General features: G+C 68.2%; 56 protein-coding genes and 3 pseudogenes (2 of these 59 only partly in view). 37 read left to right on the top strand and 22 right to left on the bottom strand.

Going from position 1 to position 56293, the window contains the following annotated elements; genetic code table 11:
- Window positions 1-520, top strand: partial view of a quinone oxidoreductase family protein gene (locus LBW94_RS30550; RefSeq protein ID WP_225058962.1) — the 3' portion only. It extends 458 nt beyond the left edge of the window; 520 of the gene's 978 nt are visible here — the last part of the coding sequence; its start codon lies off the left edge, out of view; it ends in the stop codon at window positions 518-520.
- 76 nt (window positions 521-596) lie between these two features.
- Here the strand turns inward: LBW94_RS30550 and LBW94_RS30555 are convergent, their stop codons facing one another.
- Window positions 597-1013, bottom strand: a complete 417-nt coding sequence (locus LBW94_RS30555; RefSeq protein ID WP_225058961.1) for a MaoC/PaaZ C-terminal domain-containing protein — start codon at window positions 1011-1013, stop codon at window positions 597-599.
- The gene (locus LBW94_RS30560; RefSeq protein ID WP_225058960.1) at window positions 1013-1474 is read right to left on the bottom strand and encodes an FAS1-like dehydratase domain-containing protein; all 462 of its coding nucleotides are present in this window, start codon (window positions 1472-1474) and stop codon (window positions 1013-1015) included. The genes LBW94_RS30555 and LBW94_RS30560 overlap by 1 nt, the downstream gene beginning before the upstream one ends.
- Window positions 1475-1540: 66 nt before the next feature.
- Here LBW94_RS30560 and LBW94_RS30565 point away from each other — a divergent pair, with 66 nt between their 5' ends.
- The 10 genes from LBW94_RS30565 (at window position 1541) to LBW94_RS30610 (ending at window position 12940) form a co-directional block, all read left to right on the top strand.
- Entirely contained in the window at window positions 1541-2728 is a 1188-nt protein-coding gene (locus LBW94_RS30565) for an acyl-CoA dehydrogenase family protein (RefSeq protein ID WP_225058959.1), read from the top strand.
- A 13-nt stretch (window positions 2729-2741) separates the two neighbouring features.
- The gene (locus tag LBW94_RS30570; RefSeq protein WP_225058958.1) at window positions 2742-4688 is read left to right on the top strand and encodes an AMP-binding protein; all 1947 of its coding nucleotides are present in this window, start codon (window positions 2742-2744) and stop codon (window positions 4686-4688) included.
- 9 nt (window positions 4689-4697) lie between these two features.
- On the top strand, window positions 4698-5765 hold the full coding sequence (locus LBW94_RS30575; protein ID WP_225058957.1) for an acyl-CoA dehydrogenase family protein: 1068 nt from the start codon (window positions 4698-4700) through the stop codon (window positions 5763-5765).
- Window positions 5766-5829: 64 nt separating this feature from the next.
- Complete coding sequence (locus LBW94_RS30580; protein ID WP_225058956.1) at window positions 5830-6996, top strand: acyl-CoA dehydrogenase family protein; 1167 nt, start codon at window positions 5830-5832, stop codon at window positions 6994-6996.
- Entirely contained in the window at window positions 6996-7790 is a 795-nt protein-coding gene (locus LBW94_RS30585; protein ID WP_225058955.1) for an SDR family NAD(P)-dependent oxidoreductase, read from the top strand. Before LBW94_RS30580 ends, LBW94_RS30585 begins: the two co-directional genes overlap by 1 nt.
- Before the next feature lies 1 nt (window position 7791).
- Entirely contained in the window at window positions 7792-8991 is a 1200-nt protein-coding gene (locus LBW94_RS30590) for a thiolase family protein (protein WP_225058954.1), read from the top strand.
- Entirely contained in the window at window positions 8991-10220 is a 1230-nt protein-coding gene (locus LBW94_RS30595) for an acetyl-CoA hydrolase/transferase family protein (protein WP_225058953.1), read from the top strand. The genes LBW94_RS30590 and LBW94_RS30595 overlap by 1 nt, the downstream gene beginning before the upstream one ends.
- A gap of 39 nt (window positions 10221-10259) precedes the next feature.
- Window positions 10260-11018 carry an SDR family NAD(P)-dependent oxidoreductase gene (locus LBW94_RS30600; RefSeq protein ID WP_225058952.1) on the top strand — a complete coding sequence of 253 codons (759 nt, stop codon included), beginning with the start codon at window positions 10260-10262 and terminating at the stop codon, window positions 11016-11018.
- A 35-nt stretch (window positions 11019-11053) separates the two neighbouring features.
- Window positions 11054-11869 (top strand): 1,4-dihydroxy-2-naphthoyl-CoA synthase, encoded by an 816-nt coding sequence (gene menB / locus LBW94_RS30605; protein WP_255634527.1) that lies wholly within the window; start codon window positions 11054-11056, stop codon window positions 11867-11869.
- Between the two features lie 21 nt (window positions 11870-11890).
- A complete protein-coding gene (locus tag LBW94_RS30610) occupies window positions 11891-12940 on the top strand; it encodes an LLM class flavin-dependent oxidoreductase (protein ID WP_225058950.1) in 1050 nt (349 codons plus the stop codon).
- Between the two features lie 10 nt (window positions 12941-12950).
- Here LBW94_RS30610 and LBW94_RS30615 read toward each other — a convergent pair whose 3' ends face one another.
- Window positions 12951-13667, bottom strand: coding sequence for a FadR/GntR family transcriptional regulator (locus LBW94_RS30615; protein ID WP_225058949.1), 717 nt, complete (start codon window positions 13665-13667; stop codon window positions 12951-12953).
- A gap of 257 nt (window positions 13668-13924) precedes the next feature.
- Here LBW94_RS30615 and LBW94_RS30620 point away from each other — a divergent pair, with 257 nt between their 5' ends.
- The 5 genes from LBW94_RS30620 to LBW94_RS30640 are packed head-to-tail and all read left to right on the top strand — an operon-like array spanning window position 13925 to window position 18523.
- Window positions 13925-14710, top strand: a complete 786-nt coding sequence (locus tag LBW94_RS30620; RefSeq protein ID WP_225058948.1) for an enoyl-CoA hydratase/isomerase family protein — start codon at window positions 13925-13927, stop codon at window positions 14708-14710.
- Between the two features lie 43 nt (window positions 14711-14753).
- A complete protein-coding gene (locus LBW94_RS30625; protein WP_225058947.1) occupies window positions 14754-15563 on the top strand; it encodes an enoyl-CoA hydratase/isomerase family protein in 810 nt (269 codons plus the stop codon).
- A gap of 33 nt (window positions 15564-15596) precedes the next feature.
- Complete coding sequence (locus LBW94_RS30630; protein ID WP_225058946.1) at window positions 15597-16406, top strand: enoyl-CoA hydratase/isomerase family protein; 810 nt, start codon at window positions 15597-15599, stop codon at window positions 16404-16406.
- Between the two features lie 6 nt (window positions 16407-16412).
- Window positions 16413-17504 carry a phosphotransferase family protein gene (locus LBW94_RS30635; RefSeq protein ID WP_225058945.1) on the top strand — a complete coding sequence of 364 codons (1092 nt, stop codon included), beginning with the start codon at window positions 16413-16415 and terminating at the stop codon, window positions 17502-17504.
- The gene (locus LBW94_RS30640) at window positions 17501-18523 is read left to right on the top strand and encodes a hypothetical protein (RefSeq protein ID WP_225058944.1); all 1023 of its coding nucleotides are present in this window, start codon (window positions 17501-17503) and stop codon (window positions 18521-18523) included. The genes LBW94_RS30635 and LBW94_RS30640 overlap by 4 nt, the downstream gene beginning before the upstream one ends.
- Before the next feature lie 88 nt (window positions 18524-18611).
- On the opposite strand, the gene LBW94_RS30645 is transcribed toward LBW94_RS30640, so the two are convergent.
- The 6 genes and pseudogenes from LBW94_RS30645 to LBW94_RS44490 form a co-directional block, all read right to left on the bottom strand.
- On the bottom strand, window positions 18612-19511 hold the full coding sequence (locus tag LBW94_RS30645) for an SDR family oxidoreductase (RefSeq protein WP_416276988.1): 900 nt from the start codon (window positions 19509-19511) through the stop codon (window positions 18612-18614).
- Between the two features lie 35 nt (window positions 19512-19546).
- Entirely contained in the window at window positions 19547-20683 is a 1137-nt protein-coding gene (locus LBW94_RS30650) for an acyl-CoA dehydrogenase family protein (RefSeq protein ID WP_225058942.1), read from the bottom strand.
- Window position 20684: 1 nt separating this feature from the next.
- Window positions 20685-21479: an enoyl-CoA hydratase-related protein gene (locus tag LBW94_RS30655; RefSeq protein ID WP_225058941.1), complete on the bottom strand. Its 795-nt coding sequence runs from the start codon at window positions 21477-21479 to the stop codon at window positions 20685-20687.
- 589 nt (window positions 21480-22068) lie between these two features.
- Window positions 22069-22782, bottom strand: a complete 714-nt coding sequence (locus LBW94_RS30660) for an alpha/beta hydrolase (protein WP_225058940.1) — start codon at window positions 22780-22782, stop codon at window positions 22069-22071.
- On the bottom strand, window positions 22779-23342 hold the full coding sequence (locus LBW94_RS30665) for an RNA polymerase sigma factor (RefSeq protein WP_225058939.1): 564 nt from the start codon (window positions 23340-23342) through the stop codon (window positions 22779-22781). Before LBW94_RS30665 ends, LBW94_RS30660 begins: the two co-directional genes overlap by 4 nt.
- 301 nt (window positions 23343-23643) lie before the next feature.
- A pseudogene (locus LBW94_RS44490) lies at window positions 23644-24502 on the bottom strand (helix-turn-helix transcriptional regulator).
- A 170-nt stretch (window positions 24503-24672) separates the two neighbouring features.
- Between LBW94_RS44490 and LBW94_RS30675 the strand changes: the two are divergent.
- From LBW94_RS30675 to LBW94_RS44495, 3 genes are all read left to right on the top strand, one after another.
- Window positions 24673-25521: an enoyl-CoA hydratase/isomerase family protein gene (locus LBW94_RS30675; RefSeq protein WP_225058938.1), complete on the top strand. Its 849-nt coding sequence runs from the start codon at window positions 24673-24675 to the stop codon at window positions 25519-25521.
- Between the two features lie 119 nt (window positions 25522-25640).
- Entirely contained in the window at window positions 25641-27203 is a 1563-nt protein-coding gene (locus LBW94_RS30680; protein ID WP_266272557.1) for a flavin-containing monooxygenase, read from the top strand.
- A gap of 250 nt (window positions 27204-27453) precedes the next feature.
- Window positions 27454-28401 (top strand): AAA domain-containing protein, encoded by a 948-nt coding sequence (locus tag LBW94_RS44495; RefSeq protein ID WP_416276991.1) that lies wholly within the window; start codon window positions 27454-27456, stop codon window positions 28399-28401.
- 234 nt (window positions 28402-28635) lie between these two features.
- On the opposite strand, the pseudogene LBW94_RS44500 reads toward LBW94_RS44495, so the two are convergent.
- A pseudogene (locus LBW94_RS44500) lies at window positions 28636-28776 on the bottom strand (DUF5994 family protein); the annotation flags it as partial.
- A gap of 66 nt (window positions 28777-28842) precedes the next feature.
- Complete coding sequence (locus LBW94_RS30690; RefSeq protein ID WP_225058936.1) at window positions 28843-29742, bottom strand: phosphatidylinositol mannoside acyltransferase; 900 nt, start codon at window positions 29740-29742, stop codon at window positions 28843-28845.
- A 160-nt stretch (window positions 29743-29902) separates the two neighbouring features.
- Between LBW94_RS30690 and LBW94_RS30695 the strand changes: the two genes are divergently transcribed.
- The 3 genes from LBW94_RS30695 to LBW94_RS30705 are packed head-to-tail and all read left to right on the top strand — an operon-like array spanning window position 29903 to window position 31194.
- Window positions 29903-30310, top strand: coding sequence for a hypothetical protein (locus LBW94_RS30695; protein WP_225058935.1), 408 nt, complete (start codon window positions 29903-29905; stop codon window positions 30308-30310).
- Between the two features lie 55 nt (window positions 30311-30365).
- Window positions 30366-30626 carry a hypothetical protein gene (locus LBW94_RS30700; protein WP_225058934.1) on the top strand — a complete coding sequence of 87 codons (261 nt, stop codon included), beginning with the start codon at window positions 30366-30368 and terminating at the stop codon, window positions 30624-30626.
- Between the two features lie 25 nt (window positions 30627-30651).
- Complete coding sequence (locus tag LBW94_RS30705) at window positions 30652-31194, top strand: DUF5994 family protein (protein WP_225058933.1); 543 nt, start codon at window positions 30652-30654, stop codon at window positions 31192-31194.
- A gap of 34 nt (window positions 31195-31228) precedes the next feature.
- Here LBW94_RS30705 and LBW94_RS30710 read toward each other — a convergent pair whose 3' ends face one another.
- Complete coding sequence (locus LBW94_RS30710) at window positions 31229-31630, bottom strand: DUF5994 family protein (RefSeq protein ID WP_255634514.1); 402 nt, start codon at window positions 31628-31630, stop codon at window positions 31229-31231.
- Between the two features lie 224 nt (window positions 31631-31854).
- Here LBW94_RS30710 and LBW94_RS30715 point away from each other — a divergent pair, with 224 nt between their 5' ends.
- The 3 genes from LBW94_RS30715 to LBW94_RS30725 all read left to right on the top strand — a co-directional run bounded on the left by LBW94_RS30715 (window position 31855) and on the right by LBW94_RS30725 (window position 35544).
- Entirely contained in the window at window positions 31855-32589 is a 735-nt protein-coding gene (locus LBW94_RS30715) for a TetR/AcrR family transcriptional regulator C-terminal domain-containing protein (protein WP_225058931.1), read from the top strand.
- Window positions 32590-32796: 207 nt separating this feature from the next.
- Window positions 32797-34050 carry a fatty acid desaturase family protein gene (locus LBW94_RS30720; RefSeq protein WP_225058930.1) on the top strand — a complete coding sequence of 418 codons (1254 nt, stop codon included), beginning with the start codon at window positions 32797-32799 and terminating at the stop codon, window positions 34048-34050.
- A gap of 153 nt (window positions 34051-34203) precedes the next feature.
- Complete coding sequence (locus LBW94_RS30725) at window positions 34204-35544, top strand: SpoIIE family protein phosphatase (RefSeq protein ID WP_225058929.1); 1341 nt, start codon at window positions 34204-34206, stop codon at window positions 35542-35544.
- A 149-nt stretch (window positions 35545-35693) separates the two neighbouring features.
- Here LBW94_RS30725 and LBW94_RS30730 read toward each other — a convergent pair whose 3' ends face one another.
- The 3 genes and pseudogenes from LBW94_RS30730 to LBW94_RS30740 form a co-directional block, all read right to left on the bottom strand.
- Entirely contained in the window at window positions 35694-36128 is a 435-nt protein-coding gene (locus LBW94_RS30730) for a MarR family winged helix-turn-helix transcriptional regulator (RefSeq protein ID WP_225058928.1), read from the bottom strand.
- A gap of 68 nt (window positions 36129-36196) precedes the next feature.
- Window positions 36197-36553, bottom strand: a pseudogene (locus tag LBW94_RS30735) (aminoglycoside phosphotransferase); the annotation flags it as partial.
- Window positions 36554-36572: 19 nt separating this feature from the next.
- Window positions 36573-38495: a hypothetical protein gene (locus tag LBW94_RS30740; RefSeq protein ID WP_225058927.1), complete on the bottom strand. Its 1923-nt coding sequence runs from the start codon at window positions 38493-38495 to the stop codon at window positions 36573-36575.
- 288 nt (window positions 38496-38783) lie between these two features.
- Between LBW94_RS30740 and LBW94_RS30745 the strand changes: the two genes are divergently transcribed.
- Window positions 38784-39287 carry an esterase/lipase family protein gene (locus tag LBW94_RS30745; protein ID WP_225058926.1) on the top strand — a complete coding sequence of 168 codons (504 nt, stop codon included), beginning with the start codon at window positions 38784-38786 and terminating at the stop codon, window positions 39285-39287.
- Between the two features lie 39 nt (window positions 39288-39326).
- Window positions 39327-39740 (top strand): hypothetical protein, encoded by a 414-nt coding sequence (locus tag LBW94_RS30750; RefSeq protein ID WP_225058925.1) that lies wholly within the window; start codon window positions 39327-39329, stop codon window positions 39738-39740.
- Window positions 39741-39743: 3 nt separating this feature from the next.
- Here LBW94_RS30750 and LBW94_RS30755 read toward each other — a convergent pair whose 3' ends face one another.
- On the bottom strand, window positions 39744-40463 hold the full coding sequence (locus tag LBW94_RS30755; RefSeq protein ID WP_225058924.1) for a TetR/AcrR family transcriptional regulator: 720 nt from the start codon (window positions 40461-40463) through the stop codon (window positions 39744-39746).
- A 139-nt stretch (window positions 40464-40602) separates the two neighbouring features.
- Between LBW94_RS30755 and LBW94_RS30760 the strand changes: the two genes are divergently transcribed.
- Window positions 40603-41805, top strand: a complete 1203-nt coding sequence (locus LBW94_RS30760; protein WP_225058923.1) for a PucR family transcriptional regulator — start codon at window positions 40603-40605, stop codon at window positions 41803-41805.
- A gap of 195 nt (window positions 41806-42000) precedes the next feature.
- On the opposite strand, the gene LBW94_RS30765 is transcribed toward LBW94_RS30760, so the two are convergent.
- From LBW94_RS30765 to LBW94_RS30775, 3 genes are all read right to left on the bottom strand, one after another.
- Window positions 42001-42549: a CocE/NonD family hydrolase gene (locus LBW94_RS30765; RefSeq protein WP_255634513.1), complete on the bottom strand. Its 549-nt coding sequence runs from the start codon at window positions 42547-42549 to the stop codon at window positions 42001-42003.
- A 164-nt stretch (window positions 42550-42713) separates the two neighbouring features.
- Window positions 42714-43130, bottom strand: a complete 417-nt coding sequence (locus LBW94_RS30770) for a nuclear transport factor 2 family protein (protein ID WP_225058922.1) — start codon at window positions 43128-43130, stop codon at window positions 42714-42716.
- A gap of 45 nt (window positions 43131-43175) precedes the next feature.
- Window positions 43176-44042, bottom strand: a complete 867-nt coding sequence (locus LBW94_RS30775) for an SDR family oxidoreductase (RefSeq protein WP_225058921.1) — start codon at window positions 44040-44042, stop codon at window positions 43176-43178.
- A 236-nt stretch (window positions 44043-44278) separates the two neighbouring features.
- Between LBW94_RS30775 and LBW94_RS30780 the strand changes: the two genes are divergently transcribed.
- Window positions 44279-45124 (top strand): helix-turn-helix domain-containing protein, encoded by an 846-nt coding sequence (locus tag LBW94_RS30780; RefSeq protein WP_225058920.1) that lies wholly within the window; start codon window positions 44279-44281, stop codon window positions 45122-45124.
- 395 nt (window positions 45125-45519) lie between these two features.
- On the opposite strand, the gene LBW94_RS30785 is transcribed toward LBW94_RS30780, so the two are convergent.
- Together LBW94_RS30785 and LBW94_RS30790 are read right to left on the bottom strand one after the other, a co-directional pair.
- Window positions 45520-46698 carry a cytochrome P450 gene (locus tag LBW94_RS30785; protein ID WP_225058919.1) on the bottom strand — a complete coding sequence of 393 codons (1179 nt, stop codon included), beginning with the start codon at window positions 46696-46698 and terminating at the stop codon, window positions 45520-45522.
- Between the two features lie 120 nt (window positions 46699-46818).
- Window positions 46819-47631 (bottom strand): SAM-dependent methyltransferase, encoded by an 813-nt coding sequence (locus LBW94_RS30790; RefSeq protein WP_225058918.1) that lies wholly within the window; start codon window positions 47629-47631, stop codon window positions 46819-46821.
- A gap of 289 nt (window positions 47632-47920) precedes the next feature.
- Between LBW94_RS30790 and LBW94_RS30795 the strand changes: the two genes are divergently transcribed.
- The 6 genes from LBW94_RS30795 to LBW94_RS30820 all read left to right on the top strand — a co-directional run bounded on the left by LBW94_RS30795 (window position 47921) and on the right by LBW94_RS30820 (window position 53950).
- Entirely contained in the window at window positions 47921-48181 is a 261-nt protein-coding gene (locus LBW94_RS30795; RefSeq protein WP_225058917.1) for a hypothetical protein, read from the top strand.
- 94 nt (window positions 48182-48275) lie between these two features.
- Window positions 48276-49385 carry an MBL fold metallo-hydrolase gene (locus LBW94_RS30800; RefSeq protein WP_225058916.1) on the top strand — a complete coding sequence of 370 codons (1110 nt, stop codon included), beginning with the start codon at window positions 48276-48278 and terminating at the stop codon, window positions 49383-49385.
- 177 nt (window positions 49386-49562) lie between these two features.
- Window positions 49563-51227: a WXG100 family type VII secretion target gene (locus tag LBW94_RS30805; protein WP_225058915.1), complete on the top strand. Its 1665-nt coding sequence runs from the start codon at window positions 49563-49565 to the stop codon at window positions 51225-51227.
- Complete coding sequence (locus LBW94_RS30810) at window positions 51227-51673, top strand: hypothetical protein (protein WP_416276989.1); 447 nt, start codon at window positions 51227-51229, stop codon at window positions 51671-51673. Before LBW94_RS30805 ends, LBW94_RS30810 begins: the two co-directional genes overlap by 1 nt.
- 64 nt (window positions 51674-51737) lie before the next feature.
- On the top strand, window positions 51738-52178 hold the full coding sequence (locus LBW94_RS30815; RefSeq protein WP_225058913.1) for a MarR family winged helix-turn-helix transcriptional regulator: 441 nt from the start codon (window positions 51738-51740) through the stop codon (window positions 52176-52178).
- A gap of 50 nt (window positions 52179-52228) precedes the next feature.
- Window positions 52229-53950, top strand: coding sequence for an MFS transporter (locus LBW94_RS30820; RefSeq protein WP_225058912.1), 1722 nt, complete (start codon window positions 52229-52231; stop codon window positions 53948-53950).
- Between the two features lie 140 nt (window positions 53951-54090).
- Here the strand turns inward: LBW94_RS30820 and LBW94_RS30825 are convergent, their stop codons facing one another.
- Window positions 54091-55053, bottom strand: a complete 963-nt coding sequence (locus LBW94_RS30825) for an oxidoreductase (protein ID WP_266272569.1) — start codon at window positions 55051-55053, stop codon at window positions 54091-54093.
- 108 nt (window positions 55054-55161) lie between these two features.
- On the opposite strand from LBW94_RS30825, the gene LBW94_RS30830 reads away from it, so the two are divergent.
- Complete coding sequence (locus LBW94_RS30830; RefSeq protein WP_225058999.1) at window positions 55162-55545, top strand: PPOX class F420-dependent oxidoreductase; 384 nt, start codon at window positions 55162-55164, stop codon at window positions 55543-55545.
- A gap of 94 nt (window positions 55546-55639) precedes the next feature.
- On the top strand, window positions 55640-56293 hold the 5' portion of the coding sequence (locus tag LBW94_RS30835; protein ID WP_225058911.1) for a D-alanyl-D-alanine carboxypeptidase family protein. 267 nt of this gene lie beyond the right edge of the window; 654 of the gene's 921 nt are visible here — the first part of the coding sequence; it begins with the start codon at window positions 55640-55642; its stop codon lies beyond the right edge, outside the window.

Below are 56293 nucleotides of genomic sequence, written 5' to 3' on the forward strand. Positions count from 1 at the left end.
GCTCATCATCGGGGCGGGCGGTGGTATCGCCACGATGGCGCTGTCGCTGGGGGCCGCACTGGGCGCCCGGGTGTTCGTGACGGCTTCGTCGGAGGAGAAGCTGGCGCGAGCGCGCGACAACGGCGCAGCGGGTGGCGTGCTGCACACCGGTGACACCTGGCCCATGGAGGTGAAGGCGCTGAGCCCGGGCGGCAACGGTTTCGATGTGGTCCTCGATCCGGTGGGGCGGTGGGGACGGTCGGTCCAGGCATTGCGGCCGGGTGGCCGGATCGTGGTCCTGGGCGCCAATGCCGCCGAACGGGCGGACATGGACGTCCGGGGATTCTTCTTCGGCCAGTACAGTCTGCTCGGAACCACGATGGGCTCACCGCAGGATTTCCGCGGCTTGCTCGACCTCGTGGCCGCCGGGGCGGTCGCGCCACCGACCATCGGCGCGACCTATCCGCTGGGCGACGCCGCCGAAGCGCATCGCCGACTGGAGTCCGGTGGTCTGTTCGGCAAGATCGTGCTGGTTCCCTGACGATTCCGCCGGCATCGCCCGGTGCCGATCGGGACGGGCGGTAACCGCCGCCCTTCCCGGTCGTATTGCGGGAGTGTCAGCGGGGCAACGAGATTCGCACTCGAGCGCGGCCGCTGATCACCACCCGATCGGCGGCTTTCGCGTACAGCGACACGGTCGCGACGGCGGTCGCGGGGTCGATCTCGTCGACCGTCCCCTCGAGGTCGAGGATCTCTCCGATGCGCAGCGGTGAGGCGAACCGGACCGAGTAGGACAGCAGATGCTCGACGTGAACCAGGTCGGTGAGCCACGCCGCCAGCATTCCCGTCTGCATCTGGCCCATCGAGATGACGCCGGGCAGTCCGGCACGCACCGCGTGGTCGTGATCGTGGTGCAGTGGATTGAAATCTCCGCCCGCGCCGGCGAATCGGACGATGTCGGTCTGCGTGATCGGCCCGATCCGCCGGGCCTCGAGCTGCGCGCCGACGGTCAGTGCCGCGGGTGGCCGGGTCATCACGCGCCCCTCTCGATCAGGACCTCGCGCTGGGTGACCGCCTCGGCGCCGGAGTCGTCGACCCAGCGGGTCTCCAGAGTGACCAGCCGCATGGCGCCGCCGCGCTTGCCCTCTCGGGTGGTGTCCGCCGCGATGCGGCGCGTGCCTGCCAACCGGTCACCGGCCACCAGGGGGCGGGTGTAGTGCCACTCCACCGAACCCACCACGACTCGATCGATCGCGAGTCCGAGCGCCTCGACGAACTGTTTCTGGTTGCGATGGTGGCCTGCCACGACCACATGGGTCGCAGTCGCCGGGACATCCGGGAATCCGGCTGCTGTGGCGGCCGCGCCGTTGGTGTGGACCGGATCGGTCGTGTGCACCGCCGTGGCGAACTCTCGCACCTTTCCGGCTTCCACCTCGAACGACACGACGTCGAGGACATCGCCGACGGATAGTTCCCGAACAGAAAAGTCCGGCACTGGCACCTCCTGGATTTTTTGGTCAGACCTATTGTAACGTTGGTCCGTAAACACGTGGAGGTGGAGATGGATCTGAGCGACTCGCCGGACGAAGCGCGGTTCCGAACCCGCATTCGTGACTGGCTGACCGAGACTCTGCCGACCTTGCCGTGGCCGGAGCCGGCGCGGCTCGAGGACAAACGCGGCTTCTGGTCGGTCTGGCAGCGCACGCTCTTCGAGGCGGGTTTCGCGGGCCTGTCCTGGCCCGCCGAATTCGGCGGCGCCGGTGCGGACGCGAAGATCAAGGCGATCTTCAACGAGGAGATGGATCGGGCCGGCGCGCCCGAACGGCTCAACATCATCGGTGAGGACTTCGCGGGCCCGACCATCGTGGCCTTCGGCGACGACCGGCAGAAGCAGCGCTATCTGGAGCCGATCCTGCGCGGCGAGGAGATCTGGTGCCAGTTGTTCTCCGAACCGGAATCGGGATCCGACCTCGCGTCGCTGCGCACCAGAGCGACGAAGGTCGACGGTGGATGGACGATCCGGGGCCAGAAGATCTGGACCTCGCGCGCGCAGATCGCCGACAACGCGATCCTGCTGGCCCGCACCGGCGGTGGTGAGCGCCACCACGGCATCACCTATTTCCTGCTGCCCATGTCGTCGGCGGGGGTGACGGTTCGCCCCCTGCCGCACATGCTCGGTGAAGCGGAGTTCAACGAGGTATTCCTGGACGACGTCTTCCTGCCGGACGACGCGGTCGTGGGCTCGGTCGACGGCGGCTGGAAGGTCGCCATGGGAACCCTGGCCTTCGAGCGGGTCGGCATCGCGACCGGGCGGGTGAACACCACTCGCGCGGTCGACGATCTCATCGCGCAGATAAAACAGAAGACCGACGACCAGGGCCGGGCGCTGCGCGAGCAGCCCGAGGTACGCCAGCACATCGCCGATCTGTACGGCCGCGCGCTGACCCATTACCTCATCGGTCAGCGAGTCATCACCGGCGCCGCGTCCGGGCAACCCCCGGGGCCGGTGACCTCCATCGGCAAGCTCTACTTCTGCCCGCTGGTCGAGGACATCGCGGACTTCGGTCTCGAAATCGCCGAATTCGGCGGGCAATTCGGCCTCGCGGACGATTCCGGGTCCGCCGACGGGGATCAGCAGCGCTGGCTGCGGCTCGCCTATCAGGCACGCGGAACCGCCATCGCCGGCGGCTCGACCTTCATCCAACGCAACATCGCTGCCGAGCGAGTGCTCGGAATGCCCCGAGGCTGAGAAAGGCGGCGTGATGAGCACCTACGTGTGGAATCCGACACCCGAATACATCGAGAACGCGAACGTCACGAGATTGGCGCGCGCCCACGGCATCGACTCGATCGGTGCACTGCGGCGCCGGTCGACCGCGGACGTGTCCTGGTACTGGGATGCCGCGATCACCGATCTGGGCATCCCGTTCGCGACGCCGTACGAATCGGTCCTCGATCTGTCGAAGGGGATCGAATTCCCCGACTGGTTCGTCGGCGGCGCCTTCAATGCGGTCGACGCCTGCCTCACCCGCTGGCTGGACCACGCCGCCGACCGGACCGCGATCGTCCACGAGGCCGAGGACGGGTCCGTCCGCACGCTCACCTACGGCGAACTCGCCGAGCGGGTCGGCCGGGCCGCGGCCGGGCTGGCCGCGCTCGGAGTGGGTGAAGGCGACACGGTGGCCATCTATCTTCCGATGATTCCCGAGGCGGTCGTCGCGTGTTACGCCGCGGCCGGAATCGGGGCGATCATCGTGCCGCTGTTCTCCGGGTTCGCCGCGCCCGCCATCGCCTCGCGGCTGAACGACGCGGCGGCGACGGCGGTGATCGTCGCCGACGGGACGATCCGCCGCGGCAAGAAGGTCGCGATGGCGGGCGAACTGGCGAAGGCCCTCGCGCAGTCGCCCTCCGTCCACTCGGTAATCACGGTCGAAAATATCGGCGACGCAACGGATTTCGATGCCGCAAAGGTCACGGTGACGCCGTGGGGCGAGCTCCTCGCTGCCGAGCCGTACGAGTTCCGTCCCTTCCCCGCCATGCAGACGCTGATGCTCGGCTACACCTCCGGCACGACCGGCAAGCCCAAGGGGGCGGTCCACACCCACGCCGGGTTCACCGTCAAGGTCGCGACCGAGGTGGCCTATTCCTTCGACATCGACCAGGGCGACACCTTCTGCTGGATCACGGACATGGGCTGGGTCATGGGTCCGTTGGCGGCCTTCGGGACCCATGCCAACGGCGCCACCCTGCTGCTCTACGAGGGCTCACCCGATATCCCGGATTCCTGCCGGCTCTGGGATCTCGTACAGCGGCACCGGATCACGATGCTCGGTGTCTCGCCGACCCTGGTCCGCGCGCTGAAGTCGACACCTCTGCCCGAGATCGCCGCCCGGGATCTGAGTTCGATACACGCGCTGGGTTCCACCGGTGAGCCCTGGGATCCCGACTCCTACGACTGGCTCGCCGACGGTGTCTTCGGTGGCCGGGTCCCGGTGATCAATTTCTCCGGTGGTACCGAGGTGGGCGGGTCGTTCCTCGCGCCCTATCCGGTGGAGCCGATCCCCAGTTGCTCGCTGGGTGGTCCGTCGCTGGGTATGGACGTCGACGTGGTCGACGACGGCGGCCGATCCCAGCGCGGCGTCATCGGGGAACTCGTCTGCCGGCAACCGTGGCCGGCGATGACCCGCGGGGTCTGGCGGGACCGCGCGCGCTACCTGGAATCCTATTGGTCCACCTTCCCCGGGATCTGGTGCCACGGCGACTACGCCCGCGCCGACGACGACGGGCAGTGGTACATCCTGGGCCGGTCCGACGACGTGATGAACGTGGCGGGCAAGCGGTTGGCTCCCGCCGAGGTGGAGGCGGTCCTGACCACGCATCCGGCGGTCGCCGAGGCCGCGGCTGTCGGCGTGCCGGATCCCCGGAAGGGGGAGACCGTCTGGGCTTTCTGGGTGCCCCGCCGGGGCGCCGACGTCGAGGGTGTCTCCGACGAATTGCGCCGACTGGTCGCGACCGGCGTCGGAAAGCCGTTCGCGCCGGCGAAGGTGTGGATGGTCGAGGCTCTGCCGAAGACCCGCTCGGCCAAGATTCTGCGCCGCGCCGTTCGTGCCGCGGCGATCGATGCCGATCCCGGGGATCTGTCGGGCGCGGAGAATCCCGAGGCCGTGGTCGCCATCCGTGATCTCGTCCACCGCCCGAGTGCCGGCTGAGGAGAAGCGATGCATTGGGAGTTGTCCGAAGAGCAGGAGATGTTCGCCGCATCGCTGCGGGAATGGATCACCGCCAAATTCCCGGCCGAGATCGTGCGTACCATGCAAGCCTCCGGTGAGACGAGCCGGTTCACCGAGGCTCTCGTCCGAGACGGCTGGTGGGGAGTCGGCTATTCGGAGGCTGTGTCCGGTCAGGGCGGGGGAGTCCTCGAACTGGCGCTCGCCGCGCGTGAGTTCGGCCGTCATGCCGTGCCCGATTCGTGCTGGCTCGCGGCCGCCTTGGTCGCACCGTTGCTGACCGAGACGGAACTGGCCGGGCAGCTGGCCGGCGCGCAGCGCTTCGCTCTCGCTGTTCCGGCGGACCGAACGCCGGCGTGGGCGCCGTTGTCCGTGGCGGAGGACGGGCTGACCGGTGCGGTGCGCCATGTGCTGGGCGCCCTCGAAGCCGATGTGTTCATCGTGCCGGTGACGGGACCGCACGGCCCCGGCCTGGCCCGGGTGCCGGCGGCTGCGGCGGCCGTCGAGCGGGACGACCTGCTCGATCGCTCCCGGGTCGCGGGCACGGTCGAGTTCGACCGGGTACGGCCCGCCGAGGTCGTCGCGATATCCGAAACGTCGCTGTCCGCCACGGTGGCGCTGGCCGGTGTCCTGACGGCCGCCGACGCGTTGGGCGCCGGGGAGCGGATGCTCGAGCTCGCGGTCGGATACAGCAAGCAGCGCAAGCAGTTCGGGCAGTTGATCGGATCGTTTCAGGCCGTCAAGCATGCCGCCGCGCAGATGCTCGTCGCGGTCGAGGCGGCCTATTCGACGGCGTTGTACGCCGCGGCCGCGATCGATGCCGGACTCGCCGCGGCGCCGACCGTCGCCGCGGTGGCGAAGGCCCAGGTGACCGGGGCGGTCGCGGATCTCGCGGAATCGGCGCTCACCGTGCACGGTGCGATCGGCTACACGTGGGAGCACGATCTGCAGCTGTTCTACAAACGCGCCAAGCTCGACCGCGCCCTGTTCGGCCCGCCGCGCGTGTGGAACGAACGGATTGCCGTGGCATTGCTCGACGAGCCGGTTCCGGTGGGCTGACCCCCGTTCCAGTTTTGGTCAGTCCATTGATATAGTTAACCGAGTTGAGGGATGGAGGACGGACGTGGATTTCGAACTGACAGAGGACCAGGTCACGATTCGTGACGCGGTCGCGGAGCTCGCGGCCAAGTTCGACGATCAGTACTGGCAGGAGAAGGACGCCGAGCACGAATTCCCCACGGAGTTCTACAACGCCTTCGCTACCGGTGGATGGCTGGGCATCACCACCCCCGAAAAGTACGGCGGTCACGGGTACGGGATCACCGAGGCGTCGATCCTGCTCGAACAGGTGGCCGCGTCCGGTGCCGGGATGAACGGCGCCAGCTCGATGCATCTGTCGATCTTCGGGATGCACCCGGTCATCGTGCACGGCAGCGAGGAGCTCAAACAGCGCACGCTGCCGCGCATCGTCAACGGTGATCTGCACGTCTGTTTCGGGGTCACCGAACCGGGCGCCGGCCTCGACACCACCAAGATCACGACCTTCGCCGAGCGCGACGGTGACAGGTACATCGTCAACGGGCGCAAGGTCTGGATCTCCAAGGCGGTGGAATCCGAGAAGATCCTGCTGCTGACGCGCACCGCGCGATTCGAGGACTCGCCGCGCAAGACCGACGGCCTGACGCTGTTCCTCACCGACCTCGATCGCGACAAGGTCGAGATCCGGCCCATCAAGAAGATGGGCCGCAACGCGGTGACCTCCAACGAATTGTTCATCGACAACCTCGAGATCCCGATCGAGGATCGGGTGGGCGAGGAGGGCAAGGGCTTCACCTACATTCTCGACGGCCTCAACCCCGAACGGATGCTGGTGGCCGCGGAGGCGCTGGGTATCGGCCGGGCCGCGATGCGAGCGGCTGTCCGTTACGGTAACGAGCGCGAGGTCTTCGGCCGTCCCATCGGCAAGAACCAGGGAATCCAATTCCCCCTTGCGGATTCGCTGGCCCGCCTCGACGCGGCCGAGCTCATGCTCCGCAAGGCGACCTGGTTGTACGACAACGGAAAGCCGTGCGGGCGGGAGGCGAACACCGCCAAGTATCTGTGTGCCGACGCGGGTTTCGAAGCCGCGGATCGTGCGCTCCAGACCCACGGCGGCATGGGTTATTCGGAGGAGTACAACGTGTCCCGGTACTTCCGGGAAGCCCGCCTGACCCGTATCGCGCCCATCAGCCAGGAAATGATCCTCAATTACCTCGGCTCGCATGTGCTCGGCCTCCCGAGGAGCTACTGATGACCGATCCGGCGAAGACGGTGAACGTACCGGCGGGCATCCGGGTGTTCGGCCTGGAGGGCCGCACCGCGTTGGTGACCGGCGCCGGCGGGGGTGTCGGCGCCGCGGTGGCCGAGGCGTTCGCCGCGGCCGGCGCCGCGGTGCTGGTGACCGATATCGACAAGGACGCGGCGGCCGAGGTGAGCGCGCGAATCGGCCGGGCCGGTGGCGTCGCGGAGCCGTTCACCCTCGACGTGTGCGACGGTGACAATGCTCGCGACGCCGCGGCCGCGGCCGCGCGGCTCGGTAACGGGACGCTCAACATCCTGGTGAACAATGCCGGCGTGATCGCTCCGGCGATGTTCCCGAAGATGGACGAGGCCCGGTTCCGCAAGGTGCTCGATACCCATGTGATGGGGAGCTATCACTGTAGTCACGCAGTTCTCGATCACCTCCCCGAAGACGGTACCGGCCGGATCATCAACGTGACGTCCGCGGCGGGGCTGACCGGGACGATCGGCCAGGCGAATTACGGCGCCGCCAAGGCCGCCATCGTCGGACTGACCAAATCGCTGGCCCGCGAACTCGCCAGGCGATCGGTCACGGTCAACGCGGTCGCACCCCTGGCCGCCACCGCCATGACGGAGAACATCCGGAGCAACGAGAAGCTCGCGGCCAAGACACTGGCGCGAATTCCATTGGGGCGCTGGGCATATCCGGACGAGATCGCACCGACGTTCGTCTTTCTGGCGTCGGACGCCGCCGCGTACATCACCGGCCAGGTATTGCCGGTCGACGGCGGGACTGTGATCTGAGATGGGTGCGCGAATCAACGGTCCGTTCACAACTTCCGGCCGCGAGGTCGTCATCGCCGAGGCGGTGCGGACGCCGATCGGACGATCACATCCCGAGAAGGGCTGGTTCCGGGACATCCACCCGAACGCGATGCTCGCCGCCTGCTACCAGGATCTGATCACCCGCGCGGGAATCGATCCCGCGGTGGTGGAGGACCTGATCATCGGGTGCACGGCGCCGTTCGGTGAACAATCCCGCAATATCGGCCGCAACGCCTGGTTGCAGGCCGGATACCCGGCGGAGGTCCCGGCCACCACGCTGGACCGCCGCTGCGGTTCGGCCCAGACCGCGGTGAATTTCGCCGCCGCGCTGGTGGCCTCGGGCGTACACGACATCGTGATCGCCGGTGGCGTCGAGCATATGGGGCACGTTCCGATGAACGCCCCGGCCGAGATCAGCAAACTGTACGGCGAGCCGTGGCCCGCGGCGCTGCGGGACCGCTACGACTTCGTCACCCAGGGCGAGAGCGCCGAACTGATCGCCGAGCGCTGGAACATCTCACGGACCGAGATGGACGAATTCGCGGTCCGATCCCATGCGCTCGCCACCGCGGCCATCGCCGCCGGCCGGTTCACCGGCGAGATGGTGACGATGGAACTCGACGGCGAGGTCCGGACCGGTGACCAGACGGTACGGCCGGGCACGTCCCTCGAGACGCTCGCGAAGCTCGGTACCGTCTTCCGTCCCGAGAACGGCCGGATCACCGCGGGGACCTCCAGTCCGATCTGTGACAGCGCGGCGGCGGTGCTGCTGTGCACCCGGGAGGCAGCCGAGCGTCACGGTCTGCGTGTCCGCGCCCGGATCGCCGACCAGACGACCGTCGGCGTCGATCCGATCATCATGCTCACCGGGCCGATCCCCGCGACCCACAAACTGCTGGAGCGAAACGATCTGACGGTCGCGGACATCGACCTGTTCGAGGTGAACGAGGCGTTCTCCTCGGTCGTCCTGGCCTGGCAGCGCGAGCTGAAGCCCGATATGGATCGCGTCAACGTGAACGGCGGAGCGATCGCACTGGGCCACGCGGTGGGCGCCACCGGCGCCCGGCTGATCGCGACGATCCTGTCCGAGATGGAACGCCGTGACAGTGCGCTGGGACTGGTCACCATGTGTTGTGGCGGCGGCCTCGGCACGGGCACGCTCCTCGAACGGGTGGACTGATGGTCGATTTCGGCGGGTGGTTGCGGCCCGGTATGGGTGTCTGGTGGGGCCAGGCCGCCGCAGAGCCGCGCCCGCTCGTCGACGATCTGCTCGCGCAGGCCCCGGGCTCCGGCCCGCTGCGCCTGTTCACCGGCTTGAGCTGGAACGATCAACTGGCGCAATCGATGTCGCCGACCGACACGATGGTGTCCTATGGTGGCCTCGGCGCCCTGCGGGAATTGGGAGCGACCGACCGCTTGGAGGTCGTCCCGTGTCACTATTCGGCGTTGCCCCGCATGTTCGCCGAGCGCCGGTTGCCGTGTGATGCCGGGTTGCTCCAGGTGTCGCCGCCCGATCGGGACGGTATGTGCTCGCTGGGAATCGGCGTCGACTACATGGCGGATGCGATCGCGCACACCCCGCTGCTGTTCGCGGAGATCAACCAGCAGATGCCGGCGATCCCGGGTTCCCCGCGAGTGCCGGCGAGTCGCTTCGCCGCTGTCCTCGAGACCGATCGACCGTTGCAGCAGGAGGACCGCCGTCCGGCCGGCGACGTCGATCGCGTCATCGCCGCGCATATCGCCTCGTTGGTGGACGACGGTGACACCCTGCAGGTCGGTATCGGTTCCACCGGCGCGGCTGTCTTCGACGCGTTGTCCGGGCACCACGACCTCGGTGTCCACACGGGCATGATCACCGACGGCGTCCTCCGGCTGATCGACAAGGGCGTGATCACCGGCGGCCGCAAGCAACTCGACCACGGGTTCTCGGTGGCCGGCACCGCGCTGGGATCGGCCGATCTGTACGCCCGGGTCGCCGAACTTCCCATCCTGTTCCGCCCGACGAGTTACACCCATGCGCCGCAAGTACTTTCCCGGCTGTCGACGCTCGTCGCGGTGAACTTCGCGATCGAGGTGGATCTGACCGGGCAGGTCGGCGCCGAGATGAGTCGAGGGACCTATCTCGGTGCGGTCGGCGGCCAGGTCGACTTCGCCCGCGCCGCCGCGCTGACCGGGAAGCGATCGATCATCGCGCTCCGTTCGACGGTGCGCGGACGGTCGTCCATCAAATTCGGGCTGGACGAGGGGATCGTCACGACCGCCCGCGCCGACGTCGACTGCGTCGTCACCGAACACGGTATCGCGCATCTGCGTGGTCAGCCGCTCGCGGAGCGCCGCAGGCGCCTGATCGCCATCGCGGCGCCGGAGTTCCGGGACGAACTCGACCGCGCGGCACGACTCGCCTCCTGACGCAATCGCCACAACTGTCATCGAAAGGAATCGACAACCATGAGTAATCGCGTAGCGCTCGTCACCGGCGGGGCCCAGGGGATCGGCGCGGGAATCTCGCGCAGGCTGGCCGAGGCCGGTTTCCGGGTCGCCGTGGCGGACCTGAATCTCGAAGTGGCGCAACAGACGGCCAAGGAGATCACGGCAGCCGGCGGCGAGGCGATCGCGGTGCCGATCGATGTCACCGACACCGCCTCGGTGCAGGCGGCCGTCGCGCAGATCGCCGCGAGCCTCGGTCCTGTGGAGATCGCCGTGAACAACGCCGGTTGGGACGATTTCATGACGTTCCTCGACACCGACGAGGTGTTCTGGGACAAGATCCTGGACATCAATTTCAAGGGCGCCCTCCGGGTGAATCACACCGTCGTGCCGGGCATGATCGAGCGCGGCTTCGGCCGGGTGATCAACATCGGTTCGGACGCGGGCCGGGTCGGGTCGTCCCTGGAAGCGGTGTACTCCGGGGCCAAGGGCGGCATCATCGCCTTCACCAAGACGCTGGCCCGCGAGGTCGCGACCAAGGGAGTGACCGTCAACACCGTCTGCCCGGGGCCCACCGACACCCCCGCGTTGCGCAAGTTCGCCGACAATTCCGGTCAGGACGCCGACAAGGTGCTGGGCGGCATGACCCGCGCGGTGCCGATGAAGCGGCTGGCCCTGCCGTCGGACATCGCGGCGGCCGTGGCGTTCTTCGCCGCCGACGAGGCGGGCTACATCACCGGCCAGACGCTGTCCGTCAGCGGCGGCCTGACCATGGCATAGGGCGCGCGGTGACCGACAACAATCAGACCTGGTCGTTGGTCCGGCGGTACGACGACGTCGAGTACTCCCGGACCTTCGACGGCATCGCCAAGATCACCATCTGCCGGCCGGAGGTGCACAATGCGTTCCGGCCGCAGACGCTGGTGGAGATCTCCGACGCGCTGACCCACGCCCGCGAAGATCCCTCGATCGGTGTCATCGTGCTGACCGGTCAGGGTGATCGCGCCTTCTGTTCCGGTGGTGACCAGCGTGTCCGCGGCGACACCGGGTACCTCACCGATCCCGGGCGGCCCGAGGCGATCGGCCGGTTCCACGTCACGGATCTACAGGTGCAGATCCGCCGGCTGCCCAAGCCGGTCGTGGCGATGGTGGCCGGGTACGCGATCGGTGGCGGGCATGTCCTGCAAATCGTCTGCGACCTCACGATCGCGGCGGACAACGCCCGTCTCGGACAGGTGGGGCCACGAGTCGGCTCGTTCGACGGCGGCTTCGGCGCCGGGCTGCTGGCCGATATGATCGGTGTGCGGAAAGCCAAGGAGATCTGGTTCCTGTGCCGGCAGTACGACGCCGCCGAAGCACTGGAGATGGGACTGGTGAACACCGTCGTCCCACTCGCCGAACTCGAGTCGGAAACGCTCGCGTGGTGCCGGCGAATGATGGAACTGTCGCCGATGGCGTTGCGGTTGATGAAGGCGAGTTTCCACGCGGCCGAGGACGGCCTCGCGGGAATTCAGCAACTCGCCCACGACGCGAATCTCCTCTTCTACGCGACCGAAGAGGCGAAAGAAGGACGAGAGGCGTTCAAGGCCAAGCGGCGACCCGAGTTCGACCGGTTTCCCCGTCGGGCCTGAGACAACGACAGGATCTTCGATATGACGACGTTCGGGGTCAACGCATTCGGGGTCGGCAGCGGCCCGCAGCGGTTCACGACGATGACCGAACTGGCCAGGGAGGCCGAGGAGATCGGCTGCGCGGCGGTGTGGACGAGCGAGCTGTACAGCCGCTCGGCCACCGTGCCGATGGCGGCGCTCGCCGCGGGTACCCGCACGATCGGCATCGGCTCGAACATCGCCTACGGAGTGGGCCGGAGCCCGCTGATGTGGGCGGCCGAGGCACGTGATCTGGACGAATTGTCCGGCGGCCGAGTCATTCTCGGCCTGGGCAACGGCACACCGAAGATGATGGAAGCGTGGCACGGAGTCTCGGGCGAGGCGCCCGCCGCGCGGATGGCCGAACTTCTCACCGTGCTGAAGGCCCTGTGGCGGTTGCATGAGGGGCCGGTGCACCACGACGGACATTTCTACCATGTGCACATCTCGCCCACATCCGAAGTGCCGGAACCGATCCGGCCCGAGATTCCGGTCTGGATCGCCGGGGTGAACAAGCTGATGCTCCGCACCGCGGGTGAACTGGCCGATGGGCTGGTGGGCCATCCGATGTTCACCGCCGAGTACGTCCGCGGGCCGGTAGCGGACGAGATCGCCACCGGCGCAGCGATTTCCGGTCGCGATCCGGGCGAGGTCACCATCATGGGCATTCGCATGTGCGCGATCGACGACGATGTCGATCTGGCTCGGCGGCAGGTGGCATTCGCGATCGGCCAGTACGCCGCGTCCCGGGTCTACGATCGGATGTTCGAGCTACACGGCTGGAGCGCCGCGCAGGAGAAGATCCGCCGGGCGGCCCGCGATCGCGACGACGAGGCGCTCATCGGCGCGGTCACCGACGACATGATCGATGCCATCGCGATCGCGTGCCGGCCGTCCGAGTTCGCGGCCGCGCTGGCCCGGATCCCGGCGGGCTTCGACCACCTCGACCTGATCGCGCCGCCGTGGGGCCTGAGCGATCGGCAGACCCGCGCGATCAACACCGAGATCCTGGCCGGCTTGCGGACCCACCTGTCGACCCCCGTATCCGCGTGACGCGGGGCGCTCAGCCCTCGCGTAACTCGATCTCGGTGCGCTCCTCGACCCGGACCACGGCCTCGGCGTAACCGTGGACGTGCTTGGTCATCCGCCGCGTGGCGGCTGTGGGGTCGCCCGCGCGGATGGCCTCCGTGATCGTCTTGTGGGCGCGGTAGGTGGTCTTGCGTACCTCGTCGTCGACGAAGGCGGTGTTCTCCGTCGAGCTGTAGATCGCGTTGGACAGCGCTGTCATGAAGCCCGTGAGCAGTTCGTTGTGGCTTGCGGTCGCAACCGCGAGATGCCAGTCCACGTTGGCCCGGAGGAACTGCTCGAGTGGGATGTCGAGATCGCCGAGCAGGGTGTTGGCCGCATCCAGCGTGGCGAGGTCGTCGCCGGTGCGGTACTTCGCGGCCAGGCCGGCACAGGCGGGCTCGATGGCCTCCCGGGTCTCCAGCAGCGCGGTCAGCCGCAGCTGCTGACCGCGGATGAGCAGACTCACCGACGAGGCCACGGCATCGCCGCCGGGCTGCTGCACGAACGCGCCACCGGAGCGGCCGGTCTTGATGACCACCAGCCCCTGCACCTCGAGGATTCGGAGCGCTTCGCGGACGGTCGTCCGGCTCATCTGCGTTTGCGTGACCAGTTCGCGCTCGGGTGGCAGAGCGGTACCGGAGGGGAATTCGCCACGGAGGATACGCTCGCGGAGGTCGTTCGCGAGGACATCCGATGCCTTGGGCACCTGCATCGGCTGCAGCCGGACCGGGTGTCGCGCAACCGTGCTCGATGAGGGCGTGTCGGACATCCTTACCTGCTTTCCATTTATTTGGTCGTACCTAATCTAGCAGCAGCCGGTCCTGTCGTGTGAGTTTGCGATGCTACAGGCTGGGAGGTATTTTGGTCATACCAAATTAATGGTTGATTCCAGCCCGGTGGATGGATAGCTTCCGAGGGGCAGGAGTCGGCCGCGGCAGTGTCGACGAGTAGCTGGGATGCGAGGACGACGTGGCAGAGCTGGCACAGGATGTGGTCACCTGGGAGACGGCCGAACCGGGGGTCACGGTGGTGACCCTGCAACGGCCACCTGCCAACGCGCTGGGCATTCCGTTGCTCGACGGCATGCACCTCGCGATGGACGCCGCCGAGAAGGCGGGCGGGGTGAAGGTCATGGTGATCCGCTCGGCCCTGCCCGGATTCTTCGCCGCGGGCGCGGACATCAAGCATCTGTCGACGATCGACGCCGCGACCTTCACCGCGTACGGGGACCGGATGCGTGCGGTCAACGATCGGCTCGCGGCGGCGCCGTGGATCTCCATCGCCGCGGTCGACGGCGTCGCGCTGGGGGGCGGCCTCGAACTCGCCATGGCCTGTACGCTGCGCGTCGCCGGTCCCGGCGGCAGATTCGGCCTGCCGGAGGTCAAGCTGGGTTTGATTCCCGGCGCCGGGGGCAGCCAGCGGCTCCCGCGGCTGGTCGGGCGGGGCCGGGCTCTCGACATCATGCTGAGTGCCCGGCAGGTGGCAGCCGAGGAGGCCTACCGGATCGGCCTGGTGGATCGGCTGACCGACGGTTCCGCGACCGAGGCCGCACTGACGTGGGCCCGCGGCCTGCTCGGTCCGTCGCTGCCGGCCCAACTGGCGGTGGTGCGTACCGTCGACGCGGCGTTCGATCTGCCGTTCGCCGCGGGCGCGCGATACGAGGTCGACCAGATCCAGGCGCTGTTCGAGGACGGCGAGGCGGCCGAGGGCATCGCCGCCTTCGTCGAGAAACGCAAGCCACGGTTCCGCCGGTAGTGAGCTGCTCGTTCCCACCTGGTCCACCTCGTTAGGAGCCCGGATGAAAACCCTGGAAGAACCGTTCGAAACCCTGCTCACCGAGCAGGTCCGGCCGGGCGTCGTCGTGGTCACGCTGAATCGGCCCGACCGCTACAACGCGATGACCGACACCATGTTCGTCGAACTCGAGCGTCTCGCCTGGGGGCTCGGGACCGAGGACGACTGCCGTGTGGTCGTCGTGACCGGCGCGGGGAAGGCGTTCTGTTCCGGATACGACCTGGCCGACGCCGACGCGCTGCCGAGTCTGGGCGCGCTGGGCATGCTGGATCAGCAGGAGCGCGCGGCGCGGGCGCTGAGCGCGATTCGCGCACTCCGGGTACCGGTCATCGCCGCGGTGAACGGCCCGGCCGCGGGCGGCGGCCTGGCCCTGGCGCTCGCCGCAGACATTCGCCTGGCCGGCCCCGCGGCGAAGTTCAATGCCGCCTTCGTGCGGATCGGCCTGTCCGCGGGCGATCTGGGCACTTCGTGGTTGCTGACCCGTCTGATCGGACCGGCGAAGACGAGCGAGATCTGTTTCACCGGAAGGATCGTCGACGCGGCGGAGGCGGCGGAGCTGGGCATCGTCAACGCGGTGGGCGACGGGGACGTCGTCTCCGACGCACTCGCGCTCGCGGACCTGATCGTCGCGAATTCGCCTGGCGGCGTGCAGTTGTCGAAGCGTGCCCTGCAAGCGAACCTCGAGGTCGGCTCCTACGCCGCGGCCCTCGAGCTGGAGAACCGGGGACAAGCCCTGCTGACCCGCAGCCCGGACATGACGGAGGCGCTGACCGCGTTCAAGGAGAAGCGTCCTCCCGTCTTCGAGGGCAAATAGCACAGCAGGACATCAGCGACGTGAGGCCGAGACATGATTGATTTTCCCGTTCTGGAGACGCTGACCTTCGAGGAGGTGGAGCCGGACATCGGTATTCTGCGCATCAACCGGCCAGACCGGTTGAACTCGCAGACCGTCACGATGTTCCACGAGTACCTGGCCGCCGGCCGGGCGCTACGGGACAGCGGGTTGCGCGCGCTCATCGTCACCGGTGCGGGCGAGCGGGCCTTCTGTGCCGGATTCGACATCGACGAGATCCAGGTGATCACCGAGATGGGGGTCCGGGAATTCCTCAAGTTCCAGGAGACCGCGACCGGCGGTATCCAGTCGATCCGGCATCTGCCGTTTCCGGTGATCGCCGCCATCCACGGCCCGGCGACCGGCGGCGGCATGGCGCTGGCACTCGCCGCCGACATCCGGCTCGCCGCACCGACTCTCAAGATGAGTGCCGCGTTCGTCAAGGTCGGGTTGTCGATGGGGGAACTCGGTACGTCGTACAACCTCACGCGCCTGGTCGGCCCGGCCCGCGCCGCCGAGATCGGTTACACCGCACGCATTGTCGAAGCGGAGGAAGCCCAGCGCATCGGACTGGTCAACCGCGTGGTGCCGTCGGAGCGACTGCTGGACGAGGCGCTCGGCATGGCATGGCAGATCGCGCAGAATTCGCCCGGCGGAGTGCGGATGTCCAAGCGTGCCATTCAGCGCAACACCGAGATCGGCTCGTACGCGGCGGCTCTCGAACTCGAGAATCGCGGTCAGGCACTGCTCACCCGGACCGACGACATGCCCGAAGCGCTGGCTGCCTTCAAGGAGAAGCGCACCCCACACTTCACCGGCCGGTGAGCCGAGATGAGCTGGGACTGGACTGCTGAGACTCGAAAAGCGCTGCAAGAGTTCTTGATCGGTCACGACATCCTGTCGGGACCGATCACGACCAGAGGTATCGGGGACGGGCACTCGAACCTGACCTTCCTGGTCACCGGTGGCGACACCAGCGTCGTCGTGCGCCGCCCGCCGCCTCCGCCGCTTCCCCCGGGCGCCAACGACATGCTCCGGGAAGCGACACTGCTGACGGCACTGCACTCGACCGCGGTACCGGTACCGGAAGTTCTCGCCGTCGCCCAGGCGGGCGAGGTGCTGGACGTGCCGTTCTACGTGATGAGCTTCGCCCCGGGTCCCGTGGTGACCGCGCGCACCCCGGCACCGCTGGACACACCCGATCAGCGTCGATCGATCGGCTACAGCATGATCGACACGCTCGCTGACCTGCACGAAGTGGATTGGCGCGCAGTCGGACTCGAACGACTCGGCCGGCCCGAGGGCTTCAATGCCAGGCATCTGGATCGGATGCGCCGGCTCGTCGCGGACGAACAGGGGGCTCCGCCGCCCGACTTCGCCGATGTCGACGCGTGGCTGGCGGCGAATACGCCACCGGAATCGGATGCGGCGCTTGTTCATTGCGATTTCCGGATCGGCAACGTCGTACTCGCGCCGGATGCCCCGGGCCGCATTCGGGCGGTGCTCGACTGGGAACTGGCGACGATCGGCGATCCGCTGCTGGACGTCGGTTACCTGCTGGCGACGGTGCCGGAACCGGGGCGGTCGATGAATCCGACCGCCGAACTCGGCGCCGCGCTGCTCGAGGACGGGTATCCGTCGAAAGACGAACTCGTGCAACGGTATCGCGACCGGACCGGACGAGATCTGAAAGACCTCGCCTGGTACACGACACTCGCGCTGTGGAAACTGGCCGTCCTGTACGAATACAGCCGCCGCCGCGTACTCGACGGGATCGGTGATCCCTATTACTCCGACCCCGCGCTGGTACAGCGCTTTCTCGAGGACGCCCGGCGTGCGGCCGGATCGGCGGCCGCCGACGCGACCCGTCGACAGTCGCGCGATTCGACGCGTCACGCCTGCCCCCACAAGGAGTTTCGATGACAAGCACATCCGGTGGCATCTTTCACGATCCGCTGGTCGGACCGGAGATCATCGATCTACCGAACGGGTTCTTCGATCGCCTGATGTTCAACCTGCATCCGGTGGACACCCTCGAGCCCTCGGTGATCATGGGCTTCGGTATCTACCCGGCCCGGGACACCGCCGACGGGTTCGTGGTCGTGAGCGGCGCCGGCGAGCAGCGCAACCTGCGCTTCTCCACGCTGCTGAGCGCGACGGATCGCGACGGCGCCGGGCCCTTCCGCTTCGAGGTGGTGGAGCCGAATCGACTCTGGCGGCTTCGTTTGGGCCCCAACGAGATCGGCACCGAATTCGATTTGGGCTGGCGTGCGCGGACTCCGGCGTGGTCCGGTTCGGTGGCGGTCGCGAACACCTCCGCCGAGCACACCTCGTTCGACCACCTCTTCCAGTCCGGCCGGTACGAGGGGACACTGCGGATCGACGGCCGGCGCTACGACGTGGACGGCTGGTACGGGCAGCGTGACCGCTCCCGCGGCGTGCGCACCATGTCGGGGGGCCAGGGCTTGCACGTCTGGTACCAGGCTCAGTTCCCGGACTTCTCGATCGGCTTCCTGCTCGTGGAAACCCGTGCGCAGGAAAGGATTCTGCTGGAAGGGGCCGTCATGCACGAGAGCGGCGTCCTGGACCCGATCACGGATGTCCGGCACGCCCTGGTCTTCACCCCCGATCTGGATCTGGTCGAGGGGGATGTCGTGGTCGAGACGGCCGCGGGGCAGCGGTACGTCGTCCATGCCGACGGCCGCGCGGGCGGAGGTTATATGGCGGGCGCCGGTTACGGTGGCCACCACGGTGTTTCGGCGGGGGCCGATCGCATCGAATCCGATCGTTATCCGCTCGACGGTTCGGTGTCGCCGCGTGCGCTGGATTCGGCGCTGACCGATCGGCTGTGCGCATTCACCCTCGGCGATGTACGCGGCTCGGGGATCCTTGAATTCGCCTCGACCCGCAGCAGCAGGTACCGGTATCGCCCGACGCTCTGATCGCAGTTTACGCCACGACGGAGAAAACCGGAGAGGGTGCGCATCTTGTGGATGCGCACCCTCTCTCGTTCGGTGCAGGCGGTGGGTTTCACACGCTTCGCTGAGCCTTGCTGGACTCGGAGGCGGCCTTGCTCGTTTCCTTGATCTGCTGCCAATCGGCGTCGGTCAGGCTCGTCAGGCCCGCGAATGTGCCGGGGCCGGCCAGCATCTGCCCGCCGTCCATGGCGATGGTCTGGCCGGTCAGATAGTCGCACGCGCCCGACAGCAGAAACATCGTCAGGTTGGCCAGTTCCTCGATCGTTCCGGGGCGCCCGGCCGGGATCTGATCGGCCTGGGTGGCGCCGACCGAGGATTTGTCGGTGGGATTGAGCATCTCCCAGGCGTAATCGGTGGGGATGGGCCCGGGGGCGAGGGCGTTCACCCGAATCCCGTACTTCGCCCATTCCACGGCCAGCGACATCGTCATCGAATGCACCGCGGCCTTGGCCATGGCGGACGGGACGACGAAAGCGGACCCCGTCCATACCCACGTGGTAAGCGTCGACAGGACGGAGCCGGGCAGCCCCTCGGCGATCCAGCGCTTGCCCGCGGCGTGGGTGGTGTGGAAGGAGCCGTTCATCACGGTGCTCGTGATCGCCTGGAACGCACGAGGACTCAGGTCCTTGGTCTGCGCGATGAAGTTGGCTGCCGCATTGTTCACCACACCCGTCAGCGGGCCGTACTCGGACCAGATCCGGTCCATCGTGGCGTCGACGTTCTCGTAGTCTCGCACGTCCACGGTATGATAATGCACCGATCCGGGCCGGGCGGCGGATGCCTCGGCCGCCGCCTCGGCGAGGACCGCCGCACGCCGTCCCCACAGATGCACCTCGGCTCCGTGCTCCACGAGGTGCCGCGCCACACCGCGGCCGAGCCCGGTGCCACCGCCGGTGATCAGAATTCGCTTCCCGGACAACAGCGTCGGCGAGAAGATCGTGTCGGTCATCATGCCCCTCGTAGCTCGATGGTTGTTCGGCGATCCGCTCACAAGCCGATGTGTTTGGCGATGATCTCGCGCTGAATTTCGTTGGCACCACCGTAGATCGGCGGTGCCAGGGCGCGCCGCACCTGGCCCTCCATACCGTATTCGCGGGCATAGCCGTAGCCGCCCATCATCTGCATCGCTTCCAGGGTCGCGTTCTTGGCGACCTCGGTGCACCGCATCTTCGCCATCGCGCTCTCCCGGGCGAGATCGTCTTCCAGCCCCGCGTCGATCTTCGTCGCCACGTCGTAGACGAACGTGCGCGCCAGTTCGACATCGGTGGCGAGGTCGGCGAGGCGATGCCGAAGGGCCTGGAAGCTGGCGAGGGGACGGCCGAACTGCTCGCGTTCCCGCGCGTACGCGACCACATCGTCTAGGGCGCGCCGGGCACCGCCGATGCTCATCGCGGCGATGATCAGACGCTCGATGGACAGTCCGCGCATGAGCTGTTTCCACCCGTTGCGCGCCTCGCCCACCACCGCGGACACCGGGACCTCGACATCGCTGAAGAACACGTCGTTGCAGGTGTGCGCTTCCATCGTCTCGATGGCGCGGATCGTCAGACCGGGTGCATCGGCCGGCACCATGAGCAGTGTCATGCCCTGATGCTTGGTGCCGGAACCGTCCTCGCGGGCCAGGACGAGGATGTGCTGCGCCACGTGCGCCGCGGAGATCCACGTCTTCTGGCCGTTGATCAGGTAGCGGTCCCCGTCGAGGCGGGCGCTGACCCGCAGTCCGGCGAGGTCCGATCCCGCGCCCGGCTCGCTGAGCGCGATCGCCTCGAGGCGCCCGGCGGTGAGATTGGCGACGATCGTCTTCTTCTGCTCGTCGGTGCCCCAGCGCAGGTACGTCTGCGCCGCGGTGAGACCCGTGGAGTAACCCGTGATGGGCGCCAAGCCGCGGGCGGACTCCTCGAGGAAGATGCACTCGTCGACGAATCCGGCCCCGCCGCCGCCGAACTGCGCGGGCAGCGAAACTCCCAGCCACCCGTTGCGGGCCATATCGGCCAGTACCTGGGGACTGTTGGACAAAGTCCCGCCCTCGGTCACCGCATCACGTTGCGCGACTGTCGCGAGCCGGCTGCGGCAGTACCCGGAGACTGCCGCCGCGAACTCGCGCTGTTCTACCGAGAACTGCATCTCACTTCCCTCGGAACGGCGTGAAATCGGGCTTGCGCTTCTCGTTGAAGGCGTTGATACCCTCCTGCGCTTCCGGAGTCTCACCGAACATCGCCAGTGTCGAGTAGGCCATGTTGCCGATGCTGACGAAGTGCTCGGTGTCGGTGTTCATCGACTGCTTGAGGACCTTCAGCGCCGTGGGAGAGAAGTCGAGCATCTGATCGGCCCAGGCACGCACCTCCGCCTCGAGCTCGGCAGCGGGAACGACCTTGTTGACCAGGCCCCACTCCAGGGCCTCCTGCGCCGACAGCCGGCGGAGCATGAACCAGATCTCTCGGGCCCGCTTCTCTCCGACGACGCGGGCCAGATAGCCGGAGCCGAGGCCGGCGTCGAAGGAGCCGACCCGCGGACCGTTCTGCCCGAACTGCGCGGTGTCCGCGGCGATCGTCAGGTCGCACAGCACGTGCAGTACATGGCCGCCGCCGATCGCGAGGCCGTTGACCGCCGCGATGACCGGCTTGGGAGTGTCGCGGATGACGCGGTGCAGGGCCTCGACCTCGAACAATCCGCTCGCCGACGGCCCGTAGTCGCCGGTTTCCATCCGCTGCTTCTGGTCGCCGCCCGCGCAGAACGCCTTGTCGCCGGCGCCGGTCAGAGCGATGACCCCCACCTCACCGCTCGCCCAGGCGCGTTTGAAGGCCATGACCAGTTCGTCGACCGTCTGGGCGCGGAAGGCGTTGTAGCGCTCCGGGCGGTTGATGGTGATCCATGCCAGTCCGTTGTCCACCTTGTAGGTGATATCGGTGAATTCGGTCATCAGACTCCGGTGTCCTTCCGTGCGGTGCGGGGGTCGATGTTGTGGTCATTAGGACTGACCATTTGCACAACAGTAACGTTAGACGAGTCCTGCGTGCAAGAGTGCAAGGTGTGTGCGGGTATTCGCGGGCATGCTGGCCTCGGCGAAGCGCAGGCCGGACGGCCGTGGCATGAGAGGAGCTGTGGTCATACCATTGTAATCATTTTCGATACAGTATATCTTCCCGTTGCGGGCAGTCCGTCCCCGGCGCGACGACCGTGCCGGGGCGGATTCTCGGGGGCTGGTCGAGATGGCATCGGGGTCGGGTACCAGGTCGGGACTGGAGACGCCTCGCAGCAGACATCCCCGGGATCGGGAAGAGAAGCGTGCGGAGATCGTGGTGGACCGGCAGCGTGATGGCCTCACGGTTGCCGAGGTACGACCCGCGACCCCAGGCCGATGTCAGATCCACCGGGTGTGCGAGCCGGTTATCGGTGGATGCGGGTCGCCGCGTGTCCGGCGTGTGGAGTCGGCAGTCGGTCGCCCCGCTGACCAGCACCAAGATCGGCAAGCCCGTCGCGCTGATCACCGGTGGCGACCGGCCGCACGCTCAGCCTGCCGGGGCGGCGAGCCTGGCGAGTAGTTCGACGGTGTCGGCCTCGTGGGAGGCGAAGGCACCGTGATCGCTGTTCCATGTGATGGTGTGCGTGGCGCGAGTGCCGAAGCGGCGCTGCAGATCCGGATGAACGGCGCGATCATCGGTGCACAGTACGTAGCTGCTGGGCCGGGCATGCCAGGCCGCGGTGGTGGTCGCTTCGTAACCGGGCGCCATCACCTGTGGGACGAGCTTCGTGACGTGTTCGGCGCGGCTGTCCGCGTCGAGTTGGGCATGGAACAGGGGCCCGGCCCGCTCCGGATCGATGGTGGTGATGCCGGTGAAATCGCCGACGATGCACGCGCGCAGATCGCTGGGTGGCGCACCGGCGAGCAGGCCCATACTGGTTTCGCCGATATCCGGCATCATCGCCGCCAGATACACCAGATGAGCGATCCTGCCCGCGGGCAGACCGGTGATGACCGCGCCGCCATAGGAATGACCGCACGCGATGGCGGGGCCGGATCCCGCCAGCTCGTCCAGCGCGGCCTCGGCGGCGGCGATATCGCCCGCCAGCGATCCGCGATGCAGTTCGGCGACGGCCACGGGGATACCGCGTGCTCGCAGTCCTGCCGCGACGCCGTCCCATGCCGTGCCGGTATGCCAGGCGCCGTGCACCAGCAGCACCCCCGAGGGTGCGGTTTCGGGTGACGAAGTGTCGGTATTCACGGCAGTGAGCTCCCATCGGCAGTGAGCAGCTGGGCTCGCACGGTGGCGCGAGCGCGGTGCAGGCGTGACTTCATGGCCGCGGTGCTCAACCCGAGGGCAGCGGCGACGGTGCGGCCCGGCAGGCCCTGAATGTCGCGCATGATCAGCACCCTGCGGTGGTCGGCGGGCAGCGCGGCCACGGCGGCGGCCACGCGCTCGATCTCCAGCCGATTCAGCACAACGTCCTCGGCGGCCGGTCCGGCGGGCTCGGGGATCAGCTCCTGGAGGTGGAGGCGGGCCAAGGCCCTTGTGCGGCGCAGGCATTCGTTGCGCACGATGCGGAACATCCAGGATGCGAGCGCGGCAGCCGCCCGCAGCGTCCCGATCTTGCGGAACAGGACGATCATCGCCTCCTGTGCGGCGTCCTCCGCGTCCTGACTCGTCGCGCACAGCGCGAAGGCGAACCGGCGAACATGCGGATACGCGCCGGAGACCAGCACGGCAATGGATGCCTCGTCGCCCTGCTGCGCCGCCGTGACGATGCGATCGCCCGGCCAGGACGTTCGTGTGAAATCAGCCATGCCTGTTCGACCTCCTGCGCAGCCGCACGAACACCACGCAGCTACCCAGTGACACTGCCGCGACCACCGCGGCGGCGACAACCACCATCATCGGACCTCCTTCGACCTCGGCCTCGCGGCCGTCCGAGGATAGGAGGCGTGGGCCCCGAAAAGGATTCGGCCGGTTCACGGTTCACGGTTCACGCCGGACAGCGGAACGCGGCACCACACCGCACTCGCGACCAAATCCTTGGACGTCCACCCCGCTGGAGGAGCACGGCGGCTGTGCGTCTCGGACGTCCGGTAGCCGGCTGCTGCTCTCTCACTCGGTGGCGACCGTGAATTTCTCGAGGCCCAGCACCTTCAGTAAGGCGAGTTTCTCCTCGTCCTCGGTGCCCGGGGTGGCGGTGAAGATGAGCAGTGACTGCCCCTGGTCCGGTTCGAGCAGAAGCTGGCAGTAGAGGTCCAGCCGGCCGATCTCGGGGTGGACGAATCGTTTGGTGTCGCTCCAGTGGAGGCCCACCTCGTGGAGCTCCCACAAGCGGGTGAACTCTTCGTTCGTGTCGTGCAGGAATTCGACGAGATCCGCTGCCGGTGAGCCGGGCCCGTCGCGGGTGACCGCCGCGCGGAGTTGCGCCACGTTGACGCGGCTGTTCTTGTCGTGATCGTCGGGGTGGTATCGCGCACGGGCGGTCGGATCGGTGAACCAGCGGAAGGGGCGCTGCGCGCGCGGCCGGTGTAGTGCGTCTGTTCGCCCAGCAGGCCACTGCGGGCGGGGTCTGTAGCAATGTTTCGCCTGTCGGGCCAATGACTTGGGCCGGGGTGTCGAAGAGGCCGTCCATCACGAGCATCAATCCAGGGCTCACGTGCTGAACCCGCAGGTGGCGGGGAGCTTTGCGATAACCCGCCAGCAGGAACAGGTGATCGCGTTCGTGCGGGGTGAGCCGCAGGCCACGCGCGATGGCCGCGAGCATGCTCTCCGAGGGTTGCGGCCCGTCGCCGCGTTCCAGTCGGGCGAAGTAGTCGGCGGACATGTTGCACAGCTCCGCCATCTCTTCGCGTCGCAGTCCCGGGGCACGCCGCCGCGGCTTACGCCGCAGCCCGACATCTTCCGGTTGCAGAGATGCTCGCCGAGTCCGCAGGAAGGCGCCGAGAGACGAGCTGTCGAACCTACGATCCATGGTTTGCATTTTCGTCCGTCCGGCGCTGCTCAGCCGCGACCTCTCAGTCAGTGGTCGCGCGGGTCCTTCCTCGGTCGGGGCAGTGGCGCGTCTACTGATGTTCGACATCGGAAATGCCCAGCGGCAGTGGTGAAGTCGGCGAGGGGCCGACGCAGCGAAGGGAACGGCACGTGGTCAAGCGCTCGAGGTTCGCCGAGTACAAGGACCGGTACCCGAACTACCGGTTCGAGCTGAGCGAGGAGGGCATCCTGCTCATGCAGTGCCACACCGACGGCGGCAGCCTGGTGTGGGACTGGCGGGCACACGACGACATGGCGGACGCGTTCGCCGACGTCGCCGGGGACCGCGAGATCAAGGTGCTCATCCACGTCGGCACCGGGGTGAACTACAACGCCGACTGGGGCCGCCTGCCCAACGGTGAGTACCCGGAAAAGCCGGTCTACGACGCGATGCCCGGTGTCCGCAGATTACACAAGCTCGACGAGAAGGCTTGGTACAGCCGCAGACTCACGTCGAACGTGCTCGATGTCGACGTGCCGATGATCAGCGTCGTCAACGGGCCGTGCAACGTCCACTCCGAGGTTCCGCTCATGGGTGACATCGTGCTGGCGTCGCAGGACGCGTACTTCCAGGACGCTGCGCACTTCCCGCGCGGTCTGGTGCCCGGCGACGGACAGCACGTGATCTGGCCCTTACTGGTCGGCCACAATCGCGCCCGCTACATGCTGCTGACGGGCAAGAAGCTGACGGCGCAGGAGGCGCTGGAGTGGGGCGCGGTCGCCGAGGTGCACGCCAAGGACGCCGTCCTCGACCGGGCGTGGGAGCTCGCCCGCGATCTCGCCAAGCGGCCTCACCTGGTGCTGCGCTACACCCGGCAACTGTTCACCCAGAACCTCAAGCGCGCCTTCCTCGACGAACTCGGCCACGGCCTCGAGACCTACGCGCAGCAGGAATTCTTCCCCTTCGGCGGCGGTATGGAGCCGCTCGACCGGGCGTGGGACAACAGTCCCTGGACCTGAGAGAAGACAGGTGTCCGGGGGATGAGCACAGAGCGGTGCGCAGACCGACCACCCATCACGGCGCGTTCCGACGCGCCCGCGCGGAGCTGGCGTACGGCCCATTGCGACAGGAGATATTCGTGGGGGAGACATTTGTGGCCACACATGCTACGGCTGCCGGCGGTACCGATCCGGCAATCGATGCCGATGTGCTGGTGGTAGGGGCCGGGGTGACCGGTATCTATCAGTTGTATCTGGCTCGGGAGGCAGGTTTCTCGGTGCTGATGCTGGAGGCGGGTGCCGGGGTCGGTGGTACATGGTACTGGAACCGGTATCCGGGGTCGCGGTACGACTCCGAGAGCTATACCTACGGTTACTTCTTCTCCAGGGAATTGTTCAACGACTGGACGTGGCCGGAGGTGTTCACCGGGCAGGCCGAGAGCGAGCGGTATTTCAACCACGTGGTGGACCGGTTCGATCTGCGGCGGCACATCCGGTTCGACGCGCGGGTCGTCGCGGAGGACTGGGACGAGGGGACCGGGTCGTGGACTGTGCGCACAGCGGACGGTTCGGAGGTCCGGGCGCGATTCGTGGTGAACGCGACGGGGGTGCTGTCGGCCCCGGTCTATCCGCAGGTGCCCGGGCGGGAGGACTTCCGGGGCATCGCGCACCACACCGGGTTGTGGCCCGAGGAGCCGGTGGAATTCGCGGGCAAGCGGGTGGCGGTGGTGGGCACCGGTTCCAGCGGGGTGCAGGTCATCCCGGCGATCGCCGACGAGGTCGCGTCGCTGACGGTGTATCAGCGGACACCGAATTGGTGTGTGCCACTCAACAACCGGGTCATCCCCGCCGAGGAACAGGCCCGGATCAAGGCCGACTTCGAGCGTATCCGCGAGATCGTCACCGACAACGACACCGGATTCCTGCATGTCCCGCACGATCGGGCGACATTCGACGACACCAGGGAACAGCGGTGGGCGTTCTACGAGACGATTTGGCGCGCACCGGGTTTCGCCAAGCTGACCACGAATTACACCGACCTGTTCACCGACCGGGACGCGAACGCGGAGTGGTGCGCGTTCCTGGAGGAGAAGTACCGCGGCATCGTGCAGGACCCGGCGACGGTCGAAAAGCTGATCCCGCGGGACCACCTCTACGCCGGCAAACGCCCGCCGTTCGTGACCGGCTACCTCGAGACGTTCAATCGGCCCGACGTGGACCTGGTGGACCTCCGGGAGACGCCGCTGCCGCGGCCGATGACATTCGGGCGCGGCACGACGTCCAGGTCCGTACCGTCGTGCTCGATCTCAGCATCTCCAGTGCCCTGGCAGAACTCTCGGAAGCCACCGGCGACCTGGACGTCGGGCTGTTCGTCTACAACGCCGGCAGCGACGACGGCGCCGGCCTCGCCGCCTACGGAGCCACGAAGGCCTTCGACCTCATCCTTGCCGAAGCACAGTGGGCCGAGTGGCGCGGCAGCGGCGTGGACGTGCTCGCGCTCGGCAGCACCGACACACCGTCGCTGCGCCGGAAGCTCGACGTGGCAGGCCGGCCACACGGCGATCTCGCCGATCCCGCCGACGTCGCCCGGAAAGCGCTCGACCACCTCGCCGACGGGCCCACCTGGATCTACGGCAGCGCCGATCCCGACGTCGGTTCGCCCGTCGGCTCTCTCAGCCGCCGCGACGCGGTACTCGAGATGAGCCGCGCGGCCGGGCAAGCGCCACGCGCCGGCCACCGAGGGGAGTAACGCGTCGCGGCCGACTGAGGCCACCGGAATTCGGGGTGGTTGGGTTCGCGTCCTTGCGGTCGGTTCGACGGGAGTGTCGTGTTCGCGGATACCCTATCGAACCTGAATACTGTGTCACAGCAAGGACTTTCCTCGGCCGGCGTTGCTCTTGTCGGGTCGCGGCGCTGGGCTGACCGAAGTCGCCCCCCGCGGAGATCGCGCGCATCGGGTCGGCGCGTGAACAGGCGGAATCCGTAAAGAATCGGCGGACTGTCGACCTGGATCGGGCCGCCGGCGAGCTGCGTGCGCTGCGCCACGAACTCGAACTGACGAAAGGCGCAGTGGACCGGGTCGAGTCGGCACGCCGCCGGGGCTTGCCGAGTAAGCTCGCCGAGCTCGAATTGCTGCGCACCACTGCGGAAACCGGCAGCCGCAATATCGAGGCGTTGCGGAAACGACATCAGGAACTGGAGGAGAGGTATCGGGCACTCGCGCAAGATGCACAGGGAGAGATCATTCGTGCCGCACGGCTGGTTGCCACGACACTCGCTCGGTCCCGGACCAATCCCGCCGTCGCCGCAGGGCCGTACGACGTGGTGCTGGTCGACGAGGTAGGTGCGGCTCCACTTCCCCGATGTTCTGCTGGCCGTGGCGTCGGCCGGACGTACCGTCGTGCTGCTCGGCGACTTCATGCAGTTGGGTCCTGTTCCGCCGCAGGCACTTCGGAGCAGCGATCGCCCGGATATCCAGCGGTGGTTGCTTACCGAAGTGTTCGACCACTGCCGGATCGACTCCGCTCGGGCGGCCCGGGACGATCCTGGCTGTATCGTGCTCGACGGATCGTCGTCATCGACAGCCGCCCGGTGATCCTGGGCAGTCTGAACCCGTTGTCGCAGAGCAGCACTCGCGAGGTGATGCTGACCATCCGCGGCGCCCACTTCGCCGGCAAGATCCTCGGGGAACAGCATGCCGGGCCCTTCTCCCAGCCGCCCGACTGTGGTGGATGCCGGAAAAAGGAGGTGGACCTCAAACGTCGGAAGAACGGGGCCTGGTACTGGCGATGCCGCAACCCCCAGTGCCCGGCGCGCAACGGGAACCGCGCTTGGACCACGGATGCGAAGGTTGGGACAACGGGATCCGCCGCATCGGGCAAACACCGGAAAGGTCAGTGACCAGAGTGATCGGCTGTGGGCCCGGTGGCCCTCGAAGCACTGTGGACTGTTCATCGGCGAGGAGATGAATCCCCTGGTGGCGGCCGCCATCTCCGCGGGCGGGATGTGCCCGCAGTATTGGTAGCGGTGCCGGTGGCTGAACCGATCAACCCATTCAGCGGTGACGAATTCGAGGGGCGTTGCCGAAACTCGATTGGAGGGTGCCCGGTCGCGGGGCCGCACCGGGAGCTCGCTCGCGAGGTCGTCGCCGTAAGGCCACCACGCCCCGTCGACATGGCCGACTTTCCTCCGCTGTGCCTTCAGTCGCACCCGCGCCGGGTGGTCCTGGGGCACGGTGGCCGCGCCGGTCCCGGGGCGACTTTCGTATTGCGTCATGGCGACGCTCCTGACTCGGCCGCGAATCGGCCGGATACCGGCGCTCGGCCGGTACCGCCCGCAGCGTTATGCGACAGTGCCGCGTTCCGGGCGATTATGGAGATCGGCTGTCCACAGCGGCTGAAACATGTGCCAGTCGGCGGGGTGGGCGGCGATGCCTGCGGCGAACCGATCGGCGAGGGTCTGGGTGGTCTGCCGGATGCCGTGGGTGGTGTCGACCGGTGCGTCGATGTGGAAGCCCCAGCCGGTCGGCGTGAACCAGCACCGGACGGGCAGCAGCGGTGCGCCGGTGTCGATGGCCAGCCGTGCCGGGCCGGACGGCATCCGGGCCGGTTCCCCGAAGAAGGTGACCGGCACCCCGGCGCTGGACGGGTCGCGTTCGCCGAGCAGGCCGACGACCCGGCCCCGGTGAAGCCGGTCGATCAGGGTCGGGAAGGGTGGTGTGGCGTCGCCGGTGCGGGCGATGATTTCGAAGCCGAGTCCTTCGCGGAAGCGCACGAAGCGCCGGAACAGCGACTCGGGGGCGAGCCGTTCGGCGACGACGGTCGGTCGCCCGATGCGCTGGACGACCCAGATTCCGGCGAGATCCCAGTTTCCGCTGTGCGGGAGCGCCAGCACCGCACCGGTACCGCGGTCGACCGCGTCCCGGATGTGCTCGAGACCGGTCGCCGAACCCTCGATGGTGTCGGCCAGGCGGGCCGGATCCATCCGCGGCAGCCGGAACGCCTCACGCCAATAGCGGGCGTAGGAGCGCAGGCTCGCTCGCACGAGTCCGGCCGGGACCCGGTCGGGCGTCGTGTCCAGCACCCGGGACAGGTTGCGCCGCAGTTGCTGGTGTTCGCTGCGGCGGGCCGCGCGGTCGGCGGCCGCGTCGAACAGGCGAACGGCCGACCGCTCGGGCAGGAGCCGGATCAGCTGCCACCCGGCCGCATAGCCGAGGTCATGGGCACGACCGGTCGTGGTCACCGATCAATGGTCCCTCCGCTCCTCCGTCAGCGACGCTCCGGGGTATTGCTGTCGGCAGCATCGGCCGTCGGAGCAGGGAAAATTAAGTAGACCTACAGCGTTGACATACGGCGTTGGCAAGCGTGTACTGAGAGGAAACAACAGATCGGAGAGGATTCCCATGATCGTCATCATCGGACTCGTCGTCCTCATCGCCGCCGTCCTCATCGGAATCGCGGGAGTCTTCGCCAACGGCGGAACCAACCACGCATTGACCGACAACTTCTCGCTGTTCGGCTATCACGTCACCGGCTCCACCGGGGTGTTGTTCCTCTACGGCATCGCCGTCGGCGGCATCGGTATCGCCGGGCTCGCGCTACTGCTCGCCGGTGCCCGTCGCACCGCCCGCCGGGGCCGTGCCGCCCGCCAGGATCTCCGGGATCGGGACCTCCGCGACGCCGAATACGGCCGCCGGACCGTCCCCGCCCGCGCGGACACCCGCACCACCGAGGTCGTCACCGACACTTCCGGCGGTGCGGCCGAGCCGGTGAGCCGGCGGCACGCCGTTCCGTCACACCGCGATCGATGACTCGCGCGCACTTCAGCAGAGCCCTCAATTCGAACGATGTGGAGAACGAAAAGCTATGAGAACCTATGCGAGCGACAGTCGGAGGCTTCGTCCCGTGCGTCGCTCCGGAGCGGCCGGCATCGTCGGAATTCTGGTGTTGGCCTGGTTGATCATCGGTGTTGTCGCCGGTGCTCAGCGGCATTATTACACCAGTGCGCCGACCACCTGCGCGACCGCTGGGACCATTGCGGTCACGATCATCGCCGGCCCGCTCAACTACCTCGGTATGCACCCGACTGTGGGTACCTGCCACCTCAATGTGCCCCAGCCCAGCTGATCACCGGCAGAAAGAAGTAGTCGTCATGACCATCGAAACGCTTCCGGCCGATACCGGCCGTGACCCCCCGTCCGCAACCGGTGCACGGGTTCGGCGCCGGTCGGGCGCACCCGGCTCGGGACATCTCGACGGTGCGTGGTGGCCTCGCAGCGACGATCTCACCGTCGAGGCCGCCGAGCTGCTCGCCTTCCTGGAGCCACAGCTCGGGACCATTCATCGGATCACCTACCATCTCCTCGAATGGTCCACCACGCCAAGGGGATTCATCACCGATGGGCGCCGGGTCCGGCTCGACGGATACCGGTTCAAACCGGCGCATACCGTCGACGTCCTCGCCGTCGGCGGGGGTCGGATGATTCTGCTGGTCGTCCCGCCGGACACCGCACGCGAGGTGGCGGAAGCCGTCATGACCGCCGCCACCTCCTCGTCGGCGGATTCGTCCACGGCCGCCGAACTGCTGGCCGCCGCCACCCGAGCGCGCAGCGACGACTCGGAAAACGCAGCCGCGCAACAGATGTGGGCCTCCGAGGGCGGCACTGTGCCCGGCGACATCCGCTCGGTCCGCTGAGCGGTGCCGGGTTGCTCGGTCCGCGATTCGCGATCTACTCGGTCGACCGGGTTGCGACTCGCGGTACCGGCTGGGCAACAGGGGGCGCCGCCGGGTCGCGGGCGACCATCGTCATCAGGGCGGAGTGCGCGGTGTCGCGGTCGGTGTTCGCGGTGATCACGCGGAGCACGATGACGTGACCTGCGCTGCCGTAGACGTACATGGTGTTGCCGAGCTCGAACGAGTAGGCGTCCAGGGGGACCGTCCGGTCGCCGAGCATCAGCTGCCGGGGGACGTGTGACCAGCTCGCCCTGTCGTAGACCACACGCTGCACGGTTCCCAGCCGCACCGACAGGACCGCCAGCAGATCCGGCAGCTCGGCGGTCAGTTTGCCCGACCGGGGCCACCATGCGCCATCGAGGTAGCCGGTGCTGTCCGCCTTCGGCTTCAGCCGCAATCGGGGAGTGCAGTCCGGTGGAACGCGATGCCGGGCCGAGCGGTGATGAATCTGTAGTGGCGCCATCGGAATGCTCCTGTTCGGCGACGAAATCGAATCATGCTCAGCACGGCGATCCAGTGGATCCGCTCTTCCAGTACACGCCTTCCCGACCCTTACGTCAACAATGTAGGTCTACACTATCGAAGAATTTCAGCCGTTCAGAACAGGAGGCCCTCCCCACCATGGCCGAATCACCGATCGACAGTGAATCCACGCGGCCCGCAACCGAGCCCTCGGCCGCCGGTCGCCGGCGTAGTCCGGTGACGCGCGAGGCGGTGTTGCAGGCCGCGCTCGAGATCGTCGACCGTGACGGGGTCGAGGGTATGTCGATGCGGCGGCTGGCCGATGCGGTGGGGCGCGATCCGATGGTGATCTACCGGCATGTGTCGAACAAGGCCGCGGTGCTCGACGGTGTGGCCGAGATCGTGTTCGCGCAGCTGTCGGTCGATGCCGGCGCCCCGGACTGGACATCCCAGTTGCGAGTGGTGGCGAGGGATTTCCGCCGGTTGGCGCTGACCTATCCGAAAGTGGTGCCGCTGCTGGTGACCCGGCCGTTGGCGACGCCGCTGGGACTGCGGTCGCGGGCGGTGCTGCGGCCGCTGGAAGACATGCTGGCGTTGCTGACACGTGCCGGCTTCTCCGGCGCCGACGCGCTGCACGTCTATCGAGCCTTCTTCGGATTCCTGTTCGGGCACATCCTCAACGAACTGCAGGAGATCGTGGAGAATCCCGAGGAGACCGACGGCGTGCTCCGCCTCGGGTTGTATCGACTGCCCATCAGCGAGTTCCCGTTGCTGCGCGAACTGGCGCCGGTGCTCGACGCCTACGACGGCACCGCCGAGCTCGAACGCGGGCTCGACATCCTGTTGACCGGCTTGGCCGCGAATCTGTCCAGCGACGATCCGGGCCGCCGATGACCGTGCCGTACGGACTGTGTTAACAATGTAACACTACGTTGTAGATATATCCCGTTACGGCACCTACGCTGGCGGTAACCGGTTCATGTGTCGAGCGATCGCCGATCCGGCAGGTCGCGACCGGAACGACAGCGGGCGAGGCGTCGCCATCGAGGGCGCGATCACCACTCCCCGCGGCCACCTCACAGGAACCCGAGGGCAGGAACAATGGCAATCACCGACGTCGCCGTCTATGCACAGATGAGCGCGGCCGATATCGAGGCGCTGGGACGCGAACTCGACGAGATCCGGCACGATATCGAGGACCGCCGCGGAACTCGGGACGCGGCATACATCCGCCGCACGATCGCGGCCCAGCGCGGTCTCGATGTCGCGGCACGGCTCGTGATCATGTTGAGCCGCAACAGAATCGGGATCGCCGTGGGTACGGTCGCGCTGGCCGTGGCGAAGAGCATCGAGAACATGGAGATCGGGCACAATGTCGGCCACGGCCAATGGGATTGGATGAACGATCCCGAAATCCATTCCACCACCTGGGAATGGGATATGGCAGGTTCGTCGGCACAGTGGCGCTACGCGCACAATTATCGTCACCACGTGTTCACCAACGTGCTGGGCATGGACGACGATATCGGCTTCGGTGTGATGCGGGTGACCCGCGACCAGCGCTGGCGGCCGTACATGCTGTTGCAGCCGTTGCAGAACATCCTGCTGGCGGCCGCTTTCGAGTGGGGAATCGCCATCCACGGCCTCGATGCCGAACGCGCCCGGGCCACGACGCGGGCCGAGAAGTTCGCGCAGGCCAGGATCCTGTCCGGGAAGATCACCCGGCAACTCGGCAAGGACTACCTGCTGTTCCCCGCGCTGAGCGGCGCACGCTGGCGGCGCACGCTGGCCGCCGTGTTCGCCGCGAACGTGCTGCGCAATGTCTGGGCCTATCTGGTGATCTTCTGCGGTCATTTCCCCGACGGCGCGGAGAAATTCACCGCCGCGGCGATCGAACAGGAGACCCGGCCCGAATGGTATCTGCGGCAGATGCTGGGTTCGGCGAACTTCGACGCTGGACCGGTACTCGCCTTTCTGAGCGGCCATCTGAGTCATCAGATCGAGCACCATCTGTTCCCCGATCTGCCCAGTAACCGCTATCCCGAGATCGCCGTCCGGGTGCGGGCCCTCTGCGACAAATACGATCTCCCCTACACCAGTGGCCCGCTGTTGCATCAATACCTCCTGGTCATGCGCACCATCCATAAACTCGCCCTGCCGGACCGCTTCCTCATCGCGACCTCCGACGACGCGCCGGAGACCGCCTCGGAACGAAAGTTCACCGGATCCACTGCGGTCGCCGCCGACGGCACCGGACATCCCGGGCTGCGCACGGCCCTGCGCCTGCGGCGCGGTCACCGGGCGGCCGAACGCCGTATCGATCGAGCCTCTGCCCGCCACCGCGGCGACCGGTAGCGTCACACGCGGCGCCGAGCCGAGCGACCGGGGCAGGTCACCGTGGCCCCCGCCGCTGTGCGGACCGCTGCACCGCAGGTCAACGAGCCGCCGCCACGCTGCGGCCCGACCCGTGCCGACCCGGCTGCGTAGAGTTGTGGTTCGACATATCGGGTGAGGCTGATCGGAGCGGTGGTGTATCCGGAGGGTGTGCGGGCCGATGGGCTCCCGGCGGTGCTGTCGGACCCGGCGCGGCTGGCGGCACTCGCGGCCAGCGGGCAGATCGGCAGCGGACCGGAGCGTGTGTTCGATGATCTGGCGCGGTTGGCGGCGTCGGTCACCGGATGCGGGATCGCCGCGATCACATTCGTGGGGGAGAGCCGCACCTATTGGAAGTCGGTACCGCATCTGCCGTTCGAGGGTTTCGAGCAGTGGCAGAACGCGGTCGGGGACAGTTTCTGTTATTTCCCCGTGGGTATGAACGGGCCCTTCGTCGTCGAGGATGCCGCGAATGATCCCCGCACGGCCGGCCATCCCGCGATCGGGCCGTGGGGGGTGGGGGCATGGGTGGGGTTCCCGATCCAGAGTTCGGAGGGGTATCCGATCGGGAGCATGTGTGTCATCGACGCCGGGCCGCGCTCGTGGAAGGCTGAGGATCTCGACACCCTGGCGCTGTTGACACGGGCGGTGTCCAACGAGGTCAATCATCGCGTCTCGCTCGAAGCCGCCCGCGTCGCACTGAACGTTGCCGAGGATGCGCTGGCTCAGTCCGCGGAGTTGGCCCGCAGTCTACAGGAGAGCCTGCTGCCGCCGGTACTGCGGCCGGTGCCGGGCATGGACAGTGCCGCGCGATACCTGCCGGCCTCGGGCGAGGTATCGGTGGTCGGAGATTTCTACGACCTGTTCCAGGCACGCGGACCGTGGTGGACCGCGGTGCTCGGTGATGTGTGCGGCAAGGGCACCGACGCGGCGAGGGTCACCGCGCTGGCCCGCTATACGGTACGCGCCGACGCCGGGGAACATCTGTCGCCGGCGATCGTGCTCGACCGGCTGAACACCGCGATGCTGGCCCAGCGCGCACCGCGATTCCTCACCGCGGTGCAGGCCACCTTCCGCACCAGCGACGCCGGTGTCACCGGCCGGCTGTGCCTGGCCGGACATCCACCCGCGCTGGTGCGCCGGGCCGACGGTCGCGTCCGGCCGGTCGGGACAGTCGGCACGCTGCTCGGAGTGCTCGACGACGTCGAGCTGACCGACGTGCGATTCCGGCTCGGTCCCGGCGACCTGTTGCTGTTCTACACCGACGGCGCCTGCGAAGCGCGGGCCGACCCCGCCGGCCCGCAGCCACACAAGCCGATTTTCGATGAGAGCAACCTGGCGCGCGCCCTCGCCGACAGCCACGGCCTCGGCGCGGTCGCGACCATCGATCACATCGCCGCGATCCTGGCCGACTACCACGGTGGTTTCGCCAGCGACGACACCGCGCTGCTCGCCATCCGCGCGCGGCCGCAGTAGGCCGGAACGGGAGATCCTGTTCTGCCGCCCCGTCAGCGCGTGCGGATCAAGATTTCTTGCTGGGAACGACGACGACCACGATCAGGGTGAGGATGCCGAAGTGCCACCACAGGTCGTCGAAATCGGTTGCCGGACTGTGGATGTCCGGTTCACGGGCCGTCGCTTCCCGCGGGTAACAGCAGGTCGGCGAGTTCGTCCAGGAGGGCGAGAACCCGGTCGGCTGTACCCGGGTCGGCGAGCGTTTCGGTGAACACTTCCCGAGGTACGCGGTGCCGCCGATCGATGGCGCGTTGCAGCGTCGGGGTCGCGCGGACCAGGGTGCGGCGCCGGTCTGCGGCATCGGGGAGGGTGCTGAGCAGGCCCTGGTCCGCCAATCGGGCGACTCGCGCGGAGACGTGTCCCTGCGAGAAGCCAGTGCGTTCGACGATATTGCTGATCGTGCTGTCCGGGTGCAGCAGTACGTCTTCCAGCAACAGGCCCTCGGTGGACGCGCCGATCGCCCGCTCGTCGGCGTCGAGCTTGACGTGCTGCCGGGACAGCTCGATGAGCCGCTTCCCGAGGCGATGCAATCGCTGCGCATCCATCTCCGAAGATTACATCGCCTGCGATACATTCTCGGCGATGTATCGCAGGCGGCGATGCTGTCGGTACGTCACCGAGGGCCGCACGGTCGGCTGTCCAGGGTGGCGATCGCGTCGGCGGTGTTCAGGTCGGTGTAGGCGGCCGAATAGCGTTGGGCCAGGGCGATGTCGGGGCGTTGCCGGAGTTCTCCGGCGCTGGCGGTGGCCGGCCAGCTGGTGAGCCCGTGGGTGACCGATGCGCGGTAGCGCAGCCAGATCTCGTCCGTCGTCGGCAGTTCATCGGCGGGCAGTTCCAGCGCGTCGCGATAGTGCGCGAGCAGTTCGCGCTCGCCGGCGGGGCGGTCGTCGGTGGTCAGCGCGCCTTGCAGGAAGTCTCCCATGTCCGGTGACCAGTTGCCGCGGCGGCCGACCTGCCAGTCGAGCCGGCCGCTGATCACCACCTCGCGTTCAGTCCCCGTTCCCGGGCTGGGTGTACGCGTGGCCGTCGACGGTGGTGGTCAGCGTGCCGGTGGCCTGGAAATTGTTCTGTAGCACTTGCGGTTTCATCGTGAAGCCGCCGGGCTCGCTCGTGGTCTTCGTCCCGGTCCGCCGGCCCGACAGGGTGAGGTGCTCGTGCAGGTTCACGCTGTGGTCGGGGAGTATCGCCGCGCTCTCGGTGCCGTCGACGGTGTGGTCGCCGTCGTCGCTGAAAGCGGTGTAGGTCACCGTGATCGAGGTGAGCGGCGTACCGGCCAGTTCGACGCGGGCAGTGCCGTGCCGCGCACCGGTCAGCGTATAGCTGCCCGCCGCAAGAAGATTCGGCGTCGGCAGCGCCACGCCGGGGGTGTACGGCGTGCCCCACGGCACGGCGTCCGGAATCGGCGGGATCACCGGGACCGGTTGCGGTGCCAGATCCGGGAAGCGGGCGATCATGACGCGGCTGTGCCGCCCGCCGGGTTCGGCGGAGGCCGGGCAGGGCAGGGGATTGCCGCCACCGCAGGCCGGTGTGACGACCTGGTTCTCGGCGTAGACCACACCGGTGCTGTCCGCCAGCCACGCGGGGTCGGCGGCGGCGTTCCAGTTCGGATCACCGCCGGCGTTGATCTGCTGGCTGCGGTCCGCGGCCGCGTTCACGAGGTACGGTGCGAAGAACCGGCGCTGACCGTTGTTGCGGATGCTGGAGACGTACCCGGTGGTGAACAGGTCGGTGATCGGCGGAATGCCGCGCAGGCCGGAGATGAAGTCCAGCCGCCCGGACCCCAGAACCTGTTCCGCCAGTGTCCATCTGCCGTCGGGGGAGGCCGACATCGGGTCGCTGTACTCGGCGTGGTCGGTCAGCGGCCGGGACTGTCCGGTGCGGTTGTCGGTGGCCCACAGGTCGACGCTGCCGGAATCGTGCGGGGTCAGGCCGACCGCGGCGCGGCCGTCGGCGGTCCAGCCCCGGAACTCGCCGATGATGCCGGCCGGGTTGATCTTCAGCGCGTCGCCGTCGGTCACCCAGTACTGGTATTGCGGGGCCGGGTTGTACAGGGTGGTCACGTTCGTCAGGTCGTAGCGGGGGACCAGCGGGCTGCCGGTGGCCGGATGCGGGTCGAACTCCAGTGTGCCCATGAATCCGTACTGGATGGTGGCCGAGGGGCTCAGGTCGCCGGTGAATCCCGGGAAGTAGTTCCAGCCCAGGTGGGTGTCGTCGGGATTGAGCCGCGGTTCGCGGTAGGCGCCGCCGTCGCCGGACCCGTCGGGGGTGACGTTCCAGCGGATCGGATAGATGTGGATCCGGTCCGGGGTACACCGATCGTCGCTCACCTCGAACTCGCCGCAATCGAGGATGCTGTGCCCGAGGAAGACCCGCTTCCCGTCGCGGAAGCCGCGGATGGGGTAGGTGAACTGTGCGGCGTCGACCCCTTGCGCGTTGGCCGCGGGCACACACGACAGGCATTTCCACGCGTCGCCGCCGGCGAAGGCGCCGCCGTCGGTCCGGACCAGCAGCACCTGCGGCCCGGAGTAGACCGCGGCCGGGTCCGGCGCGGCCGGCGCACCGGCGAACCGCACGCCCACCAGGGTGTACCTGCTGTCGGGGAAGAATCCGGTCGCGCCCAGCCCGCCCCACTGCGCCGTCACGCAGCCGGTCCGATGCGGATTGACCGCCTCGGTACAGGATCCGGCCGCGTCGGTCGGAGCGGTCGGCGGCACCGGCAACTCGCTGATCGCGACCCGCTCGTGCAGCTGCCGATCGGGCGGCACACCCAGTGTCGTGGCGGTGGCGGCGGGTGCCGGTGGCGGGGACGTACTTCCGCAGGCCGCGGCCAGGCCGCTCATCGTCACCGCGGCGATCACCATCGCGAGGGTCCGGCGGAGCCGCCCTCGCTGTCGGCCTTCAGCTGTTGTCAACACGACTCCTCCGCGGCGGCGTCACGCCGGGCAGGCCGGAACTGTTGTTCCGATGCGAACTCTCCCGGCTCGACGAATAATACATCGCTAACGATACATTTCTGGCCGTCGTCCTGAAGGCGGCCCCGGACACCCCGCTGGTCACCCTCGCGCTGGGGGAGTTGATCGACCCCGGTGCCGAGGCGGAATCTCGGCAGCCTGTCGCGCATCACAATCTCGAATGTGGTTGCGTCACAAAATGCTCGAGATCCCCGATCGGGGCGGAGCGCGCCGTGCCATAGTCCGCGCATGACCGACCTGAAGAAGAAACGACGGTGGGGTGTAGCGGTTTTCGGCGCCGCGGTGGCGGCGGCGATCCCGTGGTGCGCTGCGGGCAGTGCCACGGCCGACCCGCCGCCGACACCGTATCCGGTCCCGTACCACTTCCTTCTCGACGCCGCCACCAGCGCGCTACAGGGTGCCGGCGCCGCGCCACCGGGAACGAACGACTGGGGGTGCCGGCCGACTCCCGAGCATCCGGAGCCGGTGGTGCTGGTCCACGGTTTCCTGGCCAACCGTACCGACAACTGGCAGACCTACGGGCCGCTGCTGGCGAACAACGGGTATTGCGTGTTCGCGCTCACCTACGGTAACGACAACGGCGGATCGTCGGCCGGATTCGTCGGCGGGCTGGCCTCGATGGAAAGCAGTGCGCGTACGCTCGACGCCTTCGTGGATCGGGTTCTGGACGCCACCGGAGCCCGGAAGGTCGACATCGTCGGGCATTCCGAGGGCGCCACCATGCCGTACTGATACCTCAAGTTCGATCACGGTGCGGCGAAGGTCGCCACGATGGTCGGGCTGGCTCCCTTGGTGCACGGGGTCGGCCCTTCCTTCGGACTGAACACGGGCTCCGCCGAGGGTCCTGCCGCAGTGGAATTCGGCGCGACATCGGCATTCGTCCAGCAACTCGACGCCGGTGGCATCACGGTTCCCGACGTCTCCTACACCCAGATCGTCACCCGCTACGACGAACTGGTGATCCCGTACACCAGTGGCATTGTCGCGGAGCCGAATTCGACCAACTTCACGGTGCAGGACCAGTGCCCGCAGGATCTGGCCGATCACCTGTCGCTCGCCTCGGATCCCGTCGCGGCCCGCGACGTGCTCAACGCACTGGACCCCGCGCATGCGGAGCCGGTGCGGTGCTCGGTGGTACTGCCGGCGATCGGGGCCGTGCCCACCGGGTCCGGGGGTTCCTCGTAGCGTTCAGCCGGCCGGTGCGGACCGCTCGTCCGCGCTGGCGCCGGCCGGGACGCGCAGGACCGCCAGCTGACCCTCGACCAGGGATTCCAGCAGGTCGCCGAGTTCGCCGGCGCGTTGGGCGGCAACCCGGCACAGGGTGACCCCGTGGACCAGGGCGGTCGCCTCCTCGTAGGCGACCGCCGGGGCCTCCGGCCAGTCCGGATGCACCGCGCGGGCTTTCAGATGCCACGCATGCAGCGAAGCGGTGAAGTCCGCCCGGCATCGGAGATAGCGGTCGACGGCGGCGGGTCCCGCGGACAGGATCTCGAACAGGAAGACCTTCGCGTAGGCGGCCTCCCGCGCCATGAAGTCGAGGAAAGCGCCGGTGCCCCGCCGTATCTGCTCCACCGGACCGGCCCCGGCGGCCTGCGCGGTGACCGCCGCGATCGTGGTGTCCCGGAGCACCGCGATCCGGCCGTACTCGTAGGCCTCGACGAAGCAGGATTGTTTGTCCGCGAAGTGTTCGTAGAACGTCTTCTTCGACACCCCGGCCCGCTCGGCGATCGCGGCGATCGTCGCCTGCCCGTAGCCGTGATCGGTCACGGCCATCAGCACACCGTGCCGCAGCCGTTGCAACTGCGACGCCTCGACCAGTTGCCGCGGAAGACCCGTGTAACCACTGGGGAGAGAACGGATCTCCGCCTCGAAGATCGAGGGCCGGTCTCCCGTTCCGGAACGAACCACCTCTGGATCATAGGCAGTGAACTGCGCCGAATCATCCACGGACCGGCCGGTAACCGTGCGACCTTGTTGTTACCACAAGTAAACACTACGGTTTCGGCTGGAAACCATGCAGTTTTCGGCAGAAGTGGTGAGGTGACCGATGGTCGTGGCGCAGAGATCACCGGCTGCCGGGCGCGGCCGCGACAAGGCGGTGCGGGCAGGTGCACCGGGACGAAACCGGAAGCCGCTCATCGATGCCCGCGCGCTCGCCGCGGTGGTGGCGCAGCGCCTGATCACGGCCCACGGCGGCGACCACCGCTACGACGAGGAGATCCGGCGCGCGGTCGCCGCCTGCCTCGAGGTCGCCGCGGCGGTCCTCGACGGCAGGGACCACGCGGATCGGGTCACCGCGATCGAGCAGTGCGCGGCGCGGTGTGCGCACAACGAGATTCCGCTGCCGGTCGTCGTGCGCTGCGTGCACACGGGCATGCAGGTCGTCCTCGACGAAATCGGCCGCGCCGACCACCCGGTACCCCAGCAGACGTTCCGATCCCTGTTCGCCGCGAGGACCATCATCGCCGCGGCCGTCTCCCGCGCGTACCTGCGGTCGGTGTCGGGTGCCGCCACCGACCGCACCCGGGCGGTGCACGCGGTCGCGGCGGCACTGCTGGCCGGCCGCAATCCGGCGGTGCTGGCCCGAGCGGGCAATATCGCTCTGGCCGAGACCTATTGGGTCTTCGCGGTGCGGTTCAGCAGGCCGCTGGGCAATCGCGCGGAGATCACGCACTGGTGGGATCTGGCCCGCGCCGGGCTGACCGAGTACTCGACCGCCGTCCTCGCCCTGGCCGGGCTGCGGGGCGCGACGGTGCTGGTGCCCGTCACGGACCTGAGTGACGCCGATACCGGGAAGGCCGCCGCGATCCTGTCCGGCGCACTGCGTCAGGACAGCCACATCGTCGTCGTGCACGGCGAGGTGGCCCGGCTCCCGCAAGCGGTGCGCCTGGCACACGAACTGGTCGCCTTCACCCGGCAGCACCGCCTGCCCGCCCGGCTGTACTGCCTCGCCGATCTCGTGATCGAACATCAGCTCGCCCGTCCCGGTATCGCACTGGACCTCCTGGCCGCGGCCGTCGCGCCACTGGTGAGCGCTCCGAACCTGCTGGACACCTTGCGCATTCACCTCGCCACCGACCTCAACCGGCGGCGGACCGCTCGCGAGCTGTATGTCCACGTCAACACTGTCGACTACCGCATCAAGCGGATACAGGAACTGACCGGTCTCGACGTTCGCAGACCCGACGACCGGTTCCGGCTCCGCGCGGGCCTCATCGCCCACGACAGCAACAGCATTCGACACCGGTAGGAGCCGCCGCTCGGGTGCCGGGTGTCGCCACGCCGCGCGCCGGCGCGCGGTCAGCCGATGGCGCCGGTCTGCGCTGTCGGTGACGCGGCGAAACGGCTACGAGGTGCTGGGCAGGCTCAACGGCTCGGCGTGAGCGGTGGCGCAGGTCGACCGGGCCGCGGAGGACACGATGGCACCTCCGGCGACGTGCCCGGCTCAGCTCCGGTGGATCGGCAGGATCACCGCCGAGGGCCGGGCCGGGTCGTGGTGGACGGTCTGTTCGGCCGCGCGCAATTGTGTTGCGCTGCCGCGTGGTTCGCCGGTACCCGGGTTGCGGTTGTAGCGCGGGAAGGCGCCACTGGAGACCTGGACGCGGATGCGGTGGCCCGCCTCGAATCGGTGGGCGGTGGCGAACAGGGTCACGGTCGCGCGGGTGTCGTGGTCGGCGTCGGTGACGCCGACCAGGCCGTCGGTGACATTGAAGGAACGACCGTCGGCCCGCACATCACAGACCCGCACGAACACGTCCGCGTGGGCGAGGCTGGAGCGGAACCAGATCTCCGCTCCGACCTCGCCGATGATCTCGACGGCCTGTTCCAGCGGTGGTGTCGGGTAGGTCAGCACATCGGGGCGAGCCTCGAGTGCGGTGTTGTCGACGCTGCCGGTGTTGAACTGGAACCGCGAGCCGCCGACGGCCGGGGTGGGATCGGCCGGGTCGTACCGGTAGTTGTCCGGGGCCGACTCGCCCGGGACCTCGGTCGCCAAGCCGCCGCCGGGTTGCAGGTAGAACTCGCGGAGGTGGCGGAATTCCGGGCCGAATTCCTCGCATTCCTGGACGAATACGCACCCGCCGGCCGGGCCGCGACGGTGCTACAGCAGTACGGCCATCGCGAGGAACTGGCTCGCCGGTGACGGCCGGACCGCCGGGGCTATGAACGGGTCTGTGCCGCAGTCATATCCGTTCGCAGCCGGGTGAGTTTCTGCTGCTCGATCAGCCAGTGGTCACCGATCTTGCGGTACGACTCGTGGTAGTGGCCGTAGCCGCGGAGTTCGGTGCCGTCGGGCCAGCGCAGGTTGTCCTCCATCGCCCAGATGCCGCGGGCGGTGGTCGGGGAGGTCAGCTCGATCTCGGGGGTGTGGCCGTGGTGCACGGTGATGACGCCGTCCAGCGCCGCGGTCAGGAAGGTCATGAATTCGTCGGCGCCGGTGACGGTCGGGCCGCCGGATTCGGTGGTGTCGATGACGACGTCGTCGGTGAACACCGTGCGCATACCGGCCCAGTCCTTGGTGTCCATGAGACGGAAGTAGCGGGCCTTCAGCTGGCGGATCGCCTCGTAATCATCCATGTTCGTTCCATTCCGGGGTGTGCGGTGGCAGGGTTATCGCCTGGATCAGGCGGTGGATGTCCGGGTGAAGGCGCGCCGGGCCGCGTCCGCCAGCAATGCCGATCGTTCCCGCACGGCGGGCTCGAGATCGCCGTGGGTGACGATGTAGCGGGTTCCGGCGAGCACCTCGTCGGCGACATTGGACGCGGCCTCGTCCGGGGAGACGGGTGCCTGCACCATCCCCGGATTGGAGGCCGCCATGGCTTCGAAGTCGGCGGCGTCGCCGATCGGGCGCCGCAACTCCGCCGGTTGCACGACGGCGCTCGACTCCAGGTGTCTCGACAGCATTCCCGACGGGAAGATCACCGACACCGCAACCTGATCCCGCAGTTCCAGGCGCAAGGTCTCGGCCAGGCCCCATACCGCGAACTTCCCGGCCTGGTACACGCCCATCCGGCTGGCGGGATCCAGGACCGACGACGAGGTGGTGAAGGCCAACCGGCCTTTCGGCGCCGCGCGCAGTAACGGCAGGAATGCCCGCGCGGTCCGGGCGGCGCCGATGACGTTCAGGTCGAGTACCCACTGCCATTCCCGGTCGGTGAGTCGTTCGACGGCGCCGAACAATTGGACTCCGACATTGGAGACGACGAGGTCGGCGCGCCCGTACCGGTCGGCGACGGCCGTGGCGGCGGCATCGACGGAAGCCGAACTCGCGGCATCCGTCTCGACCGCGCTCACGGCGACGCCGTGCCGGGCGGACAGCGTTCCGGCCTCGGTGACGGCGCGGTCGTGATCGATGTCCAGCAGCGCGACCCGCATCCCTCGCCGTGCGCACTGATCGGCCAGCGCGAGCCCGAAACCCGAAGCGCCGCCGGTGATCACGGCGACCTCGGTGTCCGGGCCGCCTGCCGGCGGGGGAGTCTGTGCCGCCATCGATGTGCTCCTAACGTCGGTGTGGTCGGTGATCCGGATGCCCCGGGGCACCCGGCCGCGCCATCCTGTGTTTGAATATTCGAACTCATAGTTCGAATATGCGAAATATAGTGATGCGGGACACTCGACGTCAAGACCGCCGTCATCGGTACGCCGGTGACGGTGTCGCCCACGCCGATGCGTACCGGGCCGACGTAACCTCGTCAGGCCGAGACCTCTTCGCCCCAGGAGCCGCCGTGACTGCTTCCTCGCCGCCGACCCGGCGCGTGGTCGAGGTCGTCGAATTGCTGGTCGAACGCCACACCCGGCCCACCCGGCTCAGCGATGTCGTCTCGGCGCTGGGGATCAACAAGGCGACCGCATCCGCGGTCCTGGCCGAATTGTGCGACTCCGGATGGATCGCCCGTGACCCGGCCGACAAGACCTTCACCATCGGCGACGGCCTGACCCGCGTGGCGCGCCGACTCGACCCTTCCGCCACCCTCACCCGCGCCGCCCGCGCGGCAGCGACCGCCGCCCGCGACACCGGTTACGCCGCCTCGGTTTCCGAACGTGACGGCGACGAACTCGTCATCACCGCCTTCGTGCCGGGCCACGACCACCCTTGGCACGCCTCGGCCGGCGACCGGGTCCCGTTCGCAGCCCCGTACGGACCCGCCTACGCCGCCTGGGAATCCGACGCCGAACGCCGATCCTGGACAGCCCGCAGCGGTATCGACAGCGCCACGTTCGCCGCGACCGTCGAGCAGCAACTCGATCAGACCCGCGCCGCCGGATTCAGCGTCGAACAGACCAGCCCCGAAGCCCTCGCGGCGATACCGTTCATGACCAAACTCCACACGGCGCTCTCACCCACCATGCGCGAACACCTCAACGAGGTCCTCGTCGAACTCGTGCGCGCCACCCCCGGCGACACCACCGAGCCGCGCGACCAGTACGTCGCCGTCGTCGCGGCCCCGATCTTCGACAGCCGAGGCCGCGTCGCCTACAACCTGTGCCTGCACCCCTTCACCACACTGACCGCGCCCCGCATCGCCGAACTCGGCCGGCACCTGCGCGCCACCGCCGACACCCTCACCTGACCGGTGGCGGCGCGATTCGACGTGCAGCCATCGTCACGCTCGCAGTATCGTCGCGGCGACGATGATGTCCACCACCGCCGCTCACGCCGAACGGTGACCAGAACCGTCTGCATCGAGGGCCACGGGTGGGTGGTCGAGAACCCTATCTTCCCGCATCGGTGTGTGGGCGGACGGTGGGACGGTCGGGACGAGCAGCCGGTCCGACCCGCTCGTCGTCACCGTCGCGCGCAACGATCCGAACTATCAGAGCTGAATTCCCGAACGCCCGGCCCGGCTGTCGAAGCCGTCCGGGCCGGCATTGCCCTTGCCTCTCACCGGGTTACCGGCCGCCGGCGAGCCGGGCCGTCTTCGGCGTGGAATTCCTCGCCGATCTGTGAACGGGACCGATCAGCGACTCAGCGCAGGGTGACGTGGGTTGGGAGAGTGGCGAAGCCGCGGTTGTTCGAGGAGTGGATCCGCTTGGCGTTGCCGGTATCGATCTCGTAGTCGGCGACGGTGTCGATGATCGCGCCCAGGGCCACGCGCAGTTCCAGCCTGCCGAGGTTCGCGCCGAGGCAATGATGGCGGCCGGTGCCGAAGGCGAGGGAGGCGCTGGTGTCGCGGTCCAGGTCGAAGGTGTCCGGCTTCTCGAAGACCTCGGGGTCGCGGTTCGCGGAGCCGGAGATCAGGACGATCCGCTGTCCGGCGGGGATCTGCACCCCGTGCAGCTCGACCGGCTCGGTGGTGGTGCGGAGCTGGGTCTGGGACGGGGGATCGAACCGCATCGTTTCGCTGATCCAGTCGTCGATCCGCCCGTCGAAGGCGGCGCGGCGCTGGTCGGGGAACTGCGCTGCCGCGTTCCAGGCGTTGCCGAGGGTCAGCATCGTCGTCTCGATGCCCGCTCCGACCAGCAGAATGAGCACTCCGACAATCTCTTCGGGGGTGAGCCGGTCGTCGCCGTCGGCCGCGTCCAGCAGCGCCGACAGCAGATCGTCGCGGCGGTCCTTGTAGCGTTCGGTGGTCAGCTCGGTGTAATAGCCGATCAGGGCGCCGATCGCCTGCACCGCTTCGGGCCGCAGGTCGGGGGACTCCTCGTCGGAGTACATGATCTCCATGCCGAGGGCGCGGATCATGGCGCGGTCCGCTTCGGGGACGCCGACCAGTTCCGAGATGACATCCGTCGGGAACGGCCCGGCGAAATCGGCCATCAGGTCGAAACTTCCGGCCTCGAGCAACGGCTCCAGTACGGTGCGGGCCATCCGGTGCAGGCGGGGTTCCAGCGCCTGCACCCGATGTGCGGTGAAGGCGCGCGCCACCAGTCCGCGCATGCGCGTGTGCTTGGGCGGGTCCATGGCGACGAAGGAGAAGAACTGCTCGGCTTGCGGGCCCCAGAACGCCGGTTCCAGCCGCAGCCCGTTCGCACTGGAGAACCGGTCGGAATCCCGCAGCGCCGCAAGCACATCGGCGTGCCGTGACAGTGCCCAGAAGTCGTCGGTGTCGTTGCGGAACACCGGCGCCTGCTCCCGCAGCCGCGCGTAGTAGGGGTACGGGTCGGCCTGTACGTCGAAGTCGTAGGGACTGTAACGCGTTTGCATGCAGAACCTTTCGAGACGCCGCCACACCACGGGTCGCCGTGGGTCCGATGTGGACGACCCTAGACCAGAATCGCCGCGCGGGCGGCCCGTGGTGCGAGAGTCCGTGCCGGGCAGAGAGTTTCAGGGTTTACGCGCGACCGCACCCAGCATGGACACCGCCTCCGGCCGCGGATGCGCGCTCCAGGCCTCCGGCCGCCACGACAGGATCGAGCCGATTCCCGGTGGCAGCAACTCCATACCGTCGAAGAAGCGGCCGAATTCGGCGGTGGATCGCAATCGGAACGGAATGCCGCTGCGCTGGTTGGCCGCTTCGCTCTCGGCCAGATCCTCCGCGGTGAGGTGATCGCTGGTGGCATGGGAGATGACGAGATAACTGCCCGGCGCCAGCGCGTCGCACAACTGGCGCACCAGATCGTAGGGGCGCTGATCGTCGGTGATGAAGTGCAGGACGGCGACGAGCATCAGCGCCACCGGCCGGCTCGAATCCAGCACCGTCCGCACCTCCGGATCGGCCAGGATGGCCGCCGGATCGCGGAGGTCGGCCTGCAGATAGGCGGTGCGTCCACCGGGGCTGCTGTGCAGCAACGTCTTCGCGTGGATCGCCACGATCGGATCGTTGTCGACGTACACGACCCGCGATTCCGGAGCGATGTCCTGCGCGATCTCGTGCACATTGCCCGCGGTGGGCAGCCCGGCGCCGATGTCGAGGTACTGCCGGACCCCTTCGTCGCGGGCCAGATAGGCGACCACCCGCCGCAGGAACGCCCGATTCGCCACCGCCGAACACTGCACGGGCGGATATCCCTCCGTCACCAGCCGCGCCGATACCCGGTCGGCCTCGAAATTGTCCTTGCCGCCCAGCCAGTAATCGTAACGCCGAGCCGGATGCGGCTTGGAGACATCGATACCCGGCGGCGGCTGCTCGGATTCCACAGGTATTCCCCTTTCCTCCCGGCGACCGGCCGTTCCCGACCCTGCCATCCGGACAGCACGAGCGGCGACCCGGCACGGGTTCGCCACCTGCACTCCGGCCCGAACCACTTGCGCAGCAATCAACTTGGCCGCCCCGAGCCATCGGCGTCATCGAGAGCCTACTCGCTCGCCGCGCCGCGTGGTCGTAGCGGACGCCGAACTGTTCGCCGGGCGACCGTGATCCGCCGGCCTTGTAACCCACCTCCGTAGCTATTGGTGTGTGTATCAACAGGATTCGAAGGAGGTTCCCGTGAGGATGAAGACGAGGATCGCGATTGTCGCCGGACTCGCCGTGATCGGGGTGCCGGGCATCGCCTCGGCGGCGCCCGGCGATGCCGGGACCGGTTCGGCGTGTGCGCCGGTGATGGCGCCGCAGGACAAGCCGGCCGATCACGGGGCCACCGGTGCGGACGCGGGGGTGCCGCCGCGCCGGCGGTCCGCGTACGAGACGCCCGAGGGCAGTCAGGAGATGTTCGACACCGCCGTACAGGGCTCCGCATCCGGTCTCTGACCGCGCATTTCACCGGTCGATTCCAGCTGGAAGTGCACATTCTCACACATAGCCGAAACTATTGTTTCTCCCGGTCATTCAATACTGTGATCGAATGGGAGAAACCGAGACGTCCGCACCGGCGGCCGATGAATCCACTGTCATCGTCACCGGGACCGGCCAGCGTGAAGCCTGGCGCGAGCGGGTGTTACCGCAGGTCGAACCCCTTTCCGGGGGTTTGTGGTCGCTGCCGGTCCCGTTTCCGGACAATCCGCTGCGCTATACCCTGACCTACCTGGTCCCCGGTGATCAGGGCGTCGTGGTGGTGGATCCCGGCTGGCGTTCGGACGAGGGCTGGGAGGCATTGGTCGCGGGCCTGGCGACCGCGGGTGCGAGCGTCGAGGACGTGACCGGCATCGTGGTGACCCACATCCATCCCGATCACCACGGCATGTCGGGACGTCTGCGCGCCGCTTCCGGCGCCTGGGTCGCGATGCATCCCGCGGAGCGGGACACACTGGAGCGCCGGTTGACCGCGGCGCACACGCAGTTCGGCGGGTTGCGCGCGCGAATCGAGGGGCTGATGCGGCCCGCGGGAGCGCCGGAACCGGTGATCGACGAGTTCCTGGCGGATCTCGCCGGGCGGATCGACCGGGATGCGGAACCGCCGGCCGAACCCGACCTGCTGCTCGAGGACGGGGACGAGGTGCCGCTGCCCGGCCGCCGGATGCAGGCCATCTGGACGCCGGGTCACACCCCCGGCCACCTCTGCCTGCGCGAGGCGCGAGCGCGGGTGCTGATGACGGGGGATCACGTGCTCCCGCGCATCACCCCGAACCTCGGCGTGAACTCGGCGTCGGAGAAATCACCGCTGTCGTCCTTCCTGAACTCGCTGGAACGGATCGCGGAATTCGACGACCACGAGGCGCTGCCGGCCCACGAATACCGGTTCCGTGGCCTGGCGGCGCGCACCGCGGATCTGCGCGACCACCACAGGCGGCGATGCGCGGAGATCGGGGCCGTGGTCGATGCGGTCGGCGCACCGACGATCTGGGAACTGGCCGAACGCCTCACCTGGTCGCGGCCGTGGGCCGAGGTCGGCCGCATGATGGTCGCCGCGGTCTCCGAGACCCTCGCCCACGCGGTGTACCTGGTCGAGCAGGGCGAACTCGCCTGGGCGATCGGCGGGGAACACGACCCGATGCGGTTGCGCCGGGCGGTGTGAATTCGGCCCGCTGCGCACTCGGGTGATTCCGGCGCGTCCAGCATGGTCCAGGTCTGTCCAGATCGAATGCGGATCCGCGCTGGAACGTGAAAGTCTCCCTACCGAATTCGGATATGTTCAGGTCTCTTTCGCCTGACGATCGCGGGCCGAAGGGCTGTCGGCCGAATCGGAGGAAGCGTGGCGGACGGTCCGAGGGCGAAGGACAGCGATCCCGGTACCGTCGGTACGACGGTGCTGCCGCTCTCGCCCACCGCGCACGCGTTGTCCGTCGCACTTGCCGCGATCGATGATCTGCGGCGCAGTCCCGCGCTGGTCGCACACATTCCGAGTCTCGGCCGCCAGGCGATCGAGGCGGCCCTGCGCCCGCCCGCTCCCGGCGGCGATCCGGCGGCGGTCGACGGCCTCGCGGCGACCTATCGAAATGCGGAGACGACATCCACCGGCGTGGCCGAAGACCTGGGCGTCGTGGCGCGCTCGAAACTGCCCGCCGCCTGGCGTGGCGGGGCCGGCGAAACCGCCGCGCAGGCCGTCATGGCCCTCGGCAGCCAGATGATGGGAACGATCACCGCTTATCACGACGGCGCTGAGGCACTGACCACCTTTGCCACGAAATTGACGACAGCGCAGAAGAACGACGCATCCGGCAAGAAGACCCTCGAAACCGCGCATGTGGCAGTGTCGAAGCTGTTCGGTAAGCCTTCCAAGGCCGCATGGATCACGATCCTGGCGGGGGTCGCGGAAGCCTGCCACACCCGATTGACCGCCGCCCTGCTGCGGGACGGCGCCGCCGACGACCTCACGACCGTGTTGAATCAGCTTGCCGCGGACGCCCATGCGCGCGATATCCACGGACCGGGTGTGGATCCGCTGACCGCGGTGGTGCTGGCCAATGCCGGTGACTCCGGCCCGACGCCGGGGTCGCTGGGGCAGATACTGACTCCGGCGCAGGCGTCCCGGGCCTCGGCGCTGCTGGCCGGAATGTCGCCCGCGGACCGGGCCGCTTTCGACGCCCTGTTGTCGCGGTCGGGCTCGCCACAGGAAGCCGCATATCTCTGGAAAGCGCTGTCCAACGGATACACCCTCGACCAGATCGAACAATTCGACCGGGTGATCCATACGCACGGCTCCGACCCCGCCTGGCTGTCGGACCACCTGAATCCACGCCTGAGCACCGGGAACACCACCTGGGGGCCAGGTGATCAATACACCCCCAGCTATCTGGGCCAAACGCAGACGACGATCCCCGACACCGATAAACCGGGCTACGCCTACTTTTTCCCGTTCTACAGCCAGCAGACCACCGGCGATTGCGTCGTCGCCTCGACCGTGATGGCTCGCGCGCAGAACGATCCGGTCTACATGCTGGGCCTGACCACGGGTCAGGGTCCGAAGGGCGGGTCGAACCCCGGCGACGACAGCCCGGGCACGGTCGCGAAGCGGGTCCAGGCCGCCTACCTCGGCAACTTCCACAATCCCGCGACCGGTGAGGATCCCACCAAAAATGCGACAGCCCTGTTGAATTCGTCGACCGGAAGCAATTACCACAGTGTCGATCTGAACAACGCCGCCGACCGGCAGGCGGTGCTGCCGAGGGTGGAGGCGGCGCTCGACGCGGGAAAACCGGTCCCCATCGACACGAACACCACGGGATCCGGCGGCGGTGGTCACCAGATGATGATCATCGCGGCGAAGGGTGACGAACTCGAGATCTACAACCCCTGGGGCTACACCGAATGGGTGACCAAGGAGCAGTTCGTGAACGGCCAGATCGGTGATCTCACCGGCAGTTCGCCGACGGACTCGCAATCGGAGAAGATCCCCTACGCGGTGCTGCTTCCGTGATGGGCGGCGTGGAACGACGTCTCGACGACGATCTGTGGGAGTTGGATGTGGAAGCGGCGATTCGCGGAGGTCTGCCTGTGGAAGGGCCGGCGCGCACCGTCCTGTTCACCGATGCCGCCATCGCCGCGGCGCGCGACGCCGAGGATTTCGGGATCGGGCCCTACCCGATGATGTTCCTGGCCGACTGTGTGCGCAGTATGGGATTGGAAGCGGTGCGGGCACTTCCGGAACCGGTCATCGGCGCGGAGGCGATCGTGCTGGTGCGGAGCTGGATGTCGGCGGCGCGGACGGACCGTGAGCCGGACATCGTGCGGGACATGCTGTTCGCCCGCTGGCTGGCGGTGGTCGGCTCGCTGATGGACGCGCGGCGGTCCGTGCGGCAGCCGGGAGACCGGACCACCGAGGAGCCGCGCGGCGGCCACCCGCCGGGCGCGGGCGGGGAGTAGGACGGCCGGAATTCGGGCGCGGTTCCTGTTGCCAGCGGTCTGCCCGCATGTACATACTTAGCCTATGCATCAATATTCGGACCCTGGGGAACCGCAGCGGATGGGGGAGCTGATCGCTGCGGTCGAGGAGCTGGTCCGGTATGTGCGGCGCAGCGCCACCACCGGAGAGTTGAGTACGACGGCCTCGGCGGTGCTCAACCGGCTGGGCCGGGAGGGGCCGCGGCGGCTGACGGAATTGGCTCGCGCGGAGCATGTTTCGCAGCCGAGCATGACGCAGCTGATCACCCGGATGGAGCGGGACCTGTTGGTGACGCGCGGTTCTCATCGCACCGACGGCCGCGGGGTGCTGGTGGAGATCACCGACACGGGCCGGACGATGGTGCGGCAGCGGCACACCGAACGTGCCCTGGCGCTGGGACGACTGATCGAGAAGTTGTCCGAACCCGAACAGCGCGCGGTATTGATCGCGCTGCCCGCCCTGGCCCGGGTGATCCACGGACCCTGAGGCCGGCCGTTCTCGCGACACCCCTTTCCGTATACGTGGAGAAAGCCGCCATGAGTACCTCGCACGACACCTCCGTCAGTCCGTTCCGTCAGCCGAAAGCCGTGTGGGCCGTCGCCTTCGCCTGCGTGATCTCCTTCATGGGGATCGGCCTGGTGGATCCGATCCTGCCCGCGCTGGCCAAGAATCTGCACGCGTCGCCGAGTCAGGTTGCGCTGCTGTTCAGCAGCTATCTCATCGTCACCGCGGTGGCGATGATCTTCGTCGGGTGGATCTCCAGCCGGATCGGCGCCAAACGCACCATGGTCGCGGGCCTGATCGTGATCGTCGTCTTCTCCGCGCTGGCGGGTATGAGCGGGTCGATCAACGGGATCGTCGGGTTCCGGGCGGGCTGGGGTCTGGGCAACGCCATGTTCATCACCACCTCGCTGGCGGTGATCGTCGCCTCCGCCACCGGCGGGTTCAGCGGTGCGATCATCCTCTACGAGACCGCGCTCGGCCTCGGCATCGCGGTCGGCCCGCTGCTGGGCGGACTGCTCGGCGACATCAGCTGGCGCGGGCCGTTCTTCGGTGTCGCGGCGCTGATGGCCGTGGCGCTGGTCGCCACCGCGACCCTGGTCCCCGACACCCCGCGACCGGCGCGGGCCACCTCCCCGATCGCCCCGCTGAAGGCGCTGCGGCACCGCAGCCTGCTGACCATGGGAATCGTTGCGCTGATGTACAACTGGGGCTTCTTCACGATGCTGGGCTACGCCCCGTACCCGATGAAGCTCGACGCGATCCGGCTCGGACTGGTGTTCACCGGCTGGGGACTGCTCGTCGCGATCTTCAGTGTGCTGGGCGCCCCGCGGTTGCAGGGCCGATTCGGCACCGCACCGGTGCTCTACGCCAACCTCGCCACCCTGGGCATCCTCATGGCGGTGATCGCGGCCTGCGTGCAGACCCCGGCCGTCGTGATCGTGGCCGTGATCCTCAGCGGCGCCTGCATCGGCATCAACAACACCCTCACCACGCAGGCGGTGATGCTCGTAGCCCCGGTCGAGCGGCCCGTCGCCTCCTCCGCGTACGGGTTCGTGCGGTTCATCGGCGGCGGCCTGGCCCCCTACGTCGCGGGCAAGCTCGCCGACGCGGCGGGACTGCGCCTGCCGTTCTACGTCGGCGCGGCCGCCTTCGTGCTCGCCATCCCGGTGCTGGCCACCGGACACGGGATGCTGCGCCGGGCCGAATCGCACCTCGACGAATCCGCGCCCGTCCTACCGACTTTCACCGCCGTCGGCGCTCCGGCCGACGCCGACGAGTCCCGGGTGATCGTGGCGGTCGGCGCCGGCGAGTACGCACCCGCGGTCGTCGACGCCGCGGCCCGCCTCGCCCGCGACACCGGCAGCGTGCTGGAGATCGTCCACGTCCAGCAGACCACGGTGGTCGAGGGACAGGCCACCGAGACCGAAACCGCCGACCAGGCGCGGGCCACCGTGGTCGCGCATCTGGATCGAGTTGCCGCGCAAGGAATCTCCGCCGCCGGGCAGGTCCTCGGCAGCATCGGCGACCACGCCGCCGCCGGCCGGGCACTGGGCCGGCACGCCGACCGGGTCGGCGCTCGCGCCGTCGCGATCGGCCGCTCCCCGCGCGGCCCGCTGGCCCAGTTCACCGACGGCAGCTTCACCACCGCACTCACCCACGCCACCCGGTGCACCGTCGTCCTCGTCGGACCTCACACGGACCCGACCGCCGTCACGACCGCCAACCTGGAAACGCTGCGCACCGGGGCGATCTGAGCGGAACGAGTGGGCCGTTCGCGGCAGTGGGCTCGTGCTCCCGCAGCGGTACGCCGCTGTGGGAGCACAGGTTTCGGCGCGTGGTTACCGGGTGGTGCGCGACCGGGACGGTGACCTGCCGGTGGACTCCGGCGCTGCGCTCAGCCGGGTCCGTCGCCGGCGGCCGCCAGCAGGGGTACGACCAGATCGCTGACGGGAGTGGGGATTCCGTGGGATCGGCCGCGCCGCGACACGACTCCGTTGCGGATGTCCCATTCGAGGGGACGACCGGCCTGCCGGTCGGCGAGGATGGAGGTGCCCATGTCGGCTGGGGCGCTGCGGAATCCGTCGACGATCTGCTGCGGCACCTCGTCGCCGAGTACCGCGCCTTCCGCGCGTGCGACCTCGAGGCATTCGCGGAGGTAGGCCAGGGACAGCGCGGAGATGTCGGTCCGGGTGAACATGCCCGAGCGGCGGCCGGTCAGGACCATCAAGCCCGCGACCGCGTTCTGGAGCAGCTTCCGCCACGCGGCGGAGGTGAAATCCGCCGCGATGTCGGTCGAGCACCGGGTGCCGCGTAAGGCGGCGAGGACGATGCCGGTCGCGGGGGTGTCCGGCAGGGTGAGGTGCGCTGCGGCGCGCAGGCGGACCGAGCCGTCCGGTTCACGCTGGGCGGGAAACCACACGACCGAGGGCAGTACCGGGCCGCCGGACGTGTACGGCGTGACGAGTTCTTCCTGCTCGACGCCGTTCTGTAGCACGCAGACGACCGTTCCCGGGCTGCACAGGGCGGAAAGCCATGGCGCGGCCGCCTTCAGCTGTGTCGACTTGACCGCGAGGAAGACCAGGTCGACCGTGTTCCCGAGCTCGGCCGGGTCGATGCGCACCGGACCCGGCACCACGATCCGGCCGCCGTCGTCGTGCAGTTCCAGGAATTCGCGGGCCGCGCGACCGCAGATCGTGGGTGTGCGCCCGGCCTCGTGCAGCGCCGCGGCGATGGTGGTGCCGATCGCGCCCGGACCGACCACCGCGACGCTCGGATCGCCGGGCGTCGTCCGCGTCGCGTCCTGGGCGGGTGCTGTTCCGACGGTGGCGGGTTCCGGCCGGACTTCATTGGTGGGCACCACCGAAACCTAGCTCGAACCGGCCGCCGGGCGCGGTACATGCGTGCGGCGGGCGCCCACTCGCGAGGGGCCGTGGCGCCATGGGTGTTCAGAGTGGCGCAGGTGACGATGCCCGAAGACCTCATCGAACTGCTGCGGCAGCCCGCGCTGTGCAACCTGGCCACGACCATGCCGGACGGGTCGCCGCAGATCACCCAGACCTGGGTGGACACCGACGGCGAGCACGTGCTGATCAACAGCGTGCTCACGCACGTGAAGACGCGCAACATCCAGCGCGATCCGCGGGTGGCGCTGACGGTCACCGATCCCGCGCAGCTGCGGCGGTACTTCCAGGTGCGCGGGCGGGTGCTGGAGGTGCGCACCGAGGGCGCGGTCGAGCACATCGAGCAACTCGCGCAGCGCTATCTCGGCGGTCCTTACCCCTGGTACGGCGGCCGTGACCAGGTGCGGGTCGTGTTCGTGATCGAGCCGCAGCGGATCGGCGGGATCTGAGCGGAATCGGCTCGCCCGCGCCGCGGCGAGGGTGCGGGCGAGTCGCGGTGGTGAAATCCCGAGGTTCGGGGGAGCCGGGCTGCACAATGTCGCAATGCGACCATTTGCCCGATTGTTGCAGGCTGTTGTTGCCGGTGTCCTGGTGGTGGCGGCCGACGGTGCCGCCGCAGCCGCTCCCACGGTGAGCGGCGCGCACGCCCAGTTGCCGTTCTGGCCGGTCGCCGAGCCGGACGGCGTGCAGGCGCAGGAGGCGGAGCTGGCCGACGGGTTCACCGGCACCGCGCTGTGGTCGCGGGATTCGAATACCCCGGTGCCCATCGCGAGCATCACGAAGGTGATGACGGCGCTGGTCGTGATCAACGCCGGGGATCTGGACCGGGCGATCACGGTGCCCGACGGCATCGTCGCCTACGACCGCGAATACGGTGCGAGCACAGCGGATCTCGTTCCGGGCGAAGTGCTCACCGCGCGGCAGCTGCTGTACGGCATGATGCTGCCGTCCGGCTGTGACGCCGCGTACACGCTGGCCGAGTCCTACGGCCCCGGCCAGGAGGCGTTCATCGCCAAGATGAACGACACCGCGCGGCAATTGGGCATGGGCGGTACGCATTTCACCGACCCCAGCGGTCTGCCCACCCCCACCGACTACTCCACCTATTCCACCGCCGCCGACCTGGTGAAGCTGGGCCTGCGGGCGATGAGCCTGCCGGTGTTCCGCGAGATCGTCGCACTACCCGACTATCACCTC

The sequence above is a fragment of the Nocardia sp. alder85J genome (assembly GCF_020176955.2).
In the GTDB taxonomy this organism is placed as follows: domain Bacteria; phylum Actinomycetota; class Actinomycetes; order Mycobacteriales; family Mycobacteriaceae; genus Nocardia.

Excerpts from the sequence above, each read along its gene's own strand:
- LBW94_RS30665 (WP_225058939.1), bottom strand. The coding sequence starts at position 23,342 with ATGGCTGATTTCACACGAACGTCCTGGCCGGGCGATCGCATCGTCACG.
- LBW94_RS30830 (WP_225058999.1), top strand. The coding sequence starts at position 55,162 with ATGCCCGAAGACCTCATCGAACTGCTGCGGCAGCCCGCGCTGTGCAAC.
- LBW94_RS30720 (WP_225058930.1), top strand. The coding sequence starts at position 32,797 with ATGGCAATCACCGACGTCGCCGTCTATGCACAGATGAGCGCGGCCGAT.
- LBW94_RS30745 (WP_225058926.1), top strand. The coding sequence starts at position 38,784 with ATGACCGACCTGAAGAAGAAACGACGGTGGGGTGTAGCGGTTTTCGGC.
- LBW94_RS30700 (WP_225058934.1), top strand. The coding sequence starts at position 30,366 with ATGAGAACCTATGCGAGCGACAGTCGGAGGCTTCGTCCCGTGCGTCGC.
- LBW94_RS30645 (WP_416276988.1), bottom strand. The coding sequence starts at position 19,511 with ATGATGACCGACACGATCTTCTCGCCGACGCTGTTGTCCGGGAAGCGA.
- LBW94_RS30705 (WP_225058933.1), top strand. The coding sequence starts at position 30,652 with ATGACCATCGAAACGCTTCCGGCCGATACCGGCCGTGACCCCCCGTCC.
- LBW94_RS30715 (WP_225058931.1), top strand. The coding sequence starts at position 31,855 with ATGGCCGAATCACCGATCGACAGTGAATCCACGCGGCCCGCAACCGAG.
- LBW94_RS30630 (WP_225058946.1), top strand. The coding sequence starts at position 15,597 with ATGATTGATTTTCCCGTTCTGGAGACGCTGACCTTCGAGGAGGTGGAG.
- LBW94_RS30625 (WP_225058947.1), top strand. The coding sequence starts at position 14,754 with ATGAAAACCCTGGAAGAACCGTTCGAAACCCTGCTCACCGAGCAGGTC.
- LBW94_RS30610 (WP_225058950.1), top strand. The coding sequence starts at position 11,891 with ATGACGACGTTCGGGGTCAACGCATTCGGGGTCGGCAGCGGCCCGCAG.
- LBW94_RS30760 (WP_225058923.1), top strand. The coding sequence starts at position 40,603 with ATGGTCGTGGCGCAGAGATCACCGGCTGCCGGGCGCGGCCGCGACAAG.
- LBW94_RS30600 (WP_225058952.1), top strand. The coding sequence starts at position 10,260 with ATGAGTAATCGCGTAGCGCTCGTCACCGGCGGGGCCCAGGGGATCGGC.
- LBW94_RS30695 (WP_225058935.1), top strand. The coding sequence starts at position 29,903 with ATGATCGTCATCATCGGACTCGTCGTCCTCATCGCCGCCGTCCTCATC.
- LBW94_RS30615 (WP_225058949.1), bottom strand. The coding sequence starts at position 13,667 with ATGCAGGTGCCCAAGGCATCGGATGTCCTCGCGAACGACCTCCGCGAG.
- LBW94_RS30650 (WP_225058942.1), bottom strand. The coding sequence starts at position 20,683 with ATGCAGTTCTCGGTAGAACAGCGCGAGTTCGCGGCGGCAGTCTCCGGG.
- LBW94_RS30815 (WP_225058913.1), top strand. The coding sequence starts at position 51,738 with ATGCATCAATATTCGGACCCTGGGGAACCGCAGCGGATGGGGGAGCTG.
- LBW94_RS30570 (WP_225058958.1), top strand. The coding sequence starts at position 2,742 with ATGAGCACCTACGTGTGGAATCCGACACCCGAATACATCGAGAACGCG.
- LBW94_RS30800 (WP_225058916.1), top strand. The coding sequence starts at position 48,276 with ATGGGAGAAACCGAGACGTCCGCACCGGCGGCCGATGAATCCACTGTC.
- LBW94_RS30810 (WP_416276989.1), top strand. The coding sequence starts at position 51,227 with ATGGGCGGCGTGGAACGACGTCTCGACGACGATCTGTGGGAGTTGGAT.
- LBW94_RS30640 (WP_225058944.1), top strand. The coding sequence starts at position 17,501 with ATGACAAGCACATCCGGTGGCATCTTTCACGATCCGCTGGTCGGACCG.
- LBW94_RS30820 (WP_225058912.1), top strand. The coding sequence starts at position 52,229 with ATGAGTACCTCGCACGACACCTCCGTCAGTCCGTTCCGTCAGCCGAAA.
- LBW94_RS30595 (WP_225058953.1), top strand. The coding sequence starts at position 8,991 with ATGGTCGATTTCGGCGGGTGGTTGCGGCCCGGTATGGGTGTCTGGTGG.
- LBW94_RS30585 (WP_225058955.1), top strand. The coding sequence starts at position 6,996 with ATGACCGATCCGGCGAAGACGGTGAACGTACCGGCGGGCATCCGGGTG.
- LBW94_RS30770 (WP_225058922.1), bottom strand. The coding sequence starts at position 43,130 with ATGGATGATTACGAGGCGATCCGCCAGCTGAAGGCCCGCTACTTCCGT.
- LBW94_RS30555 (WP_225058961.1), bottom strand. The coding sequence starts at position 1,013 with ATGACCCGGCCACCCGCGGCACTGACCGTCGGCGCGCAGCTCGAGGCC.
- LBW94_RS30730 (WP_225058928.1), bottom strand. The coding sequence starts at position 36,128 with ATGGATGCGCAGCGATTGCATCGCCTCGGGAAGCGGCTCATCGAGCTG.
- LBW94_RS30775 (WP_225058921.1), bottom strand. The coding sequence starts at position 44,042 with ATGGCGGCACAGACTCCCCCGCCGGCAGGCGGCCCGGACACCGAGGTC.
- LBW94_RS30565 (WP_225058959.1), top strand. The coding sequence starts at position 1,541 with ATGGATCTGAGCGACTCGCCGGACGAAGCGCGGTTCCGAACCCGCATT.
- LBW94_RS30635 (WP_225058945.1), top strand. The coding sequence starts at position 16,413 with ATGAGCTGGGACTGGACTGCTGAGACTCGAAAAGCGCTGCAAGAGTTC.
- LBW94_RS30590 (WP_225058954.1), top strand. The coding sequence starts at position 7,792 with ATGGGTGCGCGAATCAACGGTCCGTTCACAACTTCCGGCCGCGAGGTC.
- LBW94_RS30785 (WP_225058919.1), bottom strand. The coding sequence starts at position 46,698 with ATGCAAACGCGTTACAGTCCCTACGACTTCGACGTACAGGCCGACCCG.
- LBW94_RS30750 (WP_225058925.1), top strand. The coding sequence starts at position 39,327 with ATGGTCGGGCTGGCTCCCTTGGTGCACGGGGTCGGCCCTTCCTTCGGA.
- LBW94_RS30575 (WP_225058957.1), top strand. The coding sequence starts at position 4,698 with ATGCATTGGGAGTTGTCCGAAGAGCAGGAGATGTTCGCCGCATCGCTG.
- LBW94_RS30655 (WP_225058941.1), bottom strand. The coding sequence starts at position 21,479 with ATGACCGAATTCACCGATATCACCTACAAGGTGGACAACGGACTGGCA.